Source organism: Pelosinus propionicus DSM 13327 (assembly GCF_900114615.1).
Taxonomy (GTDB): domain Bacteria; phylum Bacillota; class Negativicutes; order DSM-13327; family DSM-13327; genus Pelosinus; species Pelosinus propionicus.
The window spans coordinates 1-57,671 of sequence record NZ_FOTS01000024.1 but is presented as its reverse complement, the minus strand read 5'-3'; the positions used below and the strand labels follow the sequence as shown (position 1 = coordinate 57,671).

Sequence of the window (57,671 nt, the reverse complement as noted above, 5' to 3'; positions counted from 1 at the left end):
ATGAATGACTTTGTTACTGTAAATAATGTGTATGCTGAGTACTTTCATAAAAACTTTCCTGCTCGTGCTTGTATTGAAGTTGCACGATTGCCTAAAGACGCTTTAGTTGAGATTGAAGTAATTGCAGTTTACAGATAATAAATTAAAGCATAACTCAGATTTTAAAACTGTAGTCACTGGTGATGCTTTCCAGCAGTATCAGTGATTACATATTTTCCTGCATAGTTCGTTAAAAATCGAATTTGCATAGCAAAACCTTATTTTCGGATGATCATGCCTAAGGTTGAGGAATTTTAGTTCTTGCAATGAAAGAGTCAGTCATGAATGAAATAAATAAAGGGGAGCTTAACATGGAAAAGAATACATTGCAGATGCAGTTAATTATATTGTTGGTATTATTTTCTTTTTTATCAGCAGCTATAATTGGTGGTGTCAGTTCTTATATGAATGTTAATACCACCAGGGAAGAAATAGCAAAAAATAATCTAACGATAGCGAATCAAACTGCACATGAAATTGAGCAATTTATGAATGATGATACAAAATTAATGGAGATACTGGCTTTATCACCGACTGCATATTCCATGGATGCGGCCAAGTTTCGGGAAATGATTATTACTGCTCAAAAAAAGCATCCCGAATTTGAGACAATCTATGTTATGAATGTAACTGGTATGCAGATTGCAAAAACCACCAACTCAGCGCTAAACAATAAAGCTGATAAAGATTACTTCAAAAAAGCCTTACAGGGAAATACTTTTCTTACGGAGTCTTATATTTCACAGTTGACCAACGCGCCAACTATAACGATTTCAACACCGATAAAAGATTCAAGTGGTACGATTATTGGAGTGCTGGCTGGAGATGTAAGTTTAAAAACGATTGGAGAAATAGCTTCTCGAACTTCGGTTGGTAATTCAGGTTATTTGGATGTAGTAGATAATAAAGGAACATTGTTAGCCAGTATAAATTCAGAAAAGGTAACTAAGCAAGAGAATATCGGACAAGCAAAATATGTTCAGGATGTTATCGCTGGCCAGGTTGGTAATATGGAAGCGATATCTTCAGCTGGGATAGATTCCTTGATTGTATTTGCGCCTGTTAAAGGTTACAACTAGGGTATAATTACATACTTACCAAAGAAAGAAATCACCGATCAAATCAAGCATAGTCTGCTGGTAATGTCAGTATTGATTTTGCTGGCTGTGCTGATTGCGGCAGGGACCGCGATTTATGTAGCTAAGGGAATGACTAAGCCTCTTAATGATCTGGTACAAGTAGCAGATCAAATTGCCAGTGGTAATTTAAGTAATAAGGTTCAAGTGCAGGGTGTGGCGGAGGTTAATAAATTAGCAGTATCGCTGGATAAAATGCGTGAAGATTTGCAGAACATTATCCTTGATATTATGTCTTCAGCTGAGCAAGTTTCAGCTGCTTCTGAACAGCTTACAGCAAGTGCTGATCAGTCAGCACAGGGTACCCAATTAGTGGCAGCTACCATATGCCAATTAGCACAAGGGGCGGATCAGCAAGTAAATACTATTGATACAACCTCTTCAGTGGTACAAAAAATGTCAGCGGGTATTCAGGAAGTGTCAGGAAATGCTAGTTCGGTAAATACTATATCCGAGCAAGCGGCAACTGCGGCGCAGCGTGGCGGAAAATCAATTAACGCTGTTATGCTGCAAATGGAGACGATAGAGCGAACAGTTGCCAATTCGGCAGAGGCGGTGACTAAGCTAGGAGAGCGGTCACTAAAAATTGGTCAGATTGTTGAAACCATTTCTGGTATAGCCGGGCAGACGAATCTGCTAGCACTTAATGCGGCTATTGAAGCAGCTAGAGCTGGCGAACAGGGACGGGGTTTTGCTGTGGTAGCAGAAGAAGTACGGAAATTGGCTGAGCAATCTCAAGAGGCAACCAAGCAAATTTCAGAATTGATTATTGAAGTTCAGACAGAGACGGATAAAGCCGTAGTAGCCATGAATGATGGTACACGGGAAGTTAAAATAGGTGGTGAAGTTGTTGATACTGCAGGTCAAGCCTTTCAAGAAATTGTAGGACTGGTTGAAGGGGTCTCAGGGCAATTCAAATGCATTTCATCAGCTATGCAGCAGATGTCCGATGAAAGTCAGCAAATTGTAGGAGCAGTCTACGAGATTGATAAAATAAGCAAGGCGGCAGCTGAACATACGCAGACGGTATCAGCTACGACTGAGGAGCAGGCAGCATCTATGGAAGAAATTGCAGCAGCCAGCCAATCCTTAGTGATGATGTCTGAAAAATTACAAAATGCGATTGCAAAATTTAAACTGTAACGTTGGCGATTGATGGTAATTACTCACGGCAAACTCTTGCAAAGCAGCCTAGCTTTGCAAGAGTATTTTCTTTTGAGGAATTTTACAAGGAGATTATTGTAATATAACGAATGTAGACTATTAAGTTGATGTACTTCCAATTATCATAAATCAAGTTTGTAAAGAGTAACATAATCTGAGCTCTATAAAGATTAATTTGAGGTGGAAATTTATGACGATTCCTAATAGAGATACAGCTGCAATGTTCTTACTGGAAGCGGAAAGACTTAATCCAGGTAATTGGGTGGCTCATTCTTTAGTTACTGCGCAAGCCGCTGAGGCCATTGCGAAAGTACATCCTGACCTTGATAGTGAAGTCGCTTATGTAATGGGGTACTTGCATGATATCGGTAGACGGGCCGGAATCACTTATATGCGTCATTCTCTTGATGGGTATCATTTTTTACAACAACATGGATACGATGATATTGCAAGGATTTGTATTACTCATACCTTTTGGCTTAAAGATTTAAATGAATATTCTGGTAAGCGGGATTGTTCGGCAGAGGAAATACAGTTTCTAGAATCCTATATAACATCCATTGAATATAATGAATATGATTGGCTTATTCAACTGTGCGATTGTCTAGCTCTTCCTACCGGATTTTGCCTACTGGAAAAGAGGTTAGTGGATGCTGCTCTTCGGTATGGTACAACGAAATATACTGCAATCAAATGGAAGCTGCTGTTTGAAATTAAGGCTAAATTTGAACAAAAGATTGGCAGGTCTATTTATGATTTATTGCCAGGTGTGAGAGAGAATACTTTTAGTTAATCAGTTATTTCCTCTTTTAACTTGAAGCAGAGAGAAACTTAGCAAATAAATAGGATGCAAAACTTGTTGCCTAATCATAAAGCCGCTGCTTATTACTTAAAGATAATAAGCAGCGGCTTTTGATTAGGCAATAGCTTATATCGCTATGGGACGGCAACTAGCAGAAAGCATTTGTTCCTTTTTGAGATAAGGATCGTACCACTGAAATAAACTGTAAAACAGTGAGGGACTGACAGTTAGAGATAGTCTGATAACGAATATAAATCACTCATACTCAGGGGCGACAGGAATAAATAGTTCTGTTAATAGCCATATTAATCTTAAGGATGAGGGGCGTACTCTTACTAGATATGGATATAGGAAGGAGATACATCATGGACAAAACAACGGATAATTCGGCAAGACTTACAAAGGAAAAGGACTCAACTTTAAGTGAAGATTCACAAGTGGCTGTTGGCGGCGAGCTGCACCAAAGTGCTGGTGGACAGCATCCTGTGCTTACGACTAATCAAGGCGTTGCACTTTCAGATAATCAAAACTCACTCAGAGCCAATCCCAGTGGCCCTACTCTGGGGGAGGATTTCATTCTTAGAGAGAAAATTACACATTTTGATCACGAGCGTATTCCTGAACGTGTTGTTCACGCGCGGGGTACAGGTGTACATGGATTCTTCGAGTTGACTGCTTCATTAAAGCAATACACCACTGCCAAGATACTCACAGAGGTGGGGGAAAAAACACCTGTTTTTACTCGTATGTCTACGGTAGCAGGTGGCGCAGGTTCGGTAGATACCCCTCGAGATGTACGTGGATTTGCTGTCAAGTTTTATACAAAGGAAGGCAATTGGGATCTGGTCGGCAATAATATTCCGGTTTTTTTCATTCAGGATGCTATTAAATTCCCTGATCTCATCCATGCTGTAAAAATGGAACCAGATCGCGGTTTTCCCCAATCGGCAACCGCCCATGACACATTCTGGGATTTTATTTCACTCACCCCTGAATCCATGCATATGGTAATGTGGATTATGTCTGATCGTACAATACCGCGTTCTCTGCGGATGATCGAAGGTTTTGGTGTACATAGTTTTCGGTTGATTAACCAGTTAGGTGAATCAACTTTCGTTAAATTCCATTGGCGTCCTAAACTCGGATTGCAGTCCACCATTTGGGATGAGGCAGTCAAGATTTCTGGTGCAGATCAAGACTTTCATCGCCGCGATATGTTCGATGCCATCACCTCAGGTAATTTCCCAGAGTGGGAATTTGCAGTACAGCTTTTCACCCAGGAAGAAGCGGATAAATTTCCCTTCGATCATCTGGATCCTACTAAGCTGATTCCGGAAGAATTAGTGCCATTGAAAGTAATCGGACGCATGGTACTAGATCGTTGGCCGAATAATTTCTTTGCCGAAACGGAACAGGTTGCTTACTGTCCTTCTCATCTCGTGCCAGGCATCGATTTCTCAAATGATCCGCTGTTGCAAGGCCGTTTATTTTCCTATCATGACACACAACTTTCTCGGCTGGGGACGCCGAATTTTCACCAGATCCTGATCAATGCTCCCAAATGTCCCTTCGCTAACCACCAACGTGATGGACAGATGCAGATGGAGCAACCTATGGGACGAGTTGCATATGAGCCTAATTCCTTGTCTGCTGAATCACCCCGGGAGACCCCGACCTACGGATTTCATAGCACTGCGGTAACCGAAACAGGAGAAAAGGGCCGTATCCGTGCTGCAAGTTTTGCTGATCACTACAGTCAAGCGCGAATGTTCTATATCAGCCAAACAACATATGAGCAAGCACACATCGCCTCGGCTCTAGTATTTGAGCTTTCCAAGGTTGAACATGTTCACGTGCGTGATGCGATAGTAGGTCACTTGCGACATATCGAAGAAGCTCTTGCCAAGCGAGTTGCCAGGGGCCTTGGGATCGATAAACTTCCTGATGCACCAGCGGCTGCCATAGCTGTACAAGAGATGAAGCCCTCGCCCGCATTGCAAATCATCGGCAAGATGAAAGACATGCTCAAAGGGCGCACGATCGGTATACTGATCGCGAATGGCTCAGATGGAGCTGTAATCGAACAGATTAGAAAGGCGGTGACAGATGCTGGCGCTGCTGTGAAGATTATCTCCCCAAATGTGGGAGAGGTGAAGCTTGCAGGTGGTCTTAAACTGACTGCTGAGGGACAACTAGCTGGTTCCCCTTCGGTGTTATTTGATGCAGTCGCAGTTATTCTCTCTGACGAAGGTGTAAAAGCACTATCAATGGAAAGCGCCGCAATTGATTTTGTGCGCGATGCTTTTGGTCATCTCAAGGCTATTGCCGTCGATAAAGGCGGCCAAGCTCTTTTAAAAAACGCTAATGTTGGACAAGATGTGGGTGTCATGGATGCCAATGACAAAGATGCATTTATTGCAGCTGCAAAGACACGCCAATGGAACCGGGAGAAGTCTGTTCGAACCTTGGCATAAGAATAGCTCTGTAGGCTTGCTCTGCCACTGCCGATGGTAATCAATTCCTGTAAGAACTCGATTAAGAGAACTTGCAGGAATTAATTATTTGCTTAATAGTTGTAATATTTTAAATAATTCATATTTACAATTAAATAAAAATATGTAATAATATGTAATAATATGATTGCGACTAAACGTAGGACGTAGTATGTAGTACATACTACAAATAAAGGGGGATTTTAAATGAAAGTAGCTTTGATTTATACGAGTACTACACCAGAATTGATTGAGCTGGTGGAAAAAGAAGTTCGCCAATCACTTCCCAAAGATACTGAATTTATCAGTAATCAGGATCCGTCGATTCTTGCAGAGGTGAGAGATGCTGGATATGTTACAGCTCCTCCAGCGGCTAGACTTGTCGGCATGTATATGAAAGCTGTAAGTGATGGTGCTGATGCTATTCTTAATATTTGTTCATCAGTAGGTGAGGTAGCTGATTCCGCTCAGGATGTTGCTAGGTTTACTGGTATTCCAATCCTGCGTATTGATGAGGAAATGTGTCGAGAGGCGGTAAGGCAAGGTATGCGTATCGGTGTCATGGCTACTCTGCCGACAACATTGATCCCAACGAAGAATACCATAATGCGGGTAGCACGAGAGATGAATAAGCGTGTAGAATTAGTTGATGTTTTGGTTGACGGAGGTTTTGGACTTGATCAAGAACAATTCAAAGAATTGATGTCCCAATATGCTGGAGAAATTCGTGACAAAGTTGATGTAATATTGTTTGCCCAAGGTTCTATGGCATATTGTGAAGAATATATTCATCACAAAACTGGGAAATTGGTTTTGTCCAGCCCAAGATTCGGTGCGGTGGCACTTAAATGCGCTTTGGAAAAACACGGTTTGATCCAACAATAGCTTTTACATTCCTCTAGTCAGCTTCTTACAATGAATTTATCCAAAAAAGAAAGGCCGTCTACATGAATAGACGGGGACGGATTTCTGGTTATTGATGATAAAAGTTTTGCATTAAATCGAGAAGGAGCGAAGAAAATGTTAGAAAAATTAGGAGAAATCGTAAAATTTATCACAAAATATTTTTCTTTATGGATTATTTTGGGTGTAGTTGCAGCATATTTTAATCCTGATCCATTTAAGCCATTATCAAAATATGTCCCATATTGTATTATGGCTGTTATGTTGAGTATGGGCCTTACTGTATCAGCAGGCGACTTTAAACTGGTTCTTTCGCGGCCTAAAGATGTATTCTGGGGTATTGTTTTGCGCTATATGATCATGCCATTTATTGCATTGGCATTGACGAAAGTGCTTGATTTACCGCCAGTCTTGGCTGCGGGGCTCATATTAGTAGGATGCTGCCCGAGCGGAGTGGCCAGTAATGTTATGACTTTTTTGGCTAAAGGGGATACAGCGCTTTCGATAACGGTTTCTTCAATTAATACAATTATTGCGCCGTTTATTACACCATTTATGTTTGTTTTTTTAGTTGGTACGATAGTTCCAGTTGATGCGCAAGCTATTTTAATGGATATATTAAAAATTGTTCTGATACCCGTATTTTTAGGAGCTGTGATTCGGGCGTTTGCTTCTGATTTTGTTGATAAGATCATGCCGATTATCCCAATTGTTTCCGTCATCGCCATTTTTGTTACGACTAGCTCAGGGTTTGCCCTCAGTGCGGGTTCGCTGGCAAATGTTGCTTTGATTGCTTTTGTAGCCGTAGCCCTGCACAATATACTCGGTCTTACAACAGGGTATTGGGCTGCTCGTGGTGTAGGGATGCCTCATTTTAAGGCCAAGGCTCTTTGTTTTGAAATCGGCATGGAAAACGGTGGGCTGGCGATGGCATTAGCATTAGCACATCTTGCTCCATTAGCATTCATACCAGCTGCTATATTTAATCTGATACACAATCTTACTGGTCCAACATTGGCAAATTATTGGCGAGAAAAAGAAGAAAAAGAAGCAGCAGATGCAGAAAATCTGTTCAAAGCGTAATTTGATATATAAGCTGCAAAATAGAAAGGGACTGATTGGATTGGATAATATTACCTTGGAATTGGCAAAAAAAATAGGAAGTTATGCTGAAGATATCGTAGCGCAAGAATATGGGATGAAACCATTTAGTGTAGCGATTTGTGATAAGGATGGATTTTTAGTTTTGTTCAATAAGCAGGATGGGGCCAAATTGTTGACAATTAACCTTACACCTAATAAAGCGTATACTGCTGCAAGAATGGGAGTAAGTACAGCTGATTTTCTGAAGCGGTTGCAGCAGGAAAATCTAAATATATCGTATTTTGCTGATGATAAATTTGTGGGGATGCCTGGTGGTGTGCCGATCTATAATGGCCAACAGCAGATCATCGGTGCAGTTGGTATCGGCGGACTGAAAGAAGATGGAGAAATTGCTGCCAAAGTCGCTGCTGCTGCGGCTAATTTATAAAAAATCGCTGAATGGCAGTTGATCGCTTTTAAGAAAGTACTTTAGCAAATCATGTCTATGATTGTCTTGAACCTACGTATGATGTATACTGAAAAAGCAAAAATACATCAGGAGGTTCAGTATGGCACATGAAACTTTTTTAAAAGAGATAGGTGGCAAATCTGTTGTTGAGCAGATTGTTGATAATATTACAAATGCTATTATTAACGGGGAGCTAAAACCGGGAGATAAGATTCCGACAGAGAATGAACTATGTGCATCCATGGGGGTTGGCAGAAATTCTGTTCGTGAGGCAATCAAGATATTAGGAGCATATGGTGTTATTAATATCAAACGTGCTGAGGGAACTTTTGTAACGCAGGATTATGACAGTAAAATGTTGTTTCCTGTTTTATATGGAATTATATTGCAAAAGGATTCTGCAAACCAAATAGTAGAACTGCGCAAAATTATTGATGTGGGGATACTCCAATTGGTGATAGAAAAGTTGGATTCAGAATCCTTATATAAAGTTGAGCAGGCCATGAAAGATCTGGAAACAAAGATTACAACTTTCAATGTAAAAGCAAAAGATATATTTGAAGCAGATATCGCCTTTCACATGGTATTGGTAGACATCACCCAAAATGCATTATTGGAAGGGATCTGCTTTTATGTAGATCAGATTACTAGAACATCAAGAATGAAAGCTATAGAAAAGTTTTTAACCGAAGATGCAACAGAGCAGTTTTTGTTGATGCATAAGGAAATGTTGCGGGTATTAAAGGAAAAAAATAAGAATGAAATCAACAAAGTAGTAGAAAATCATTATCAATATTGGGAAAAAGTAAACTCTTAGATCATGCCGCAGATTGTTAATTCGATCTTCGTTGAACGTGTTTGCTCCAATATTGCATAAACTAAGGGGCATTCATCATGTTGGTAAATTTTAAAGACATCCTTAATGAAGCCTATATCAATCATTATGCTGTAGGCTCATTTAATGGATACAATTATGAAACGTTTAAGGGGATCATTGACGCAGGATGTGAGACAAAAACACCAGTAATTCTGGCTTTTGGTGCTAAGTATCTGAAGAATATGTCATTAGAAACCGCATGTGCCATTGCTAAAAGTCTTGGAGAGAGGAGCGATCTACCAGTTTGTCTCCATTTGGATCATTGCAGTGATCTAGATACGGTCTTTCGTGCCATTCGTGCCGGTTTTGGTTCGGTCATGTATGATGGATCGGCACTGCCCTTTGACGAAAACGTAAACAATACAAAACTGGTCTGTGACATAGCCCATGCTTGCGGTGTATCAGTAGAAGGCGAGTTGGGATGCTTGGCGGCCGGAGAACGATCACACGAAGGAGCGGCAACCGATGTAGAAGCCTATACTGATCCAGCTCTAGCGGAGCAGTTTGTTGACATGACACATGTTGATGCATTGGCCATTTCGATCGGAACCGTGCATGGACTGTATAAGGCGGAACCTAATATACGCATTGATATATTGGAGGCTATTAATAAGCTGCTAGCAATACCGCTGGTACTGCATGGCGGTTCGGGTCTGTCTGAGAAAGATATTTTATGCTGCATTGCCAAAGGTATTGCTAAAATCAATGTCAATACGGAAATCTCCGTTTATGCTGTTGATAAGACAAAGGAACTTTTAGCCGATCAACAGCCGCATTTCTCGGAATTGTCCTTGTATCAGGTTCGTTATGTAAAAGATATTGTTAGAAAATACATATCATTTTTTGATCAGCGATGAGATCAGGCATTACTGATGCAGGCTTTGTTATAGGAGGTAAAAAATGAATAAAGTAATGATTTCAGTTGCTCCCGTAGCTGCTACAGATAAAAGAATCGTTCCAGACAAAATAGCTGAAGATGTTTTAAACTGTTGGAAGGCAGGGGCTGCTATGGTGCATTTGCACGTACGTGATACTCATGGGAATCTGACTACCGACATGAGTCTTTTGGAAGAAACATTGCGCCTAATTCGAAGGGATTCCGATATTATCATTGAAGTGTCAACAGGCGGCGTTTCCAACCTTTCTATTAAGGAACGTTGTGTTCCTGTATATTCAAATCTAGTAGAAGCCTGTTCCTTGAATGTTGGTTCCACTAATTTGGGTAAGGCTGTATATTGCAATCCCATTGATGATGTAGAATATTGTATTCGCGAATTATTGAAGATGAAGAAAACACCGGAAGTAGAAGTGTTTGAAATTGGTCATATTTATGCGATGAAAGAACTTATGGAACAATATGATTTTTGTAGTCCTGTACTATTTAGTATTGTTTTAGGGCATAAAGGCGAAGCTCCTGCAACACCAGAGGCCTTAGCCGCAATGATTCAGATGATTCCGCTCGGGGCTCTTTGGGGAATTACTCATGCAAATAGGAGGAATTTTTCCATTATCGCCGCAGCTCTTGGAATGGGGGCCAGTACCGTACGAATTGGTTTTGAAGACAGCAATTATTTGGATGTGAATACGATGGTAGATACCAATCTTCCTTTGGTAGAAAAGACGGTGCGATTGCTGAGAGCCATGGATAAAGAACCGATGAGTCCGGATGAGGCAAGACAACAATTTCATATATCAATAAATAGATAGGATGTTGAAGATGAAATCATTGCAAAAGCGTAGTGCTGCTATTTTAAAATCATATCCCACGGTAGATGAAAAATACGTACAGATGCTTTTAGAGCAGGCTATTAAGAATGATCCACATAAAATAATTGTACTGGATGATGACCCAACTGGCATTCAGACGGTTCATGATATTTCAGTATATACAGATTGGTCTTATGAAAGCATTAGTCGTGGATTTAAAGAAAAAAATAAGATTTTTTATATTTTAACAAATTCCCGGGGCTTTACCGAAGAACAGACTGTAAAAGTGCATCGACAAATCGGCAGAACGATTGCTCAAGTTGCCGAAGAGCAGCAGTGGAAGTATTTGATTGTCAGCCGTAGTGATTCAACTCTCAGGGGTCATTATCCTTTAGAAACAACGATTTTAAAAGAGCAATTGGAGTGCTATTCTAGGATAAAGGCTGATGGTGAAATTATTTGTCCGTATTTTAGAGAAGGTGGCCGTTTTACGTTAGATAATATTCATTATGTGCAGTATGGGGATTGGCTTGTTCCGGCTGGTGAAACTGAGTTTGCTAACGATAAAACATTCGGATATGAGTCATCTGATTTGACGGAATATATTGAAGAGAAATCAAAGGGGTTCTATAAGAAAGAAGAAGTATTAACGATATCCCTTGATGAGCTGCGAGCACTCAAAATTGATGAGATTACTGCTAAACTCATGAATATAACAGCTTTTGGAAAAATAGTTGTTAATGCGATTGACGCCTATGATCTAAAAATATTTTGTGTAGCGCTTTACCGAGCAATTGCTCAAGGAAAATATTTTGTGTTTCGCACCGCTGCTGGATTTATAAAAGAATTAGGTGCTATTTCCGATAAACCGCTTCTGACAAGACAAGAGATGATAACCAGTGGTGGCGGCAATGGTGGAATCGTTGTAGTTGGCTCTCATACGCAAAAAACAAATAATCAGGTTGAGCAATTGAAAACTCTCGAGGGAATACGATTTATCGAGTTCAATTCTGATTTGGTTCTTGAAGAAAATCGTTTTCAAGAAGAAATCGCATCGGTTTTAAAGCAGGAGCAAGATCTGTTAAGCCAAGGTGTTACAGTCGTTGTTTGCACCAAAAGGAAATTGCTGACCTTGGAAGATGATTCGAAGGAAGATGCCTTGGAACGTTCTGTTAAAATATCAGATGCAGTACAGTCTCTGGTTGGCAGACTGAACATAACTCCATGCTTTGTGGTTGCAAAGGGCGGTATCACTTCCAGTGATATTGGAACGAAGGCGTTAAAAGTAAAACGAGCAAACGTCCTAGGTCAGATAAGGCCTGGAATACCTGTATGGCAAACAGGAGGAGAAAGTAAATTTCCCCAGATACCCTATGTTATTTTTCCTGGTAATGTTGGTGAGCAGAATACGCTTAAAGAAGTTGTGGAAATATTACTAACAAAATAATAAAAGAGGAAGTATATCAAAAACACCACAATACCTTTCATAAAAATAACGATTTTTCTAAAGTAGTCTGGATGATCATTTAAGGTTATCTAGGCTTTCTTTTTATAAGGAAATGGACTCGATCTTTTTTTAAAAATTTATTATCAATAGCAAAAAGAAGCTGCCTCAAATACAAAAACGTATGAGAGACAGCTCCTTTGATGGTGTTCAGAGTGTTTTTCATGTTGAACCAGCAAAAATTATGTTTTACGGTTAGCAATTGCCAGCCGCAGTTTATTAAGATTATTGGTGAATGTATCCTGGTTCTTAAATATCATGCCCATATATAAAAGGTCTACGATGGCCATATGAATTAGCCGCGATGTCATTGATTCTGAAGAGTAATTCACTTCCCGGCTTACACCGTGCAGAACGAGATCAGCTTTTTTCGTAAGAGGTGATTTTAAGTGACTGGTAATTGCGATGACTTGGGCCCCGCTTTGCTTTGCCACTTCCACCGAATTCAGCAGATCAGTATTGGATCCAGTGTGCGATATGACGATTACTACATCTTCTGGTTCTAAAATGGACGCTGAAATAAGCTGCATATGTAAATCGGAATAGGCTTTTGTTGGTATGCCAAAACGTATGAAACGATGTTCGATATCAGAGGCAATCACTGCTGAAATTCCAAAGCCATAAATATCAATCTTATGGGCATGAGCAAGAATGGCAACAGCCTTTTGCAATGCATCAAAATCAAGTAGTTTCAAGGTATCTTGTAAACCCTCTGAAATACTGTTAAATATTTTGATCCCCATCGTTTCAAATGAATCAGTAGGTTGTACTTCCTGATAGGTAGTTTCCAAAGGGCTGAGTATTTCACTAGCTAAGGCAATTTTTAAACTTTGCAGGCCATGAAATCCCAATTTACGGCAGAAGCGTGAAATGGTTGCTTCAGCAGTCTTTGTAGCTTCCGCTAAATCAGAAATAGTCATATGAATAATATCATGTGGTTGTTCAATAATGAAACTGGCAACCCGCTTTTCAGATTTAGTAAAACTCTGAAAGCTGCTACGCAAAAGGGGTAGACATAGTGTTGGCTGGTTGGTTCCAAGCATAGTGGTTCCTCAACATTCAATTTAATTTATTGCATCATTATAACAATAATGCAAAAACTAGGCAAGCTTAAGCTATGAATGACAAAAAAATATCTAAAATTTTCTGCAAAATGATATTAATATGTCAAAAGTTTATTGTAATTTATCAGTAAATCGAATAAAATATAAAATATAAAATCGTGTCAAAAAAAAATAAAAAAATGACAATAGAGTATCAATTAGAAAATGAATACTCTGCATGATTACTGACTAAGTAAATCTAGTGGCTAGCTGCTTTGGCTGATGGCTGCAAATAAAAAGGGGAATTGATTATGAGTAAACAACAAGTGCTTGAACAAATTTGTAAATCCGGTTTAGTTGCAGTGGTAAGAGCTGAAAATGGAGATCAGGCTAAGAGGATATCAGAGGCTTGCTTGGCTGGCGGTATGAAAGCTATCGAAATGACTTTTACGGTACCAAATGCTCATCATATTATGGAAGAGTTGGCAAAATCCTATGCTCCAGAGGAATTAATTATTGGGGCGGGGACAGTTCTTGATCCTGAAACAGCTCGCATTTCCATTCTCAGCGGAGCGCAATATGTAGTTTCGCCATGTCTGAATAAAGAAACAGTACGTTTGTGCAATCGTTATCAAATTCCAATGATGGCTGGAGCTATGACGATAAAAGAAGTTGTTGAGTGCATGGAAGCTGGATGCGACATTGTTAAGCTATTCCCAGGGGAACTCTTTGGTCCCGCAATGGTTAAAGCCATAAAAGGTCCCTTGCCTCAGGCACAGATCATGCCCACTGGCGGAGTTAGTGTCAGCAATGTTCAAGAATGGATTAAGGCTGGCTGCGTGGCAGTTGGTGCTGGCAGCAGCTTAACAGCTGGTGCTAAGACTGGAGATTATGCTGCAATTACTGCAACTGCCAAACAATTCTTAGAAGAGATTGCTAAGGCAAGATCCTCAAAATAAACAAAGAATTAAATTCTTAAATATTGGCATCAAAATAAAGACTTGCAAATTTCGCGAGTCTTTTATTTTGTGCGTTATAGTTTAAAAAAATATTTCAAGAAATAACAATTAAGGCTTATATTTCATCTGATTATAACTGAAGATCTGGCAATAATAATATTGGAGGTGATAAATATGAAAGAACAAGAACGTAAGCAAGAAGAAAATAAAAAGCAAAACAAGAATGTTGAATTTGCAAAAGAGATTTTTAATAACGAAAATAAGAAGAATAAGCAGAATAAAGAAAAATGTTAAAATAATGAAGTTGGCTATTGCTATCTTCAAACTGTAGAGAAAAGGTACTTTTCACCCATTGGTGTAAAGTACCTTTTCTCTATGAGTTATCTATTAAACTCTAGATATTAAATCTTATTCATCAGTAGGCTCCAATTTAAATATATTATAAAAGAATTTGTAATGGGGAGAGAAGAAATATGGAGCAACGTTATCTTACCAGTAATCAGGGGACACCTGTTACTAATGATCAACAATCATTAACTGTAGGTGAATGGGGGCCAATATTACTTGAGGATATTGTTTTCCTCGAAAAAATTTCTCATTTTGATAGGGAGAGGATTCCAGAAAGAGTATTACACGCGAAAGGAGCTGGAGCTTTTGGTTTTTTTAGACCCTATAAATCAATGGCCTCATTAACGAAGGCGAGTTTTCTGCAGGATACAGAAAACAAAACCCCTGTTTTTGTTAGGTTTTCAGTAGCAGGAGGCTCTTTGGGGGGGCAGATACCGTGAGGGATATCAGAGGATTCTCCGTAAAATTTTATACAGATGAAGGAAATTATGATATTGTTGGCAACCATATTCCGGTGTTTCCTCTTAGAGACCCGATTCAATTTCCAGATTTAGTTCATGCTTTAAAGCCAGATCCAGTTGCAAATGTCCGAGGTGGGCCGATAGCTGCCAGTCGTTTTTGGGATTTTATGTCACTTAGGCCGGAATCTATGAATTTTCTTACCTACTTGTTTGCGGATAATGGGACTGTCAAAAGCTATAGAACCATTCAAGGGTATGGTGTTAATACCTATAAATGGGTAAATATACGGGGCGACGAAGTATATGTTAAGTACCATTGGGAACCCTGTGCAGGGGTTGCATACATAGACAGTAAGACAGCGGTTCAACTTGCTGGCAGTGATCCTGACATAGCAAGCAGGGATTTGTTTGATACCATTGCTGCAGGGCATGCTGTTGAATATGAGATGCGTGTACAAATCCTGAAAGTAGAAGATGAATGCAATCTACAATTTGATCCATTGGATTCTACTAATATATGGCCAGAAGACATATTTCCATTGATGCCAGTCGGCATCATGGTGCTAAATAAAAATCCTGATAATTTTTTTGTTGAAGTTGAACAATCCGCCTTCTCTCCTGCGGCCATTGTACCGGGGATCGATTTTTCGAATGATAAAATACTGCAAGGGCGTATTTTTGCTTATGGAGATACGCAACGATACCGTATGGGAGTCAATTATTTAGCACTTCCCACGAATATGCCTAGAAAGCCAATTGCCAATAAGATGCAGAATGGAACCATGCAAACCATGTACAATGAAGGAGTTGCTAACTATTTGCCCAATACATTAGGAGGTGGTATGCCTCAGCCGGCACCCGAGATCGGAAAACGGCCTGAAGAGTTTGTTACAGGCAATGTGGCTCGATCCGAAATAACAGGTGATGATTATTATCAAGCCGGCTGCAGATATAGAATGATGTCGGTACTTGAAAAGAAACATTTGGTTTCAAATATTGTAGAAAATTTAAGTCAAGCATACGAGCCTATTCAAAGGAGAATGATTGAACATTTTATGCAGGTAGATCATGAACTTGGCAGCAGAATTGCACGAGGGATAAATCTGAATATATAAATTTGATGCTATCTTGCCACAAACTAGGCAGGGTAGCATCATAATTTATAATTGAGATTTTTTTATTTCATCTAAGTAACTGTAAACAGTTACCTTAGAAATATTTAATTTTTCGGCAACTTTTTCAATCGCGCCTTTGACTAAAAAAAGCCCTTTTTTTTCCATGAAAAAGATTAAATCAATTTTATCTTTTCGTTTTAAAAGCTCAATGTTTTTATTGTCGATAATTTTATCTAGCAAATCGTCCACAATTTCCATTACATTATCAAAAGGTTCCACTGCTGTTTCTATTGTTTCTTCTTCAGCGGCCAAAAATTCATCTAAAAAAATCTTGATATAATTTAATTTTTCTAAATCATAATTAATACACAAGGCACCAATTACTTTATTTTCGGAATCTCTAATGAGTGCAGTAGAAGATTTTATCTTTCTTCCATCTTTCGCAATGGTAATATAATTTGCATTATAATCATTATCAAATTTTTTAGATAATAGAACATCTTTCACTAAATGCTCAAAAGATTGTCCAATTTCACGACCGGTTACGTGATTATTAATGGTATAAACAACTGAGTTTTGAGGAATCGATAAATCATGGATGACGACTTCACAGTGTTTGCCGAAAGTTTTAGCTATTAAATTGGCTATGGGTATATATTTTTCTAATTTTTTATTAATCTTCATCATAAATCATTCTCCAATGTATAAAAAAATATATAAATGCCTTGATTTTATATAAAAAAATATATATTATATAAAATATAAGGGTGAATTATATGTATATTATATAATTTTTTATATGATAGTCAACTATTTCATCAAAAAATATAAGGAGCTGTTATGATGCATTTTTACTGTTCTCAATGTGAAAAGAACTATCCAATAGGGGGACTTGACTATCAGTGTGAGTGCGGTGGACTTTTTCAATTGTATAAGGAAAAGGACGAGAAAATTACAGCAACCGTATCCTTAGGAGAAGTTCAAACTCCGGTCATAAAAAGGAAGTTACAGGGAAAGGAAATCTATTTAAAGCTAGATTATATGCAGCCTACAGGTTCTTTCAAAGACCGTGGGGCTTTTGCTGTAATTAATAAATTAAAAGAATTAGGCATAACCGAGGTTGTTGAAGATTCCTCTGGTAATGCCGGGGCTGCATTTGCAGGATATTGTGCAGCAGCAGGCATCAAGTGCAATATCTATTTGCCGGAGAGTACTTCCCTAGGAAAAATTAAACAAATTAATGCTTATAAAGCAAACGTAGTGAGAGTTCCAGGAACACGTGATGACACAGCCAAAGCAATTTTGAAGGCAGCGCAAACCACGTATTATGCTTCACATGTTTATAATCCCTTGTTCTTTGAAGGAACGAAATCTCTTGCTTATGAGATTTATGAGCAGATTGGTATTCCGAATTATATAGTAGTTCCTGCTGGCAATGGAACGATGCTGTTAGGAGTCTATAAGGGGTTTAAAGAAATAGGACAGCTTCCCCGGATTATTGTTGTTCAAAGTAAAAATTGTGCTCCGATATTCAAAAAATTTAAAAACCAGCCAGTTGGTAAAATGAAACAAACTGTCGCTGAAGGCATTGCGATTCAAGAACCGAAGAGAATCAATGAAATGATAGACGCTATAAATGACAGTAAAGGCGACATTATTGCAGTGGATGATGACCAGGTAACTAAAGCTCAGGAAATGCTTGGTGAAATGGGAATTTATGTAGAAGTAACATCAGGGGCCGCAGTTGCCGGTATGCTGGAATATTTTAAAGATGGACATGATGATAAACTTAATATTGTTGTTCCGTTAACTGGTATGGGACTCAAAAAATAATGCTGCTCAAGAGGACAGCAAATGATAGTAACAGAAAAAATATTGGAGGTATGTTGCATGCAAATGGTTAGTACGCCTTATTCTCGTCAATCCAAGGGGCATTATTCTCCTGCGGTAATACATGGTGATCTAGCGTATATATCGGGGCAATTGCCAATTAACTATGCTGCTGGTGAAACCTTACCCGAAGGAGGGATAGAAGAACAAACGAGAGTAGCGTTAAAAAACTTGGATGATGTACTGAAGCAGTGTAGAAGTTCTAAACAGCAGGTACTTAAGACTACGGTATATATTGCAGACATCACTTATTGGCAGGTTGTTAATGAGATATATGGAGGTTTTTTTGGAAATCATAAACCATCTCGTACCATAGTGCCAACTAATACACTTCATTTTAATGCGCTGATTGAAATTGATGCGATTGCCTATGTGTAGCTAACCCGTCTTATTCTTGAGTGTAATAGTAGATGAAATTATCACCAGATCTGAAGGCGAAGAATTATATCATGTGTGCAGCAAGTGCCTAGGAAAAATTTCTTGTGCTTTTCAGAGTTGGCCTAGTATCCTTTTCCCTCAAGATGCTAAAAAGTACTCCACTGGTAATCAGAAGGCCTCCTAATATAAAGTTCATACTGATATTTTCCCCCAGAAACACCCATCCGAGTAAGACTGCCACCATTGGTTGCAATGGATAAAATAAAGAGCAAGCTCCTGCTTCCATCAATGATAAACTTTTATTCCAAAGAACATGGGCGACTGCTGTACAAACCCCTCCTATATAAAGCATAGAAAGGATTACGCTCTTATCAAATTGAACATTAGGGGTTACCATGAGTTCCCATAGTGAAAATGGCATTGTACATATCGCTGCAATAATGATTCCGTATGTCGTTATCTGAAGCGAATCATATTTTTGTGTAATTTTTCTAATAATCACGGAGACGTAAGACCATAAAAATACCGAGAATATAGAAATTGAAATCCCCAAGAATTGGTTGCTGCCATCAACTCCGCCAACAATAATATAGACACCGATAATCGCTAAAACACCACAAATTATTTTAGTTGCTGTTAATTTTTCCTTTAAAATGAATATCGCAAATAACATAATTACAATTGGATTCATAGAATTAACCAGTGATGCCAAGGAAGCATTTGATAGCTTGGTTCCTAATAATTGTGCACCGATTGCCACGAAATAACCGAAAAAACCAATAGAAAATATACACTTATAATCTTGTTTCTCAATTCGTTTCAGCTTTCGCTGTTTAAGAAGCAGCATCAGAATTATTCCTGCAATCACATAGCGAAGGAAAGAAATTGTGATGATCGGTATTTTTCCCAAGACAAATTTACTAACTACATATAAACTACCCCAAGCAAAAAAAGTTATTAATAGATATAAATATGCTGTATTTTTATTTTTCATATTTGTTTAGTAAAGACACTTATGAACGCACAAGTTTTTGACTAAAGTTCACCACCATTTAGTTTAATATTGACATTTCACCTACATACATGATACCCTCAACCAGCCGATGCACTACTTTATTATATCACTATCGTTAAATGACTTCATAAAATGTTATTAAATTGATTTCATAAAAGTAATATATATGTGCTGAATATTAGAAAAGTATCTAAGAGCAAATCACGGTGAGAATACAAAATTCGCTCTTTGCAAGGTTGCTTAGCATTACGGGATTGCTGCATTCAAAAACAATTCAAAGACTGTTAATGTACAATCATTATTATTCATATTCTGATTCAAAGACAAAATGTTTTTGGAGGTAGGGGTTTTCATGTCAGATGAAATTCTAGATATTGAAATGAGTAAAGATGAAATAGAGCAATTGATCATGGATCTTCCACGGATTTTGAAAGATCTTGAGCAAATGACAATAGAGAGTACAAGAAAAGTAAAATAATGTTAATCAAGTTGGATTTTCAGCAGGACTTAGTATTTAGTAAAGAGAAAGCTATCCCTAGTCTATTTTATTGTAGACTAGGGATAGCTTTCTCTTTTAATTAGGAAGATGTTAAAGCTGTATTTAATATCGAAAAAGTTACATGTTTATAAAAAAGATGGAGGTAATGAGATGTATTTAGCACAATACCCTCGGCGTCAGTATACAGAAGGGTATACGCCGATAGAAAAACTCGAGCGTCTGACTGCGGCCGTTGGAGGAGCAAATATATATATAAAGCGTGATGATCTGCTTGGTTTAACCGGTGGCGGAAATAAGACGCGCAAGTTGGAATTTTTAGTTGCTGATGCGTTAAGACAAGGAGCAGACACGCTCATCACATGCGGTGGGATACAATCCAATCATTGCCGTTTAACGTTAGCTGCTGCTGTGAAAGAAGGATTGAAGTGTCGGCTGATCGTATCAGAAATTACTCCAGGGAGTTATCATATAGGTGCTGGCGGTAATGTATTTCTTTACCATCTGCTTGGGGCGGAAGACATAAAAGTCATACCTTGGGGTTCTGATATAATAGCAGAAATGGAACAAACTGCTGCCAAAGCAATAGAAGAAGGATGTAAACCATATATTATTCCAATGGGTGGATCGAATGCCCTTGGAGCATTAGGTTATGTTGCCTGTGCTGAAGAAATTATGCAGCAAGCATTTTTCATGGGTATGCCCATTGATCATATTGTTGTCGCTTGTGGCAGTGCTGGTACATATAGTGGTCTTTTGTTTGGATTGCGAGGAAACAATTGTCATATACCGGTAAGCGGAATCAGTGTCTTAAATTCACAAGAGGTTCTACAAAATCGGATAATAGATATATTCACAGAAATAGCAGATTACCTGAATAGTAACGTTCAGATACCTTCAGAAGCAGTGACTTGCTTTGATGAGTATTTGGGAGATGGATATACAATACCTACTGCAGCAATGATTGAAGCTGTTAAATTGGTGGCTAGGACCGAAGGTATTTTACTTGATCCTACCTATACCGGAAAAGCAATGGCTGGACTCATTGACCTGATTAAAAAAGGATATTTTAAAAAAGATGCAAATGTACTTTTCCTCCATACGGGTGGTTCACCTGGATTGTATGCCAATATGTCATTATTCCTATAAAAGGAAAGTACGATTATAGTTAATTTTGGCAAGAGCTTTAAGGACGGAGGGGTAATGTGAAACTAACAGTTCTAGTTGATAATAATACTATCATTGATCGATATTTTTATGCTGAACCAGGAGTATCCTATTGGATCGAATGTGCTGATGGCAGATACTTGTTTGATACGGGATATTCAGATCTATTTCTTCGTAATGCCATCAAAATGGGTATTAATCTATTAGCCCTAGATGGGATTGTTATTTCTCATGGTCATAACGACCACACATGGGGGCTTTGTGATTTAGTGAAGCTGTATTCGGAGGCTGAAAGCAAAAGATATATGAGCAAGAGACCTATGATAATCGCTCATCCTGATGCATTCCTAGATCGAAGTTTAGATGGTCTTGATATTGGTTCAATGCTGTCTAACAGTCAATTAAAGAAATCTTTTCCATTAAAGCTTAGTAAAGATCCTATATGGCTAACTCCGAAACTAGTATTTTTAGGAGAAATCGAGCGAAAAAATTCTTTTGAGATCGAAAATCCAATTGGCAAGATAATGTGGGACGGTGTCTGGGAAGATGATTATGTACTGGACGATTCTGCATTAGTATATGTGTCTGATAATGGGTTGGTAATCATTGTAGGATGCTCCCATGCAGGGATTTGCAATATTATTGAATATGCAAAAAAAGTATGCAATGAAGAACGGATATACGATGTGATAGGTGGATTTCATCTATTAAATCCCTCCCCAAACAGGCTGAACAATACTGTTGAATATTTTAGAAAGTGTCAGCCGCATGTTATCCATGCTTGCCATTGTACTGATTTTCGTTCCAAGAACAGTCTAGCACGAAGTGCGAATGTTGAAGAAGTTGGTGTAGGATTGGTACTAGAATATAATTAAGGCAGTGCCCATGACTCCATGTATAATAGAGAAAAGAACTGGACGATGGATTTTGGGTACGATCCAGTTTTTTTGCAAAGTGTATTATGTGATTACTTTTTGCGTAGATTAAACTTTATATACTGTCTATGGAGTTGATCGAAGCAATGTTATTGTTCTTGGTTTTCATTGGTACATTTTTTTCTATCTTGAATTCGAGCATGGTTAACGTAGCCTTACCGACTATTATGATTGAGTTTGCCATTGATATACGAAGTTCTACTTGGCTGTACACGGGTTATATGCTCCCTTATGCAATTGCAATGTCTATTTTCGGCAGCTTGGGAGACATTTATAGCCCCAAACGAATATTTATGCTAGGTGTATTTATTTTTGCCATGGGATCTCTTTCCTGTTCTATAGCAGGAAGTTTTTGGATGTTACTAGCATCAAGGACCATACAAGCATTAGGTGCTGCTGCTATAATGACAAATTCTATGGTACTTGTCATTACCCCTTTTGAGCAAAATAAGCGGAGTGCAATTCTTGGTTGGTGGGGGATGATTTCCTCAGCAGGAAGTCTTGTTGGTCCTACTCTAGGAGGTTTTTTAACCGATCATATTGGATGGCATAGTATTTTTTATATCAATCTTCCTTTTGCAGCAGCCATATTACTGCTAGGTGGCAGCTATATACCTTCGATTCCTAAAACCAGCTCTACCAAGATATTCGATTATCAAGGCTCCATTTACTTAACGGTTTCTCTTGTATCTCTATTGCTGGCAATTATCGTTGGGTCAACGAATGGATGGCTGACTAAGACAACAGTACCTCTTTTAGGACTTTTTTTGCTTTTCGCCTGTCTTTTGTTTCGGCAAGAAAGCAGAAGCAGTCAGCCCTTAATTTCTCTGGCGTTATTACAGAACTCGTCTTTTGCAGCGACTGTAGCCGTTGGTTTTTTTCAAGGTGCTGCACTTTTTGGAAGTATGCTGTTAATACCTATGTACTTACAGCATGTACATGATTTTTCCCCTACTTACGCAGGTATGTTAGTACTGCCTTTATCTATATCCATGATGATAATGTCACCTATAATGGGCAAATTAGCAGCCCCGCCTAATTTTAAGCTGTTAATTGTGTCTGGCATGGCGATTCTTGCCATTGGCATATGGATATTTTCCAGATTGAGTCTGCAAAGTCCCTATTGGCTGTTAGCTGCTGCTCTTGTTACCACAGGTATTGGTCTTGGCGTTTCGAGTACTCCCTTAACTTCAAATTTAATAAATGTTGTTCCTCAATCTCACATGGGGATGGCATCCGGATTATTTAATATGATCCGTTATCTGGGCGGGGTCATAGGTTCGACTATTTTTGGAGCTTTTATTCAGCAGCGTGTTGCAGCTTATATAATACCGTTGACTTTGAGTGGCTACACAGCGCCTCTTGCAGAGAAGATGGCATTAGGAAAAGCATTTCCAGAAGTGTTTCTAATGGGAGCTTTCACAGCAGCGATAGGAATGATTGCTGCATTTTTCACAGGGATACCTAAAAAAATTAAGTCTCTCTGATGAAGTTAGCATGGGGACTAATCCAGCATGCCAAAGTATTGGCCGAGAGCAGGGATGAACTGTACGAAGAATCCCGTGCCTGAAGCTCATAAAGGCTGTCTGGCAAATCAAGTCTTGGCATCTCATGAGTCTGTTTTAAAGAAGGTATATTTAGGTGAAAAATAAATGCATTCGTATCAATATGTATGATTTTTCCTGTTTTTTTACGCATATAGTTGACTTTGTCAAACAATATAATTGACAAAGTCAACTATATGCGATAATGTAGTAGTATAAGGTAACAAGTGATTTCTTGGAGGAGCAAAAATGGAGAGTTTGATTCAAGAACGAGTTATGAAGATTAGGCAGTTTAACCGCTTCTATACAAATATTATTGGACTAATAAACCAAAACATTTTGGAAAGTCCTTACTCTTTAGCGGAAGCAAGGATTTTGTTAGAGATTAATAATGCTGCTACATGTACTGCAAGTAGCTTAGTGGAAATACTTCAAATTGATCCAGGCTATCTTAGCCGTATTCTCAGACGATTTAAAAAAGATGGTCTTATTGAAGCCGTCAGATCAATGACTGATGGGCGATCACAAATTCTAAATATAACAGAAAAAGGCAGAGCAACATTTCGCCAATTGTCAGATGCGTCATCAAGCCAACTCGTTGGATTATTAGAGCAGCTTCCTCAGGGGGCTCAACAAATATTAGTTCATAATATGGCTGCCATACAATATATGTTATCTGATAAGGCAGATACTTCAATTACCATTCGCAGGCATCAGTCTGGTGATACAGGGTATATTGCATATCGCCATGGTGTTCTGTATGAGAAAGAGTATGGGCTTGATCATCGCTTCGAAAAGTATGTTTTGCAAAGTTTAATTGCTTATTTAGAAGATCCGTCGAAGGGAGAAATCTGGATTGCTGAATGCTGTGGGATCATCGTTGGTTTTATTGGAATTGTGGAAATCAACAAAAGGACTGCACAGCTGCGCTGGTTTTTGATAGAACCAGAGTTTCGCGGCGGCGGTCTGGGACGAAAATTGGTGGAGACTGTGATGGAATATTGTCAACAAAAATATTATAATCATGTGTTTCTGTGGACCTTTAAGGGCCTAGATGCAGCACGGCATTTATACCAGAGCTTTGGATTTAACCTGACTGAGGAAAAAGAAAATGACACTTGGAACAATCAACTGATTGAACAGCGATGGGATGTTATGCTAAATGCCGATTAAATCAGGGATAAGGGGATAGGTCTCATTGTCCCACCAAAGCACCTAAAATCCGCGATTAGCGCGGATTTTTTACGTTTTACTTTTTGTAAAGTTAAAAGTTCTGCTTAAATGCCTCAATAAAGTCCATATATAAATTTTTATGGTCCGCTCTCTTTACCTCTGGCTCGCTAAGCTTGATGATGTCTCCATTTATGCAGAGCATTTTAATGCTGTAAGTACAAACGATTTCTTTATGGGTGCATTTATCTTCAAGTACATTCAATACTGTTTCAATTTTTATAATATCCTTTTTGAAATACTCAATCATATCGATTTGATCAAAGGATAAGCAAAGACTAATCAAGCTGGTGGTTGTTAAGTACCATGCTTTAAACAAACAATTGTCATAGTTATTATGGTCGATGAATTCTTCAAGATACCAATTGCAAATATCGTTATATTTATGGTTGAGCGCTAGATTCACCCTAGCTTTTACCCATTCAGGAAAGGAGCTTAGACATTTATCTTTTTTCTCCATAGGAAGCCCTCCTTTTCGATAAAATTTCGAAGGTAGTAATTATATGTTCTTTAGAATAAAAAAAGCACCTTAGAAGTAAAAGCATGCTAATCAAAGAGAATGACATTGTAAAATTGACAAAAAAATCTTAAAAAAAACAAAAGTTGACAAAGATTTGATGGAGGTGTACAATAAAAGGCAAATTTTATCGATTTTATTTAGAATCATATGCGGTTGATCAGAGAACTGAAGGCCAAAGAAATATGACATTATGTCGTATTTCTTCGGCCTTTTTTTGTTGCATTGATGCCGTAAATTTGTGTATTAGTCAAAAAATGGAGGTTTATTATTATGTCAGAACAGTATGAAAAAGGACTAAAGAAATTGAAAGAGGTTACAGGCGGATCAGGGGAGGCGGTTGTTGCATCCTTTAGAGAGATTGCTCCCGACTTGAGTCGTTATATCATTGAGTTTCCCTTTGGTGAAATTTACTCAAGACCAGGACTCGACATTCAAAAACGTCAATTAGTAACCGTATCTTCCCTTGTTACCCAGGGAGATACAGCTCAGGCTCTTGATGTACATATCAATGCAGCGTTAAATGTTGGTTTAACTCCCAATGAAATTATTGAAGCAATTATCCATTTACTGCCTTACGCGGGATGGCCTAAGGTTCAAAATGGCGTTAATATTGCTGCAAAAGTATTCAAAGACCGTAATGTAGCACCTGTTTGGGAAAATGAAAAGTAAAAAGTGAAGTTGAAATAAGAAAGGTGTGGTATAGTTATGAAAAAATATATGAGTTTTAAGAAAATAATGGCGACTGTCTTGATTTCCAGTTTACTGGTCGTTGGTTTAGTAGGCTGCAGCAGTAGCAAAACTACTACGTCTGAGAAAAAAGAAATTACAGTCGCGGTATCACCAACGTTTAAGGATATGGCAAATGCAGTTAAAAAAGAATTTGATAAAGATGGTTATGTTTTAAATGTAAAAGTGTTTGATGATAATGTATTGCCGAATGTTGCTCTACAAGAAGGCAGTGTTGATATTAACTTCTTCCAGCATGGTATTTATTTAGAGCAGTTTAATAAAAATAAGGGTACCAATTTGGCTGCTTATGATGAAAAAGGTGTTATCAAATATTTTATGGGAATCTATTCAAATAAAATTAAAAGTCTAAATGAATTAAAAGAGGGTGACAAGGTTTCTATTCCAAATGATCCTTCTAATCGTGGCAGAGCTTTAAAAATGTTGGAAAATAATGGACTGATAAAATTGAAACAAGGAGCAGAGATACCTACAAAACTAGATATTATTGAAAATCCTAAGAAACTGGATTTTATCGAAATGGATGTACTTAAAATCGTCCCTTCGATCAATGATGTACAAGTTGGCTGCGTAAACTCGATTATTGCGGTGCAAGGCGGCATTGATCCTAAATCAGCTCTAGGGCTGGAAGAGGATAAAGAAAGTCAGCGTTATGCAATTGTTGTTGCTGTCAAAAAAGAGCAAGGCAATGAGAAATATGCAGAACGATTCACAAAAGCACTAAAAACAGATGGTTTTAAGAGCTTCTTAGCGGAAAAGTATAAAGGCGCTATCATTCCACTGTTTTAATAACGACCATACCAAAGAATAGGGATTGGGGAAACATATGTTACAGGAAAGCATATTAAAAGGCAAAATCGCCTTGGTTACTGGTGCAGGTCAAGGTATTGGGCGTGAAATTGCACTTACATTGGCTCAGTCTGGTTGTAAGGTTGGGATTAACGATTCGAATCGACAAAGTGCAACGAATGTTGCTCAAGAGATTATCGCTGCAGGCGGCAGCAGCATTGTGCTTGTCCATGATGTTTCTGTTGCCTCTGAGGTGCAGATCATGTATCAGGCTATTGTACAAGAGTTTGGCCAAATTGATATTGTTGTCAATAATGCAGGAATCATTTTGAAAAACGCATTTTGTGAGATTACAGAAGAGCAATGGGATCGTATTATTGCGGTGAATTTGAAAAGTGTTTTCTTATCGTGCCAAACGGCTGCAAGCTATATGCGTGAGCAACGAAGTGGCAAAATTGTCAACATTTCCTCTGTTGCTGGTAAAAAAGGCGGCGGATTTTTAGGAAATACCGCTTATGGTACGTCAAAAGCAGGTGTAATTGCTTTGACCAAGGGCGTTGCGCGTGAACTTGGTCCTTTTGGTGTAAATGTCAATGCCATTACACCTGGTTTTATTGAGACGGATATGGTGAAAAGTATGACAAATGAGCTGCGTGCTACAATACTTGGAGGGATGGCTCTTAAGCGTCCGGGAAAACCACGAGATATTGCAAATGCTGTTTTGTATCTGGTCTCACCATTAGCGGACTTTATCAGCGGTGAGATTATGGATGTTGATGGTGGCTTGATGATGGATTAATCCAGGCTGGTTCATCCTCCTTTATCTTTGAGCAATCTCTCGGAAAGTCTTATTTAAGACGGAAAAGAATGAATATAACTAACTCTTCAATTTGTGACTTAACTTGCGCTTGTAGTTATATTCATCCTTTAGCTGTTTACGGCTATTGGTGATTATTTTACGAGAGAGTATATGATATGTAAGGAGGAAGAGATTTTGATAGAAATCAGTAATTTACAAAAATCATTTAATGAACGCAAAATTTTAAAGAATATTAGTTTTACGATTGATGATGGAGAAATCTGCGGATTGGTTGGCCGAAGCGGTGCTGGAAAGTCTACGCTGCTGCGGTGCATTAATGGTTTGGAAAGTTATGACGCCGGCAGTTTAAAAATTGATGGTTTTGAGGTTAAGAATCATAGTGAAAAAGAAATAAGGCAGTTTCGAAAAAATATTGGCATGATTTTTCAAAGTTTTTCTTTAATGGAACGAAAAACAGTGTATCAAAATGTGGCATTGCCTATGGAATGCTGGGGCTATGGAAAAGAAGAGATTGATAAGCGTGTGAAAGAACTATTAAAAATAGTTGATATTGAGGATAAAATTCATGAAAAGCCGCGTTCCTTAAGCGGTGGTCAAAAACAAAGAGTGGCAATTGCCAGGGCACTGACCCTGCACCCTAAAATTCTGCTTTGTGATGAGGCTACATCAGCCTTGGATCCTAAGACAACCCAGTCCATTTTATTGCTGCTTAAGAAAATTAATGAGACGTTAGGAATTGCTGTTGTCTTTGTTACCCATCAAATGTCTGTTGTAAGGCAGATTTGCCATAAAGTTTGTATCCTGGAAAATGGCGAGATTATGGCAAAAGGGGCAGTAAATGAGGTTTTCATGGATCAGCCCCAATCCTTAAGAAACCTTCTAGGGGAAAATGAAGAGGTGATTTTGCCTCAAGATGGCGTAACTATAAAAATCAGCTATAGCGGGGAAAATGTCAATGATCGATTATTGTCAGATATGGCACAAAAGATAGGTGTTGGTTTTTCATTAGTATGGGCAAAAACAGAAAAGTATCGAGATACGGTATTAGGTTTTGTCATTATTAATGTTGATAAAAACCATATATCTCTTGTAGATAAATACCTAAATGACGTAGGTGCCAGATGGGAGGTGCTAACGAATGAGTGAGTCAATTTATGAACTAATTCATACCATCGTTATCCCGGAATTTTCAAAGACCCTATATATGGTGAGTGTTGCAACCGTTTTATCTGCAATCGTTGGTACAGTATTAGCCATCGTATTAATCATTACCCATAAAGAAGGGTTAAAGCCGAATAATGTTGTATATCAGCTATTAAATACCGTAATTAATATTATCCGTTCCTTTCCTTTTATTATATTAATTGTAGCTATTATTCCTTTGACTAGGGCAATTGTAGGAACTTCTATTGGTGAAAATGCTGCTATTATTCCTTTGACTATTGCGGGTGCTCCATTTGTTGCCAGGATTATTGAGAGCAGTCTGCGGGAAGTAGACAAAGAACTGATTGAGGCTGTTAAGTCTTTTGGAGCCAGTAATTTTCAGATTATATTTAAAGTCATGCTGCCCGAGGCAGTACCTTCTGTAATTTCGGGTATAACCTTAGCGATTATATCGATTTTAGGATCGACAGCCATGGCAGGCGTCGTAGGCGCTGGCGGTCTGGGAGCTGTTGCCATAACCTACGGATATGCAAATTTTGATAATACGATTATGTATGGAACAGTTTGTATCCTTATTATTCTGGTACAAGTCATTCAATCTTTGGGTAATTTTTTATATAAAGCGTTGAAGTAGCACATTCTTGACTAACATTCTATAAAAGCTTGTATATGGATTGCTCATCTGCCAAAAATATAAGATTTAATCTCAACGACTGTAAAGTATATTTATTTAATAGATAAATGGATTGTGAAAGTATTTTTATTAATGTATAATGTATAATTATACGTTAAGGGAGTGGTATAAGTGCTTTATCGTAAAGCTACATTCAAAGATGTAGAAACCATGTACACATTAATCAACGCTTATGCTGAACAAGGATTGATGTTAGGGCGTTCGCGTAATATGCTATATGAATGTCTGCGAGACTTTGTTTTGGCAGAAGATAATGGAGAAGTTGTTGGCATGGGAGCGCTGCATTTAGTATGGGATGCGCTTGCGGAAATTAGAGCAATGGCAATCGCACCTCATGCCACGAAATCAGGCATTGGTCGCAGCATTGTACAGGCGTTAATTGAAGAAGCAAAAACCTTAGAGATAAAGACAATCTTTACCTTGACTTATCAGCCTGGATTTTTTATAAAACAGGGTTTTAAAGAATTATCAAAAGATCAATTGCCTCATAAGGTCTGGAAAGAATGTATTAACTGTACTAAGTTTCCCAATTGTGATGAAATTGCTCTCAACATAGAAATATAAAAAGAATGGGCATTACTCCTTTGGGAGTAATGCCCATTCTTTCTTTATCGTGGAATTGCTCTAATGTGATGCCATGGGAGCACTTTTTTTCTGAAGTGAGTTGCTTGGCATAAAGAGAGCGATAATAGCCAGAACCACCAATATAATGGCTACGAAGTTATAAGCATCGCGGTAGGCAAGAATATTTGCCTGTTGAATAAGTTCTTGATAGATTTTGGCGATTGCCATTTTAGATGCTTGAACAGCTGGCACACCTAAATTCATAATCGACTGGGTGTAGTTTGCAATTGCGCTTTGATAACCAGGATCAGCAGTAGTTAGGTGCTGTACCAGATGTGCTTGTTCGATTTGCTGGCTGTGTATGAGTTTGTTTGTTACTAGTGCAATGCCAATGCTGCCGCCCAAATTGCGCATTAAAGATACAATTGCCGAGGCATTACTGCTGCTTTCTGGAGGAATTTTTGAAAATGCCAGTGTACTGGCAGGTATAAATAAAAAGGGAATGCCGACTGTTTGCAGGGCACGTACCAAGACGAAGGTTCCATAACCCGTTTGCGGAGTGACGAGTCCAGTTGCCCACATACCTACAGCGCTTATTAGCATGCCAAAAGAAATAAGATACTTTGCCTGAATTTTATTTACTAGTTTACCAACGATGGGCATCATAACCAAGGTCGCAATCCCACCAGGTGAAAGTACAAGTCCTGATAGTGTTGCGTCATACCCAAAGCTTGTCTGCACTAGCATAGGTAATAACATGGCGCTTGAGTAAAGAGCAAAACCAACAAAGAAGATCATGAGGCAGGGTAAGCTAAAACTGGGAATGGAAAATAGTTTTAACTCAACTACCGGGTTTTTCTGCTGTAATACCCAGAAAACAGCTAGTATAAGGCCAACTGCAGCAATGATTGCAAAAATTACGATAAAAGAACTGTCAAACCAATCTTCCTGTTGCCCTTTATCCAGAACAATTTGTAAAGCTCCGAGGCCAAGAGCAATTAGGCTAAGACCAATATAGTCGATGGAGTCGACTTTTTGTTTTCGTGCGCTGGGAGGGTCTACGACCAAATTATTGACTAAAAAGGCTGCTAACAAGCCGACAGGCACGTTCATGAAAAAGATCCATCGCCAGCTGAAGTTATCAGTGATGACTCCTCCTAATGTTGGTCCCAATATGGGGGCTAGCACAGTCGTTATTCCAGTGATGGCAAATGCCATTCCCAACTTTTCTGCGGGAAAACTGTCTTTAATGATGGCCTGCTGGCTAGGCTGTAAGCCCCCGCCTGTCAAACCCTGCAATAATCGAAATACAATTAGCATAGGCAGCGAAGTGGCAATACCGCATAGAAAAGAGGTAAGAGTAAATCCTAAAATACAGAAGATAAAAAAGTTCTTGCGTCCCATTAGGGCGGATAACCAGCCGGACAGGGGCAAAATAATACCGTTAGCTACCAAGTAAGAGGTAAGCACCCAGGTGCTTTCCTCTGAACTGGCGCCCAGTGAGCCGGAAATGTGAGAAAGTGCAACATTGGCAATTGTTGTATCCAATACTTCCATGAAGGCGGCAAGACTAACGGCGGTTGATATCAAAAGAGGGTTTACTGGTTTTAGTGCATCGTCACTCATGACGGTATCCCATAGCTGATGTGTGAACTGTCGGTACTACCGACATGCCAGGTCCCAAATGAATAGCAGCATCTGGCAAGCTGTCAAACACAATTTTTACGGGAACGCGCTGTACGATTTTAACAAAATTTCCAGTAGCATTCTCAGCTGGAAAAAGAGAAAAATGAGAGCCTGTACCAGCTTGGATGCTGTCTACCTTGCCTTGTAGCTTTACATTAGGGAAAGCATCGATCTTGATATCAACAGATTGTCCAGGTTGCATATGTTCTAACTGTGTTTCTTTGAAATTGGCAACAATCCACAAGTCTGTGCCGACTAAAGAGGCTAATTGGCTTCCGGCCTGCACATAATTACCGATTTCTACACTGCGGTTTGTAATTCTTCCATCGATAGGGGCTATAATTTTGGTATTTGCCAGATCATTTTCAGCTTGGGCAAGATCTACTTCGGCTTGCTTCACTTGGGCTTGCAACTGCTCATTTGTTCCTTTGGCCGCTGCAATCACACTTGGTGCGGTATTAGCTGAATGAAGACCTGCTCGCATTTGATCCAGAGCAGAGCGAGCTGACTTTTCTGTTGCAACTGCTTGATCCAGCTGCTGCGATGAACAGGCACCAGCATTGAATAAACTTTCCATACGTTGTCTATCAGCTAGCGCTTTTTCCCATGTTGCTTGTGCGGAGGACACCTGAGCAATTGCCGCATCGATGGTAGAGGGAGCAGAGACCGTAGCTGTCTCTAAGTTACTGTGAGAAGCATTGGCTGCTGCTTGAGCGGCAGCTAATGCAGCTTTGGCTCGGTCTCGCTTGACGATATAATCAGTAGGATCAATTTCTAATAGTACATCGCCGGCCTTTACTAATTGATTGTCTTGTACATTCAACGCTTTCACATAGCCTTGTACTTTTGGACTTAGTACCACCGTGCGGCCATCAATGCCGGCATCGTCTGTTGACACTTCACCGCGTTGTGAATAGTAATAGGCACCGACTCCACCAAGGACGAGCAAAAGTACGATCATAATTTTCATGACTTTTGTAGTAACTTTCATAATATCACCTTTTCCTAAATATTAAGATTCATATACTATGGCAAACTGTTTAATAAAGAGAGACAAGTAGTGCAATAGGCAGTGTTAGCGAAATATTTACCTAGTAAACATTTCGCTAACACTATTTTTCTTTTCCAATTCTATCAATGTACTTTTCAACTTCATGCATGATATCATGAAACATACGTAATTCAGATTCTTGTAATGAATCGAACTTCTTAATAATGCCCTGGTCGAGTTTCTTGTGAAATTCAATGTGGCTTTGAAAAGCCGAATGTCCTTTTGGGGTAAGGGTAAAGAGAACCATTTTTTTATTGTCTTTTGCCTGATAGCGATGGATTAATTCTTTTTGTAGGAGCTTACATATGATCTTAGGAACAGCCCCCTTTGTAATACCTAATTTATTGGCGATTTCTGTAACATGAATTCCTGGATTTCGACCAATAACGTCAATCATGTGAATTTCAGAGGCATATAAAACTTCGGTCCCAAAAACTAGCGGCTCAGCCATAAATTCTGAGGCTTTATGGATCATTCGCAACATTGTTTCCAGTACGCACTGACTTTGATTAGGCATTTGACTACTTCCTTTGCTTTATGGGATGCAATTTTTTAGTTGCATAGTAATAGTATACCAAGTAAACGATAGGTGTCAAGTAATACTTTATTGCTGCGTTTCTAAGTTGATATCATTTAAGAACATGTTAGACATTTTCTTCTTTTAAAAGCGTAGCAATGGCTACCGAATTGCTAGATTGATTATAGTATAATTGGCCTAATCAGAGTACATGATAATCAAAATCAGTAAGGGGTGACGTAATGGTTCGTTTAGGCATAGATATAGGTTATTCCACATTCAAATATGTCATTTTAGATGACCGTGAACGAGAAATAGGCAGTGAATATTTGTTTCATCGCGGCAATATCGATGCAGCATTTAGGAATATGCTGCAGAAAATAGAAAAGGAATATAAAGTCGAAGAATTTTATTTTGGCATCACCGGCGAACAGGCAGAAGGAATGCCTGCTTTGAAGAATTATTACCTTAATGAAGTCACGGCGTTAATCGAAGGCGCTTTTGCCAGTAATGACTCATTGCAGAGCATCATTGAGCTGGGAGCACAAAAAGCAAAGTGCATTACAAATTTATCGGCACAAGACCGAACACATATCAAATTTTCCATGAATTCAAGCTGTTCTGCCGGAACTGGATCTTTTTTGGAAGAACAAGTTTCTCGGCTGGGAATTAGTCTGTATGAGTATTCCGATTACACGCAAAAAGCGACAAACATACCCCGGATTGCCGGACGATGCAGCGTGTTTTCCAAAACCGATATGATTCACCATCAACAGGAAGGTGTAAAAACGGAAGATATATTATTAGGATTAGCTTACGCTCTGGTGCGAAATTTTAAAGCCAATGTGGTACAAAAAGCGATTCTTGCAAAACCGGTGATGCTCACTGGAGGTGTAGTGCATAACAAAGGCGTTATAAAGGCATTAAAAGAAGTATTTGCGTTAGAAGATGAAGATATCTTGATACCAGAAAATTTTGATAAGATGATTGCTTGGGGTGCGGCTCGTCTTGCTAATGAAAAAAGGCAAGTAGTAACGTTGGAAGAGCTTAAAAATGCTGCTGGTTTTTCAAGTAAAAAGGATGCACGAAATGATGGTTATCCCGCCTTATATCCCTTCGGTCAAAATGAGAGCATTCATAAACATGACTGCCAGCATGTGGCTAACCGTTATGAGGGATATTTAGGAATTGACATTGGCTCTACCAGTACGAACCTGGTATTAATCGATGATGAGAAACATGTGATTGCATACCGCTATTTGCGTACAAAAGGAAATCCTAGACAGGCTGTTCGCGAAGGAATGGATTCTTTACAGGAACAGTTTGAGCATCGCCTTAGGATAAAAGGTATAGGTACTACGGGATCAGGGCGCTATCTCATTGGGAATGAATTAGAAGCAGCAGTCATTGTAGATGAGATTACTGCCCAAGCCAAAGGTGCGGTAGAGGCTGATCCTGAGGTGGATACTGTTTTTGAAATCGGCGGACAGGATTCTAAATATATCAGCATACAAAACGGTATGGTTGTGGATTTCGAGATGAACAAAATATGCGCCGCAGGAACAGGGTCATTTATTGAGGAACAGGCAAAAAAATTAGATATTCCAATAGAAGAATTCTCCCAGCTGGCGCTGCAAAGTGAAAACCCTTTGAATTTGGGAGATCGATGTACGGTGTTTATTGAAGGAAATGTTGCCAAAGCCTTGGCAAGTAATGAAAGTAAGGAAGATATTGCCGCAGGACTGGCTTACTCCATTGTAAGCAACTATCTAAACCGTGTGGTGGGAAATAGAGCCATTGGCAATACAGTGTTCTTACAGGGAGGGATTGCTCATAATCAGGCGGTGGTCAACGCATTTCGTGCGGTTCTAAAACGTAATATCATCCTGCCTAGATTTTTTAGCGTGACTGGTGCATTAGGTACTGCACTTTTGGTCAAGGAGAAGCTGGCGCAAAATGTCGACATTGTCAGCAAAAAGGTGGGCACTTCCATCTCACGAAATGTGGATCAGGAAATGGAAGGTTTATTCTTAAAAGGTTATACCGGCGCCATTGATTCTGAAAAGCTTACGATTGGTATTCCCAGAGTCTTATTCTTGCACAAATTGTTTCCAATGTTTCATGAAATCTTTAAAACACTAGGCTTTAATGTAGTTCTGTCCAAAGCAACCGATGAGGAAATTGTGGCTCTTAGCCAGGAGTATTCTTTAGAGGAAACCTGCTATCCCATAAAGCTGATCAATGGTCATGTAGCTTCTTTATTAAATCAAGGCGTTGATTATATTTTTCTGCCAAGTTTGTACACCATGAAGCATGATGTATCAAAATCCCGGGAAGATTATGCCTGCGTATACATGCAGACCGCCTCGCAGATTGTTTCCCATGTGATGGACATAGAGAAAAAAGGTGTGAAATTATTAGCTCCAGCCCTTTCCTTCAAGTTCGGCAAAATGTACATGATGAAGACTTTACTGCGTATGGGAAAGGAATTAGGGAAAAATAAAGGGCAGATGGTATTTGCCATTATGAAAGGCATGGCTAGGATGCAGGAATATAGCCGTGATGTGGAAGTCTTGAGCCAGGAATTGGTTAAGAGTCTTCAAGATGAGGAAAAAGCCTTTGTGATTATGACCAGAACCTATAATGTAGCCGATCCTGTACTGAATATGAAGATTCCCCAAACCTTAAGGAAGATGGGCTATAAGGTACTAAACCTTGCTAACATTCCGGCTTTTGACTACGATGTTTCAGAGGATCATCCCAATATGTATTGGCCCTTTGGACAACATATTTTAGCCGGAGCAAAGATTGTACGGGATATGCCAAATCTGTATCCCATCTATATTACCAATCATGGATGCGGCCCAGATACGGTACTGAGTCATTATTTCAATGCCGAAATGCAGGGGAAACCATATTTGCATATTGAGGTTGACGAACACTCATCAAGTGTCGGGGTCATTACCCGATTAGAAGCTTTCATCAATAGTTTGGATCATTATGATGCAAAAGCGGCGATAGAAAAATCAGTACCTCATACCACTCAGAGTAAAGAAGAAATCATCCAGGGAAAGCTGTTATTGCCAAATCTTTATCCCTATAGTCAAGTTTTATGTGAATGGTTTACATCCAAGGGAATTGCAGCAGATATTTTACCGCCAACCAGCCAGCAGTCATTAGAAGTGGGAAAAGGATTTACCAAATCTAAGGAATATGTATCGATGTTTTCCTTATTGGGGGACATCTTCTATCATTTAGAGAAATCTGAAGAGAAGAGAATTAAGCTGTGGTTGCCCCAAAGTGAAGGCAGCGAGGTGTATGGACAGTACGGAAGGCTGGTAAATGAAAAATTAAAAGGCGCAGGCTATCAAGGGGAAGTGGTTTCTCCATTTATTGAAGACTTACTGGTAAGTAAAGAGTATGGCTATGACTTTGCATTAGGGGTTATGGCGGCTGATTTAGTTCAAGCTTCTGATCCAATGGATCGGGAAATGATTCTGCTGAAAGTGCTGGAGTTAATCAGGAACAATAAGATAAATGAACAGAACCTGATCCAGCTTTCTCAAGAGGTGTATCGAAATTTGCAGAAAAATTCATATGATAAAAAGATCATGGTTCTGGGAGAATGGAGCGTTATATTCAATGAATATCTGACGAATTCTCAATTAAAAGGTTTAGAGAAAAATCATAAAATGATGTACCAGCCTTTATCTGAGGTTCTGCTGTTTACAGGGTATGAGAGCCTCAAGAAGACCTCTAAGAACCGAAAAGGATGTAAAGAGCAGCTAGAGAAAGTAAAAGATGTAATGAAGACTATTTCATATGGGTTGGCAGAATATAGTCCTTTTGATAGGGATATTGATGAGTTATTGAGAGAGGCTGATGGGAGGCTGCCCCTATATGCCGGAGGGGCGGGACGCTATCGACTTGCCAAGATCTTTCGCTGCCCAGAGCATGTGGATGGGGTTTTGACAGTGAGTTCCATGTACGAAAATACAGCAACTATACAGAAACTCTTGAGAGACAGAGATAAAGACGAGATCAAGCATCCTGTACTTGACCTGACCTTTGATGGATCGAGTCATAGTAATAATAAAGAGTTACTTGATACGTTTATGCACTATATATAAGAACTAGACGATAGGGAAAATTCGCAGATATAAAAATGCCCTGAAGACGATAACTCGTTTTCAGGGCGTTTGCTCTACCTATAGAAAGCATAAGCTTCTTCTGCACTCTTCATCAGAACATCGTTGGCTTTGGATAGGGAAAAACGAGTATAACAAGAATCATTGTAAGGAATAATAAAGAAGTAAATAGATAGCAGTGGATTGTGAAATACTTATGCCTCAGAATTTGTATAGGAGATAAAGCAATTTACTAAAAGGCAGAATAAAAGGGGAGACTAAAATGGATAATTCAATGTTTTGTTATCAGTGTGAGCAAACCTTTGGCGGGAAAGGCTGTACCAAAAGTGGGGTTTGTGGAAAAACACCAGAAATTGCAAATTTGCAAGATTTATTAATTTATCAGTTGAAAGGAATTTCTTGCTATGCTAAGCCTTTAATCGAGCAAGGAAAGAAAATTGATCAAGAAATTGTAAAATTTGTAGAAAATGGCTTATTTACAACGTTAACAAATGTAAACTTCGATGCCCAGGTACATGTGAATTTAATAAAGGAATCACAAAAGATAAAAGAAAAGTTGAGAAATTTGGCACCAGAGGGGCAATATCCAGAAGCAGCTACTTTTAATGTGAGTAATTCCAAAGAAGAAATGCTGAAAGAGGCAGTGAAAGCTGGAATTATGTATGATCAGAATCTGGATGCTGATATCAGGTCCTTACGATCAACCGTATTATATGGATTAAAGGGTATAAGTGCCTATGGACATCAAGCTCGATTTATTAACTACCATAGTGATCAAGTAGACCAATTCTATTTCTTAGGTTTAGAAGCTACAACGAATGATCGTTTAACACTTGAAGAAATGATACGGATGGTAATGAGAACCGGGAACATGAGTGTAGAAGTAATGAAGATGCTGGATGAGGCCAATACTACAACATACGAAAATCCTTCTCCTCACAAAGTGAATGTAAATGTGAAGAAAGGCCCATTTATCATTGTGTCCGGTCATGATTTAAGAGATCTAGAGATGCTGCTTGAACAAACAGAAGGCAAGGGCATTAATATTTATACCCATGGTGAAATGCTGCCCGCTCATGGATATCCTGCGCTGAAGAAATATAAGCATTTAGTCGGTAACTATGGTTCTGCCTGGCAAAATCAACAAAAAGAATTTGATGAAATACCAGGATGTATTTTAATGACGACGAACTGTCTGATGAGACCAAGAGAAACCTATAAGGATAGAATCTTTACAACAAGTGTTGTAGGCTGGGATGGAGTAAAATATATTGGGGCCTCTGGCGACGGAACTAAGGATTTTAGTGAAATCATTAAGAAATCACTGGAGCTGGGTGGATTCAAAGAAGAGGAAGAGAAAAAAGAAATCCTCGTTGGTTTCGGACATCATGCAACATTATCCCATGCCGAAGCCATTGTGAATGCAGTTAAGGATGGGAAATTAAGACATTTCTTCTTAATCGGCGGCTGTGATGGGGCAAGACCAGGCAGAAGTTATTATACCGAGTTTGCCCAAATGGTCCCTGAGGATTGTGTTATTCTTACGTTAGCTTGCGGTAAGTACCGATTTAACAAATTGGATTTTGGAACGGTGGCTGGTTTGCCAAGATTACTTGATATCGGACAATGTAATGATGCCTATTCAGCAGTTCGAATCGCTACAGCATTAGCGGATGCTTTTGATACCGATGTGAATTCTCTGCCGCTTTCGATTATACTTTCCTGGTATGAGCAAAAGGCTGTTGCTGATTTATTAGCATTATTATCACTAGGGATCAATGGAATGTACTTAGGACCAAGTTTACCAGCCTTTATATCCCCAAATGTACTGCAATACCTTGTGGAAACCTTTGCTATAAAGCCAATCAGTACACCGGAAGACGATTTAAAAAGCGCTCTTAAGCAAACTAATTTAGAGTATGCTGGAGCAACTCTTGCTTAAAGCCATGATCGAATTGTCATAATGGTGAATAAGACGATCGTTCCTGGAAGGTAATGACTAAGAGATTAAGTTAGAAACCTAAAGAAGTTAATGTATGGCTTCTTTAGGTTTCTTATTTTGCTAAAATTAGGAATGTGTTAGTATGCTGTTATTGTTTTTAGTATTTTACAATATTATAATGAGAGACAATAATAGAAATTTATGAGGTGATAATAATGAAAAAGCAAAGGATCGTGATGTTAATAATCCTCTTTCTTATGGTAGGTTCGGTTGCAGCTTCTTGTTCCAGTAAAATAAAATCCCCTGAGTCGCTGGATGTCGCTGCTGTTAATGTGGATGAATTTTTCTCCAAGGGTGAAGGAACCTTTATTCTCAAAGATTTAGAATCAGAAAAAATGTTTGTTTATAACAAAGAAAGAGCCGGAAATCAAACGACCCCAAACTCTACATTTAAGATTATGAATTCATTAATTGGTTTGCAAGTGAAAGCAGTTAAAGATGAATATGAGATTAAACATTGGGATGGTACTAAACGCACATTAGATAATTGGAATCAAGATCATACACTTGGCTCAGGCATGCGTAATTCTGTTGTCTGGTATTATCAAGAAATGGCTCGTGACATTGGCAAAGAGCGTATGCAGGAATGGCTGGATCGCTGTTCTTACGGGAATCGTGATATTAGTGGAGGAATTGATCGGTTTTGGCTCAATAGCTCATTAAAGATTTCTCCATTAGAGCAGATTGATTTTCTTGAAGGGTTATATCGAGAAACTCTTCCCTTCGATAAAGGCGTAATGAAAACCGTTAAGCGGATCATGATTCAGCAGGAAGGTGATGAGTACATACTATATGGAAAGACAGGAAGCTCAGGATTTGAAAATGGCCTGTCAACAGGGTGGTTCGTTGGTGTCGTTGTTATAAAGGGACACCCTTATGCATTTGCGACTAATCTTGATAGCCAGGAAGGAATTGCTGGACCGGTCGCTAAAAAGGTGACGATTGAGATCCTCCAGAAATATAACTTAATTACTCGATAGCAATTGGTAGTTGCTGAACCGGTAAAATGCAGTACGTAGTCAGGTAACCTTTTAGTATTGAAAGAGAGGGAGTAAAAGAGTATAGTAAAATAAAAGGACTGTGACTATGAAGGGGTGGTTTTGCAATTGCATGCTTGTCTTGTAGTGGAAAGAGGAGAACCTTACGAAGCGGGCAGTCGCATCGAACTTCCTAACGGCAAATTGTATCTTGGACGTTCCAGTCTTGATAGCCAGGCCGATGTGAGCTTTTCCAATCAATTGATATCTCGTAAGCATTGCTATATTTTGCAGAATGAAGAAGATATAATACTGTATGATTTAGGCAGTAAGCATGGCACAATGATAAATGGAAAAGCAATCACTCCTCATGAAAAGTATATTCTTAATAGAGGAGATACTGTCAGCTTGTCGATGGGGATTGCAGTAATCCGAATTGTCAGCGCATCTAAGAATGAAGAAACAATGGATTTAAGTCAAACGCAATTCATTTCTTTGAAAAAAGACGCTATAATTGCTGTGGACTGCGCTAAGTTGGAATGCCATATCGATGGGCAATTGGTTAACTTGACGGAAAAAGAATGGCGCTTCTTTAAACTGCTATATGATCATGCCAATACAGTAGTGACCTATGATGCAATTAGGGCGGCAGTATGGCCGGAAAGAATCCTTGGTGAAAGTACACTTCCAGATGCAGGAGTCGATGAAATCAATGTCTTAATTTACCGTGTACGAAAAAAAATGGGAAAGCGGGCTGACATGTTAAAGGCAATGCGAGCTCGTGGATATGTGATGAATTTGTAGAACCCGCAATTATGCGGGTTCTTTTGTACGTAGAAAGATTACAACGTTTTGCTGACAAAATTAATAAAATCTTAACTTGAAAGTAATAGTTAACGTTATTTTTTGTGTTATCTTTTAAATACGATATAGAATCATTATAGTTTGAACTGTATAAGTGAATCCTGTCAGTCATAAATACATTTGTATTAGGAGGAGAATTCTTTGAGTTATCTACAGCTTTCAGAAATCAAGTTTGGAATGACTCTTAATCAAGTACTGGTAAGTCCAAATGGCAATATGATTCTTGGCCAAGGGACAGTGATAAATGAGTATTTACTGTCGTGCTTAAAAGAGTGGAATATGAAAGGTATTGATGTCATTGAAGAAACTGCGATTGAAATTAATCTTGCTGAGATTGAAAAAGTGATTTCTGATATTGGAGTATCCTTAACTGATAGTGCATCAATGGAAACCCATTTGCAAAGTGCCGCTCAGATGCATTCTGAAATAGAAACAGAGTTGAAAGGAATCTTTTTACGTGCCAAATATCAGGGGAGAATACCTTTAGATCCAATTATTAGTTTGGTTAATATGAGAATTTATCCAAGGCTGTCTCGAGGGGATTCTTTTACACAACTGCATACGGATAGAGTTACTGAAAATTATCTGTACAGGCACGCATTAGATGTTGCTTTTCTTTCTGGTTATCTTGGACGCTGGCTTGGGTATGAAGATAATGAGGTATGGAATCTTACCTTAGCTGGTTTATTGCATGATATTGGGAAAACCCGAATTACATTTGAAATGTTAAGTAAGCCGAATAAACTCAACTTAGAAGAATTCAATATTGCAAAATTCCATGTGCACTACGGCTGCCAGCTGCTAGCACAGACTGGTATTATACCAAATGTAGTCTTAGATGCTGTTCTTCAGCATCATGAAAGAATGGATGGGTCAGGGCATCCTTATGGAATCAGTGGTACAGAGGTTAGTACGCTGGCCAGAATTGTTGCAGTAGCTGATGTATATGATACTCTCATTAGCAATCGCTATTACCGAAGAGGTGTTTCACCAAAAGAAGCAATTCAAATTATGAAATTCCAGATGGAAGGACAATTGGATACTCATGTTTTGGCTTGTTTAAGCGAGTCTGTGTTAAAACTTGATGGGATAAATAGAATGCCAATGTTACATGAGCTAGCAATGTAAAAATCCTGTAGTGCCGAAACACAAAGGTATGTTTTATAAAGATACTGTTGATACAAAATCTTATGTCCTTTGTGTTTCGCGGTTAAAAGGTTTAATTTTTTTAGTACACGTCAGAGCTTTTTTAAGGAGAGGATCTTTTTGCAGAAACCATTAAAGATTTTAATTAGTGACGATTCTTTATTGTTACGAAAAAAACTACGCGAAGAGTTAGAAAAACTTAGTTGTCAAGTAGTGGAAGCCAAGGATGGAGAAGAAGTAATTGAACTGTATAACCAATTTCGCCCTGACGGAGTCTTTATGGATATTGTCATGCCAAAAGCCAATGGTATTGATGCATTGAAAAAGATTAAAGAAATAGATCAAGAAGCGAGGGTCATTATGCTTTCCTCGACAGGTACTGCTGCCAATTTACTAGAGGCTCTTAAATTAGGTGCAATTGATTTTATTCAGAAACCATACAATAGTAGCCAAATCGTGAAAGCGGTAAATGACATGATTCGAAAGGAGAATTAAATGTTTAGTCAATTTTTTGCTCAATATATATTAAATCAAGGATTGTTAACACCAAGTCAAGTGCAGGAAGCTCTTGAAAGTAGACGTGCAGTGCAAGTGAAATTAGGAGTATTAGCCATTAATCAAGGATTTCTAACTGCTGAGCAAGTTGAGGAAATTCATAGTCTGCAGCAGCGGATTGATAAAAGATTTGGTGAGATAGCCTTAGATGAAGGTTATTTGTCAGAAGATCAACTGATCACTCTGCTAGACACTCAAGACAATGATCACCTCAACTTTGGTCAGACATTGGTTGATAAAGGCTACATGACGTTAAGGCAGTTGGAGAATGCCCTAGAAGAGTACAAGTTAGAAGGCAGTTTAGACCAGCAGTCTGATGCAGCCTGTATTAAAGAACAGATTCGGACGCAGTTGAAAATCCCCCAAGATGACAAGAATGTAGAATTGTATTATGATTACATATCACTTTTTCTTCGCGCTATGGTTCGTTTTTTAGATACCAGTCCTCTGCTGGCAGCAATTACTTATGAACATGATTCGAATCAATGGTTTGTTTCGCAAAGCATGACGGGAGACATCACTTTACATAGCAGTTTCACTGCTGAAGATAGCGTATTGCTGGAAGTGGCGTGCCGGTATAGTGGGGAGAAAATTTGTGAATTGGATGAGCTGGCCGTTGATAGTGCAGGAGAATTTTTAAATGTTACCAATGGTCTTTTTTGCATTAATCTTTCCAATATGGGACTTGATCTAGATTTACATCCTCAACGAGTTACAAAAGGAGCTGCTTTTAGAGGGAAATCGAATTATGCTGTGGCGATTGATACAGACTTTGGCAGAATCAATTTGGTGATGGCTGGAGCGTAATCTTAAAAGAATTATAGTGAAAAAGCAGGTGTAGATTACCTGCTTTTATTAATTGAGATAGGATGCAAGAGTTGTTTGTTTTCACCATCTTACGTTTTTGCGATAGTAAAAGAAAAAGCGTAGTATTTTTGCTTAGAGGAAAAGATACGATTAGTACGAATACTTTCTATAGCAGAGAGGAGTGACAAGATGGAGAAAAATAATGAAGGTTTAAGACATAAGGTGAAAGCGGTTATTTTTGATTTAGATGGCACATTAGTGGACAGTGAGCCTAATTACTCCAAAGCTGATGATGTATTATTGGAGGAATATGGGATACAAGCATTAAGCGAGGAAATCAAGAAGAAATATGTTGGTATTGGAACACGAGAAATGATGGAAGATATCAAAGGGATGTATGGGCTCAAGGAGTCGATTGATGTTTTAGTAGCTAAAAAAAATAAATATTACCTTGATATTGCCAAAGAAAATACGATTGTTTTTCCTGAGATGTATCGGTTTTTACAATTTCTAAAAGAAAATAACTATCCTTTAGCCATTGCTTCCGGTTCATCTCCAGAAATCATTGACATAATTTTAACCATTACGAATCTGACAGAATATTTTGATGTAATTCTATCGGCAGATGAAGTGGTAAAAGGAAAACCTGCGCCGGATGTATTTTGGGAAGCTGCCAAGCGACTGGGCGTACCCTTTGAAAGTTGTTTGGTGATGGAGGATTCAGTACATGGGGTGGAGGCAGCGAAAAGTGCTTCTATGTATTGTATGGCATTACCTTACATGATGGAGGAACCTTTTAATGACAGCTTTCTTATGGCAGATGTGTTATTTAAGCAGGGAATTATTGGATTCCGGGCAGAAGAAGCAATGGATTGGCTGCGAAAGAACAGCTAGAAATTGAGTGTTCTTGTCTTGTAATAGTAGTTAAATAGGCAGGCGGATAAAAATGTTGCATTTTTATCCGCCTATTTTTTTATCATAGAAGAGTCTTTAAGGAAAACCTTAACACGATACAGTGGAGAAGGGACTCTCTATATTCTTTGTATCTCACGGTTCAAAACTTTTAATTTGTATAAATTCGTTTTATCATGGAAATAATAGGCTCATTACGTTTGTACCTAACGAGGTAAAGATGGCTTATGTAATTGGTTGTCTGATGGCAGCACTGAGCTTTTTATTAAATAAGTTATTGTTGAAATATGTGGGGATAAAGGCAGTAATTAGCTATAGCCCAGTAGTAGAAGAAGTAACGAAGAGCCTTTGTTCCTATTATCTGGCTGCCGATATTTTAGTGACTCACGTGGTATTTGGGATGTTAGAAGCTGGTTATGACTGGTATAATGCGGCCGATGGACAAAGAGGCAAATGGGCCGCATTAGCCAGTATTGGCGGTCATACCCTATTTGGGTGTTTAACTCTTTTTGGACTATATATAAGCAGCAGTATTTGGGTTGCCATATTCATGGCAAGTTGTGTACATGTAGTGTGGAATGTTACCTTAATCCGTTTTTCGTCGTCATGATGAAATGCCACCTCTTCTTAATGTAGGAATTATAATCGAAAAGGAGGAAGCTTTTTAATGAAAATATTTTATAATTGTGCTCATTGTGGAGCTGCAATTGATGTGATTGAAGTAGATCAAGTTGATGAAGTTAAGTTTGGATTTGATTGCTTGACGGCTGAAGAGCGTCAAGATATAATAAAAGTTAATGTGAAGGAAAATACCATGCATGTTCATTCCTTATGCGATAAGTGCATAGAGGCCTTAGGATTTCATGAAAAAAAATCCGATCAACAAATTAATTTTCTACATTAAAAAATGGATTAAATCAATAAGGTTTGAAGTATAATGAAGTAATGATGCAGGGCTTTAGCAACAGCTAAAGCCCCTTTTTACCTTTTCGCTTTAGGTCTAAAAGGTTTTCTATGCATGCAATTGTACAGCGTGAAATGCTTTCTTATAATAGGAAGAGGTGCTATGAACAAATTATTTGAAATTATGAAACAAGATCCTGGGATGAAGCGGGTGATCGCCGTTTCACAATTGACTGTCAGTCAAAGCCAAATTTATGGTGTAATAGGTGTGCAAAAAAGCGCTTTATTAGCGGCGGCATATCAATCTGCTCCTAGGCCTACTGTGATCGTTACTGGAAATCATGAATCGGTAGAACAGCTGCGCGCAGATTTTGCCACACTACTCCCCGGTACCCTTGTTCTGGAACTGCCAGCTTTAGATATTATTACATTTACAGCAGTTGCAAAGGGTGTTGAATTGGCAGCACGGCGCATGGATGTCTTAGGGCGCTTGATACGAGGAGAAAATATAATCGTTTTAGCTACCCCTGAGGCAGCAATGCAGAGAGTAGTACCCCGCGAACACTTTGAAAATAATCGAATTACAATAAGTAACGGATCAGAAATGATACGTGAAGACTTGTTAGAGTCGTTAGTACGTTTTGGCTACGAAAGGGTGGATCAGGTAGAGGGACTAGGGCAGTTTAGTGCAAGAGGCGGTATTGTTGATATTTTTCCTATCAGCAGTAAAGCACCCATTCGTTTAGAGCTATTTGGTGATGAGGTAGATTCCCTGCGGGAGTTTGATCTTGCCTCACAGCGATCTATGCACGGCTTAGAGCAAGTGGATATACTTCCGTTATCTGAGATTGAAAAAAGTGGGACTCCAACAGTATTTTTATCGTATTTACCAGCGGTTTCAACCATTGTATTTGATGAAACTGCTCGTATTCGTGAACAGATGGGTAAATTGGTAAAGGAAAATCCAGAGATTAAGAAAAGCACATTTACCTGGTCCGATATCGTGGCAGCAGCAGTACGTTACAATGTGCTATACCTTTCATTAATGTTGCAAAAGATTCCTCATACCCAGCCTGATGAAATTATTAGTATTACAGCGAAAGGGATTGTACCGTTTCATCGTCAAATGGATATGCTGATTGCAGAATTGAAAAACTGCCAGGAGCATAAGTCCTATCCGATCATCTTTATGTCCAATCAAGAAAAGGCTGTATCGCTGCAGCATACCTTGACGGAGGAAGGTATTCCTGCCGTTTTTTCTGATGTCATCCATACTTTGACTGAAGGGACTGTATTAATAACAGTCGGATTACTCTCAGCGGGTTTTGAGTTACCACAAGCACATCTGCTGGTAATTGCAGAAAAAGATATTATGGGGCGCCAGAAGAAAAAACCTCGTCCCAGAGTAGGGAAAGGTCAGCAAATTGCCTATTTTCGTGATATCAAAATTGGTGATTATGTAGTACATGTCAATCATGGAATTGGTAAATATGTAGGGGTAGAAACTCTAATTGTAGGCAATGTGCATAAGGATTATCTGCATATTCGCTATGCTGGGGAAGATAAACTCTATGTTCCTACGGATCAGGTACATTTATTGCAAAAGTATATTGGTTCTGAAGGTGATGCACCTCGCTTAAATAAAATGGGCGGCAGCGATTGGCTAAAAGCAAAGGGAAAAGCAGAAAAAGCAGTCGCAGACATGGCGAAGGAGCTACTGGAGATTTACGCACAAAGAAAGGTTGCATCCGGTTTTGCCTTTGATCCTGATACGCCATGGCAAAAAGAGTTTGAGGACGCTTTTCCTTATGAGGAAACACCCGATCAGCTTAGTGCTATTATTGAAATTAAAAGTGATATGGAAAAAATCCAGCCTATGGATCGCTTGTTATGCGGTGATGTGGGGTTTGGCAAAACAGAGGTAGCCATTCGAGCTGCTTATAAGGCTGTCATGGGCGGTAAACAAGTTGCGATACTCGTACCAACAACGGTGTTAGCGCAGCAGCATTATCAGACGATTAGTGCCCGATTTGCTGGCTTTGGTCCAGTAGTAGATGTAATTAGCCGCTTTAGGAGTGCAAGAGAGCAGCGAGCGACTGTTGAAGCATTAGCCAGTGGGCAGGTAGATGTATTAATTGGAACTCACCGTATATTGCAATCGGATGTTATATTTAAAAATATTGGATTGCTCATTGTAGATGAAGAACAGCGCTTTGGCGTTAAGCAAAAAGAAAAATTGAAGAAATGGAGTGCGGGGATTGATGTATTGACATTAAGTGCAACTCCCATTCCTCGCACTTTGCATATGTCACTAGTTGGTGCAAGAGATATGAGTATCATTGAAACTCCTCCAGAGGAACGATTTCCTGTCCAAAGCTATGTCGTCGAATACAATGAAGAAGTGATGCGTGATGCCATTAAGCGGGAATTAAAGCGAGGAGGGCAGGTTTATTTTGTCTATAATCGAGTACAGAGTATTGATAAAATGCATCGCCGCTTAGCAGACATGCTGCCCGATGCTAAAATTCGTGTAGCTCATGGACAAATGCCGGAAGAAATGTTAGAACAAGCTATGCTTGATTTCTATGAAGGTACTGATGATGTATTATTATGTACAAGTATCATTGAAAACGGTCTTGATGTGCCAAATGCAAATACGATTATTGTATATGATGCCGATCATTTTGGTTTGTCTCAGTTATACCAAATGCGAGGGCGGGTAGGACGTTCTCATCGTATGGCTTTTGCTTATTTTACCTATCGCCAGGATAAAGTATTGACAGAGGTTGCGGAAAAGCGGCTGCAGGCAATAAAAGAGTTTGCAGAATTAGGAGCCGGTTTTAAAATTGCCATGCGTGATTTAGAAATCAGGGGAGCCGGTAATTTGTTAGGAGCTCAGCAGCATGGACATATTGTTAGCGTAGGTTTTGAAATGTATTGTCGTTTACTGGATGAAGCCGTACAGCAGTTAAAGACAGGGCAAACCTTAGAAGTACCTGTTGAACCTGTGCTGGAATTTAATATAGATGCCTATATAAGTGGCGACTATATTAGTGATGCTATGCATAAAATTGAAATATACCAGCGGATTGCTGCCTGCAGAAATGAAAAACATATTTCTGATCTTGTGGATGAATTAATTGATCGTTTTGGGGAACCGCCTAATTGTGTATTAAATTTGCTCGATGTAGTGAAGATTAAAAATCTATCCAGGACCATTGGTATTCGTTCTGTAATCCAACACCCTAATTATGTAGAAGTTACATTCATTGATAAACCAAATGTTAAACCTGAACAGATCATGGCTTTGAAAGAGGCATTTCCTGCCCGTGTTATGATTTACCCTGAAGGTATTCGGCTTAAGACTGTACAAATTAGCAATGAGAAATTACTAAATTGGTTAGGAAAAGTTTTTGCGACATTGGTTGCTTGAGATGTAAAGAAGGTAATCCTGTGATCCCTAAATACAAATGATATTTTTGTATTATATACCTGTTTTTAGAAATTTTTAGGCATCATGTCTGTGAATAAAAATGTCTCGTTAGATATATACTATCACTGAAATCAGATGTCAAAAACTGTAGAAAAGGGGGGATACTGGTGAAAGCCACTGGAATTGTAAGAAGAATTGATGACTTAGGCAGAGTTGTAATACCTAAAGAAATTAGGCGAACACTTAGGATTCGCGAAGGTGATCCATTGGAGATATATGTTGATCGAGAAGGAGAAGTGATCTTAAAAAAATATTCTCCAGTAAGCGAACTAGGTGATTTTGCAAAGGAATATGCCGATTCGTTATATGAGGCAGTCGGCCATATCATCTTAATAGCAGACAGAGATACGATAGTTGCTGTCGCTGGTTCTTCGAAGAAAGAGTTTATGAATAAACCGTTAGGATCAGCTCTGGAGAAAGTTATGGAAGATCGTAAAGCGGTTCTATTGAACAATCTTGCAGAAGCCAAGGGATCTAAGGGCTCAATTATTGACTCTGGTGATGAAGAAGAGGTATCGAAATTTACTGCTGAAGTTATTGCACCTATTATTGTAGAGGGAACCTCCATTGGTGCAGTGGTTATTTGTACGAAGCAGCAAGGTGTGCAGATGAGTGAAATGGAAGTGAAATTAGCAGAGACTGCTGCAGGATTTTTAGCAAAACAAATGACCACATAATATGAAGTTGTGAAAAGTAGCGGACGCAGATTCGCTACTTTTTTGTTAGAATCTAAAATATAGTGCTATAAAATTAGCAATTTACTTTTTCTTGCTTTCTTATGGATGAACTTTTATAAAGATGTATTAGCAGTAAATGTATTTTGCGATAATATAATGCCCGCCTCCTGAATAAGTAGTAATAGAATGCTTTAGGAGGAAATTATGTGAGTAAAGATACATTTTTAAAAGGGGCATTCATTTTAACCCTTGCTGGTGTTGTAGTAAAAATAATTGGTTCAGTAAATCGTATTCTTCTCTCTCGTTTATTAGGCGGCGAAGGAATTGGATTATACCAGATGGCATATCCAATTTATTTATTAGCCTTGAGTATCTCCTCTGCCGGAATTCCGGTAGCTATTTCTATTATTGTTGCTGAGAAAGTAGCCTTAGCTGATTTTCGCGGTGCAAATCGAGTATTTCGGATTTCGTTAGGTTTATTAACGATAACGGGAATTGTATTTACATTTTTATTATATTTTGGTGCTGGATGGTTGGTTGAAAATCAATTTGTACGAGATCCTCGTGCATATTATGCGATTGCTGCTTTGGCTCCTGCCATATTTTTTGTTACGATTTTATCTAGCTATCGTGGTTATTTTCAAGGATTGCAAATGATGACACCTACAGCTGTATCACAAATATTTGAACAGTTGGTCCGAGTCGTAACCATGGTATTTTTAGCTTTTTACCTATTACCACTAGGTCTTGAATATGCAGCTGCTGGCGCCAGTTTTGGTGCAGGGCCTGGTGCGTTAGCCGGCTTATTGGTATTAATGTATTACTATTGGCGGTATGGTACTGCGTTAAATGCAAAAATAGCGATGCAGCCGATTATAAAACAAGAGGCAAGCGGAAAAATTATTTTGCGCATTATAAAATTGGCTCTGCCTGTATCACTGGCAAATATTATGCTGCCAATCGTGTCCAGTATAGACTTATTAATTGTACCAGCACGATTAGAAAACGCTGGATATACAGTCGGCCAGGCAACTGAATTATTTGGATACCTGACAGGCATGGCAATTGCTCTTATCAATGTTCCCACTATATTGACAGGGTCATTGGCATCTAGTCTGGTTCCTGCTGTATCCGAAGCTTTTACCCTGAGAGATCATAAGCGAATCTGTCAGCGCACAGCTATGGCAATGCGTTTTGCCAATTTAATTACCATACCCAGTTTTGTAGGGATGTGTCTGCTGGCTACACCCATATCACAAATGCTGTATGGTACGCCCAATGCCGGAGTACCAATTGCCATATTATCAGGTGGGGTTATTATGCTGGGGATGCATCAGATTACAACCGGAGTATTGCAGGGATTAGGATATACAGCCATTCCTCTTATTAATATGACAATCTCTGCTGCTGTAAAAATTGTTATGAGCTGGACATTAACAGCAATACCAGCTTTTGGGATAAAAGGTGCTGCGTGGGCTACAAATGTTGATTTTGCCTTGGCTGCTCTTTTAAATATGTATTTTGTATATCGCTATGTAGGATTTAGAATTAATGCACAAGATACAATAAAGGCGATTACAGCAGCCATTATCATGGGCGCTATAGTTTTGTTAACTTATGATGCAGTAATGTTAAAAACCTTGCATAATACAATGGCAACCTTGGTTTCTGTATGTATAGGTGGTATAGTATACAGTATTGTTCTTTTACTATTAGGAGGTATTGAGCAGCAGGATATCGAAAAACTACCTAAAATAGGTAGCAAACTAGCTCATTTATTAGGTAAAATAGGTATATTACGAAAATAATAAAATTTTTATTTTAATTATGAATATGAGGCGATAATGTGGGAGAAATTACAATTGTAGGATTAGGACCTGGTTCTTTTGGTCTCATCACCGTTGAGACCTTAGAATTATTAAAGACTGCAGAAGAATTGCTTTTGCGTACTGCAAAGCATCCAACCGTAGAAGCAATGATGGAACGTGGTATTGCATTTACTAGCTTTGACTATGTTTATGAGGAGAAGACGTCTTTTGAGGAAGTTTACGAGACGATTGCTCATGAATGTTTACGTCAGGCAGCACTGGGGAAGAGGGTAGTATATGCTGTACCAGGCAGCCCTCTTGTAGCAGAGAAAACTGTGATGCTAATTCGAGAATTGGCGGGCAGACAAGGAATTGCTGTTAGGATTTTGCCAGGAATGAGTTTTCTGGAGGTCTTGTATACAAGACTTGCTATAGATCCTATTGAGGGCATTACAGTATTGGATGCCGCTGATTTGGCATCCATGCCTCCGGAGCTAATGACTGCTTTAGTGGTAACACAAGTCTATAATCATTACGTTGCTTCAGAAGCTAAACTAGCGTTAATGGAATATTACCCTGATGATTTTGAAGTGATTGTTGTGAAAAATTTGGGATTGCCAGATGAACAGTTATTAACAGTACCTCTGTTTGAACTGGATAGGGTGCAGGGAATTGATCATCTTACCAGTGTATATGTACCGCGACGCAGTACTGCAATGAACCACTTTTCTTTAAATCCTATACTTGATGTGATGGCGAAGCTTCGCTCGAATGAAGGATGTGTATGGGATATTGAGCAAACTAACTCCAGTCTTAGAAGGTATATTGTGGAGGAGGTTTATGAAGTCCTAGAGGCCATTGATTTGCAGCAAGGAAAATTATTATGTGAAGAGCTAGGCGATTTGTTATTACAGATTGTATTTCATGCCCGCATTGCAGAAGAATCCAAGGTATTTACTATGCAGCAGGTGATTGATGGCATTACAGAGAAAATGATACGTCGCCATCCTCATGTATTTGGTGATACAAGCGTTCGAGATGCAGGCGAGGTGGTATTGAACTGGGACGCGATAAAAAAACTGGAGCACGGGAATGAGAGACCGTCTGTGCTGGATGGCATACCGAAAGGATTGCCTAGTCTTATGAGGGCTTACAAATTGCAGGCAAAAGCTGCTAAAGTCGGATTTGACTGGGATAGGATTGAGCCTGTATGGGACAAAATATATGAAGAATTAAACGAACTCAAAGATGCCTGTACACAAGGACAAGCCACTGACATGGAAGCTGAGCTAGGAGATGTATTATTTTCAATTGTGAATTTGGCGAGATTTCTAAAAATTGATGGTGAAGTTGCCCTAAATACCACGAATAATAAGTTCCGCCGTAGGTTTATGTATATTGAAACCATAATGAAGGAAAAGAATCTAAAATGGGAAAATATGTCAGTCAAGCAGCTTGATTTCCTCTGGGAAGAGGCGAAAAGTAACAAAATATAAAGAATTTGGGATATTTTTAGTATTTTTTTAAAATCTAGACAGGAATAAAAAAAATGATAGCGAATAAGCTATTCGTAACGATTTTTCATAAGGAGGCTAATTTTGTGAATAAAACTGAATTAATAGCAAGTGTTGCAGAAAAAGCGGGTTTGACTAAGAAGGATGCTGAGAAAGCAATCAATGCTTTATTTGTTAGTGTTGAGGAAGCTTTAGCACAACAAGATAAAGTCCAAATCATTGGCTTTGGTACTTTTGAAGTAAAAACACGTGAAGAAAGAAAAGGCCGCAACCCACAAACAGGCGCTGAAATTACAATTCCAGCATCGAAAAACCCAGTTTTCAAAGCTGGTAAAGGCTTAAAAGACGTAGTAAATAAATAAATTAATTATAAATAAAAACCAGGTTAATATAACCTGGTTTTTATTTTAAGGAAGTGAAGAATATGATAAACAACATATTGGTAGTTGATGATGAGCCTTCAATTATTGAGCTACTTGAGTTTAACTTGCAAAAGGCAGGTTATCACGTCCTTAAAGCAGAGAATGGGCATGAGGCATTACAGTTGGTTAGAGCCAATAAGCCAGATTTAATTATACTGGATCTAATGATCCCCGGTATTGATGGTATAGAAGTATGCCGTAGATTGAAAGGACAGCAGGAAACAGCTGGGATTCCCATTATTATGCTGACAGCCAGAAATGAAGAAGTAGACAAAATCGTGGGATTAGAATTAGGTGCAGATGATTATATGACAAAACCTTTTAGTCCTCGGGAGCTTATGGCTCGCATAAAAGCGGTACTTAGGAGGAGTCATAAGGACAGTGCACAGCACGACGGCGAATTGGTCATTGGAAAACTACGATTGAATTTTTCCAGTTATACGGCGTATTTGGATCAAGAAAAGTTAGAACTTACTCCGAAAGAATATGAATTATTGAAATTATTTATTACAAATGTAGGCAGAGCTTATACACGTGAGCAATTGCTGGAAAAGGTCTGGGGTTATGAATATTTTGGAGATACTCGTACGGTAGATGTGCATGTACGCCATCTTAGAGCAAAAATGGCGGCTGAGCCAAAAGTGGCAGAGGCAATTGAAACGGTTCGGGGAGTTGGCTACCGCTTTAGTGAAATTTAACAAAAACATAATAATTGCATAATAATAAACGCCTGCATTTTGTGGTATATTTTCTATATCAATATTTATCTGATGACTCAGTTATTTGAAGATTTCTATATTTGGCATGGAGATCTTAGCATTGCAATACCCTGTAGATAAATTAGACTTAATTAAGGTAGAGTTACCATTCTGTCTAAAGAAGTCTTAGTGTATATGAAGAATTGCCCGAAATGGTAGGAGGATATCTATGGATTATAAAATTCATGTGAATAAGCTAAAGTTATACTATGGAGATGCGTTGGCATTAAAGAAAATTTCTCTTGGTGTGGAAAAAAACAGTCTACTAGCCTTGATTGGACCTTCAGGCTGTGGCAAGTCCACTTTTATTAAGACATTAAATCGTATGAATGATTTAATTGCCAATGTAAGAATAGAAGGGGAAGTCTTGTTAGATGGAGTGAATATATATCATCCTGATACAGACGTGGTGCTGCTTAGAAAACGAGTGGGTATGGTTTTCCAAAGGCCTAATCCATTTCCCATGTCGATCTATGACAACATTGCATACGGTCCCCGCATTCATGGTATTACTAAAAAATCACAGCTGGATGAACTGGTAGAAAAGAGCCTGAAGGGTGCCGCACTTTGGGAAGAAGTACGAGATCGCCTCCAAAGCTCAGCTATGGGCATGTCAGGTGGACAGCAACAACGTTTATGTATTGCAAGATTATTGGCAATCGAACCGGAAGTACTGTTAATGGACGAACCTTGTTCAGCACTTGATCCTATATCGACCATGAAAATTGAAGAATTGCTTTCGGAATTAAAACAGAGATATACTATTGTTATGGTTACTCATAACATGCAGCAGGCTGCTAGGGTATCTGATTATACGGCATTCTTTTTGAATGGTGATCTAGTGGAGCATGATCAAACAGATGTCATATTTACAAGACCCCAGGATAAACGCACAGAAGACTATATTACTGGACGATTCGGATAATGGAGGCGAGGATATGACGGTCACCAGACAAAATTATGATCAAGAGTTAGAAGAGTTGCGCAAAGATATTCTAGAAATGGGCACTCGGGTTGAACTGGCTATTGGGCAAGCTGTAGCTTCTTTGACGACCCAGGATATAGAAATGGCTAAGCATGTAATGGCTGGTGATGATTACATTGATGCTATGGAAAGCAGTATCGAAGATAAATGTATGGTACTCATTGCAAGACAGCAGCCTTTAGCAAGGGACTTACGAATTATCGGTACGGGTCTTAAAATTACCACAGACTTAGAGCGAGTGGGGGACCATGCTTTTGACATTGCGAAAATTGCCTTAGGTATTGCTGAACAGTCACTGATTAAACCGTTGGTAGATATCCCTAGAATGTCTGCTATGGCACAAAAAATGTTACGAGATTCCTTGGTTGCTTATATAAATCTTGATATTGCTTTAGCCGAAAAAGTCTGTGCTGCAGATGATGAAGTAGATGATATCTATCATCAAACCTTTCGTGAACTTTTAACGTATATGATGGAAGATCCGCGCAATATTACACAGGCAACCCAGTTATTATTTGTAGCACGCTATTTAGAGAGGGTTGCTGATCATGCTACCAATATTGGAGAATGGGTTATTTACTTAGAAACAGGACAACGAATGCGCAAAAAATAAACTGCCAAATCGGCAGTTTATTTTTTATGTTATAGCCTGATGGCTGCTTCGGCAGCTAACGGTGAGCGTTCGCATTCATCGTGCTGCAGAGTTACTTGGAAACAAAGCTTCGATCCTCGCATTTTTTCGCTGGCATACACCAAACCATTGGACTGGCTATCTAAGTATGGATGGTCAATTTGGGCTGGATCTCCCAAGAGAATAATCTTGGTACCTAACCCTGGGCGAGTGATCACTCCTTTGGCTTGACGGGGGGTAGCATTCTGCATTTCATCAAAAATAACCCAGTATTTTTGTAATGAGCGGCCTCGCTGAAAGGCGAGTGCCTCTGTTTGAATGGTATGCTTGTCAAATAAAAGTTGAACTGTATCTTCTGCTTGTATTAGGTCTTTACTATCATCGAGTGTATTTCCATTCATCAGGGTAAACAGATTATCTCTGATACCTCTCATGAAAGGACTTACCTTATCGACTTCTGATCCAGGAAGAAAACCAATATCTTCATCCATAGGAACGTTAGGACGACAAATCAGTATGTGATTGTAATCTCTTGGGCGGCACTCAAAGTGCTGATGTAGGCCTACAGCTAGGGAATAAAAGGTTTTAGCTGTACCGGCTGGACCTTTAATAATGACTAAAGGGGCTTCACTGGCACTCATCATAAGACATTCTTGCATGAAAATCTGACCGACGTTGCGTGGAATAACGCCAAAGGGGTTGTGGTGCTGATAACGTAGATGGACGATCTTTCCACCGTCAAAGCGGCCTAAAGCTGTATGACGGTCATTATCTGTAGAACGGATCAGAAAAAATTGGTTGGTTTCTAAAGGTGCATTTACCAATATATGAGCATTTTCATCGTAAGTGAATAAAAAGGCAGGATCAATGGTATTTAAAACATTTTCATGAAAGCGATTAATGACTTCTGATGAGGTATAAATAGTTCCTCGGCCAGTGTATTGTTCCTCGATACGGGCTACTTTTTCATTGCGGAAATCTTCAGCATGAATCGTAAGAATAGTTGCTTTTACACGCATATTGGTATCGCGACTAACTAAAATCGGGTAATGATTACTTTCCGAGAGTCCTTTACATACTTGTAAAATACGGTTATCGGGCTTGCTTTTTGGCCAATTAGCAGGAATTTTAGCATCCAGATGATTGGTCTCAATTCGTAATATGCCGCCTTGATTATTTAAGGGGACTCCTTTTAGTAAATTACCCGTAGCCCGTAGATTGTCAATGATACGGCTGACTTGGCGGCTATTAGCACCCCGTTCGCTGCTTTCCGATTTGAAACGATCCAGCTCTTCCAGAACTACTTCGGGAATGATTACAGTGTGCTCGTTGAACGTAAATATTGCGTTAGGGGAATGTAGGAGTACATTAGTATCAATAACGTAACATTTATTCAATGTAATCCTCCTCGTATAATAAGTTTTGTAAGCAACAATCCGCCGTTGTTTACAAAACTTATTTTATTTTTTCAACACGTAAAGGAACCCCTTGATGCTAAAATATTTGTAAGAGAATTTAGCAAAGGTAACGTCTTATCCTCCTTGCGAAACCTTTTGGTTATTGCTTATAAAGCTTGACGCCTGCCTTATTCATCAAATACCGCTAACACAGATGTTGCGTCTCTGGGCGAAAGGTATCCAGCAAAATGACTTTCACAGATGAATGCTTATTATGCGAGGCTGCGGTCAGTGAATAAGATCAGGGTATTCCTTTTCTATCTTTCTTATTCTCAGCCAGAAAGGTGGTGAGATTTCTATGAA

At 38.9% G+C, this 57,671-nt stretch carries 54 protein-coding genes and 1 pseudogene (1 of these 55 running past the window's edge); 47 read left to right on the top strand and 8 right to left on the bottom strand.

Annotated features, from left to right (window positions below; all coding sequences use genetic code 11):
• From BMZ99_RS13870 to BMZ99_RS13820, 12 genes are all read left to right on the top strand, one after another.
• Nucleotides 1–138, top strand: partial view of a RidA family protein gene (locus tag BMZ99_RS13870; protein ID WP_090938306.1) — the end only. 243 nt of this gene lie to the left of the window's left edge; only the last 138 of its 381 coding nucleotides appear in the window; the start codon falls outside the window, past its left edge; its stop codon occupies nucleotides 136–138.
• Nucleotides 139–350: 212 nt separating this feature from the next.
• A complete protein-coding gene (locus BMZ99_RS27040) occupies nucleotides 351–1,118 on the top strand; it encodes a cache domain-containing protein (RefSeq protein ID WP_245754971.1) in 768 nt (255 codons plus the stop codon).
• 63 nt (nucleotides 1,119–1,181) lie between these two features.
• A complete protein-coding gene (locus tag BMZ99_RS27035; protein WP_245754970.1) occupies nucleotides 1,182–2,318 on the top strand; it encodes a methyl-accepting chemotaxis protein in 1,137 nt (378 codons plus the stop codon).
• 211 nt (nucleotides 2,319–2,529) lie between these two features.
• Nucleotides 2,530–3,132: an HD domain-containing protein gene (locus BMZ99_RS13860; RefSeq protein WP_090938303.1), complete on the top strand. Its 603-nt coding sequence runs from the start codon at nucleotides 2,530–2,532 to the stop codon at nucleotides 3,130–3,132.
• A 374-nt stretch (nucleotides 3,133–3,506) separates the two neighbouring features.
• Nucleotides 3,507–5,615 carry a catalase gene (locus tag BMZ99_RS13855; RefSeq protein ID WP_175490551.1) on the top strand — a complete coding sequence of 703 codons (2,109 nt, stop codon included), beginning with the start codon at nucleotides 3,507–3,509 and terminating at the stop codon, nucleotides 5,613–5,615.
• 225 nt (nucleotides 5,616–5,840) lie between these two features.
• A complete protein-coding gene (locus BMZ99_RS13850) occupies nucleotides 5,841–6,518 on the top strand; it encodes an aspartate/glutamate racemase family protein (protein WP_090938300.1) in 678 nt (225 codons plus the stop codon).
• Between the two features lie 135 nt (nucleotides 6,519–6,653).
• Nucleotides 6,654–7,619 (top strand): bile acid:sodium symporter family protein, encoded by a 966-nt coding sequence (locus BMZ99_RS13845; RefSeq protein ID WP_090938297.1) that lies wholly within the window; start codon nucleotides 6,654–6,656, stop codon nucleotides 7,617–7,619.
• Nucleotides 7,594–8,067, top strand: coding sequence for a GlcG/HbpS family heme-binding protein (locus BMZ99_RS13840; RefSeq protein WP_245754969.1), 474 nt, complete (start codon nucleotides 7,594–7,596; stop codon nucleotides 8,065–8,067). The genes BMZ99_RS13845 and BMZ99_RS13840 overlap by 26 nt, the downstream gene beginning before the upstream one ends.
• 121 nt (nucleotides 8,068–8,188) lie before the next feature.
• The gene (locus BMZ99_RS13835; RefSeq protein ID WP_090938294.1) at nucleotides 8,189–8,905 is read left to right on the top strand and encodes a FadR/GntR family transcriptional regulator; all 717 of its coding nucleotides are present in this window, start codon (nucleotides 8,189–8,191) and stop codon (nucleotides 8,903–8,905) included.
• Nucleotides 8,906–8,982: 77 nt separating this feature from the next.
• Nucleotides 8,983–9,822, top strand: a complete 840-nt coding sequence (locus tag BMZ99_RS13830) for a class II fructose-bisphosphate aldolase (protein ID WP_090938291.1) — start codon at nucleotides 8,983–8,985, stop codon at nucleotides 9,820–9,822.
• Between the two features lie 43 nt (nucleotides 9,823–9,865).
• On the top strand, nucleotides 9,866–10,672 hold the full coding sequence (locus tag BMZ99_RS13825; protein WP_090938288.1) for a BKACE family enzyme: 807 nt from the start codon (nucleotides 9,866–9,868) through the stop codon (nucleotides 10,670–10,672).
• Nucleotides 10,673–10,682: 10 nt separating this feature from the next.
• Nucleotides 10,683–12,119, top strand: coding sequence for a four-carbon acid sugar kinase family protein (locus BMZ99_RS13820; RefSeq protein WP_090938285.1), 1,437 nt, complete (start codon nucleotides 10,683–10,685; stop codon nucleotides 12,117–12,119).
• A gap of 239 nt (nucleotides 12,120–12,358) precedes the next feature.
• On the opposite strand, the gene BMZ99_RS13815 is transcribed toward BMZ99_RS13820, so the two are convergent.
• Complete coding sequence (locus BMZ99_RS13815) at nucleotides 12,359–13,219, bottom strand: MurR/RpiR family transcriptional regulator (RefSeq protein ID WP_090938282.1); 861 nt, start codon at nucleotides 13,217–13,219, stop codon at nucleotides 12,359–12,361.
• Nucleotides 13,220–13,530: 311 nt separating this feature from the next.
• On the opposite strand from BMZ99_RS13815, the gene BMZ99_RS13810 reads away from it, so the two are divergent.
• From BMZ99_RS13810 to BMZ99_RS27580, 3 genes and pseudogenes are all read left to right on the top strand, one after another.
• A complete protein-coding gene (locus BMZ99_RS13810; protein WP_090938278.1) occupies nucleotides 13,531–14,178 on the top strand; it encodes a bifunctional 2-keto-4-hydroxyglutarate aldolase/2-keto-3-deoxy-6-phosphogluconate aldolase in 648 nt (215 codons plus the stop codon).
• A 473-nt stretch (nucleotides 14,179–14,651) separates the two neighbouring features.
• Nucleotides 14,652–15,760 (top strand): annotated as a pseudogene (locus tag BMZ99_RS27585) (catalase); the annotation flags it as partial.
• Nucleotides 15,755–16,102 carry a catalase-related domain-containing protein gene (locus BMZ99_RS27580; RefSeq protein ID WP_407670193.1) on the top strand — a complete coding sequence of 116 codons (348 nt, stop codon included), beginning with the start codon at nucleotides 15,755–15,757 and terminating at the stop codon, nucleotides 16,100–16,102. The pseudogene BMZ99_RS27585 and the gene BMZ99_RS27580, both read left to right, overlap by 6 nt.
• A 45-nt stretch (nucleotides 16,103–16,147) precedes the next feature.
• On the opposite strand, the gene BMZ99_RS13800 is transcribed toward BMZ99_RS27580, so the two are convergent.
• Nucleotides 16,148–16,789: a helix-turn-helix transcriptional regulator gene (locus BMZ99_RS13800; protein ID WP_090938275.1), complete on the bottom strand. Its 642-nt coding sequence runs from the start codon at nucleotides 16,787–16,789 to the stop codon at nucleotides 16,148–16,150.
• A gap of 153 nt (nucleotides 16,790–16,942) precedes the next feature.
• Here BMZ99_RS13800 and BMZ99_RS13795 point away from each other — a divergent pair, with 153 nt between their 5' ends.
• The gene (locus BMZ99_RS13795; protein ID WP_090938272.1) at nucleotides 16,943–17,935 is read left to right on the top strand and encodes a pyridoxal-phosphate dependent enzyme; all 993 of its coding nucleotides are present in this window, start codon (nucleotides 16,943–16,945) and stop codon (nucleotides 17,933–17,935) included.
• Between the two features lie 57 nt (nucleotides 17,936–17,992).
• On the top strand, nucleotides 17,993–18,370 hold the full coding sequence (locus BMZ99_RS13790) for a RidA family protein (RefSeq protein WP_090938353.1): 378 nt from the start codon (nucleotides 17,993–17,995) through the stop codon (nucleotides 18,368–18,370).
• Nucleotides 18,371–18,458: 88 nt separating this feature from the next.
• On the opposite strand, the gene BMZ99_RS13785 is transcribed toward BMZ99_RS13790, so the two are convergent.
• Entirely contained in the window at nucleotides 18,459–19,364 is a 906-nt protein-coding gene (locus BMZ99_RS13785) for a DMT family transporter (RefSeq protein ID WP_090938269.1), read from the bottom strand.
• A 373-nt stretch (nucleotides 19,365–19,737) separates the two neighbouring features.
• Between BMZ99_RS13785 and BMZ99_RS27395 the strand changes: the two genes are divergently transcribed.
• From BMZ99_RS27395 to BMZ99_RS13765, 6 genes are all read left to right on the top strand, one after another.
• On the top strand, nucleotides 19,738–19,863 hold the full coding sequence (locus BMZ99_RS27395) for a hypothetical protein (protein ID WP_281246803.1): 126 nt from the start codon (nucleotides 19,738–19,740) through the stop codon (nucleotides 19,861–19,863).
• 171 nt (nucleotides 19,864–20,034) lie between these two features.
• On the top strand, nucleotides 20,035–21,030 hold the full coding sequence (gene cuyA, locus BMZ99_RS13780) for a D-cysteate sulfo-lyase (protein ID WP_090938266.1): 996 nt from the start codon (nucleotides 20,035–20,037) through the stop codon (nucleotides 21,028–21,030).
• Between the two features lie 56 nt (nucleotides 21,031–21,086).
• Nucleotides 21,087–21,923, top strand: a complete 837-nt coding sequence (locus tag BMZ99_RS13775) for an MBL fold metallo-hydrolase (protein ID WP_090938264.1) — start codon at nucleotides 21,087–21,089, stop codon at nucleotides 21,921–21,923.
• Between the two features lie 128 nt (nucleotides 21,924–22,051).
• Entirely contained in the window at nucleotides 22,052–23,470 is a 1,419-nt protein-coding gene (locus BMZ99_RS13770; RefSeq protein WP_322787901.1) for an MFS transporter, read from the top strand.
• Between the two features lie 27 nt (nucleotides 23,471–23,497).
• Nucleotides 23,498–23,635: a hypothetical protein gene (locus BMZ99_RS26340; protein WP_175490550.1), complete on the top strand. Its 138-nt coding sequence runs from the start codon at nucleotides 23,498–23,500 to the stop codon at nucleotides 23,633–23,635.
• 141 nt (nucleotides 23,636–23,776) lie between these two features.
• Nucleotides 23,777–24,700, top strand: a complete 924-nt coding sequence (locus tag BMZ99_RS13765) for a bifunctional helix-turn-helix transcriptional regulator/GNAT family N-acetyltransferase (protein ID WP_090938260.1) — start codon at nucleotides 23,777–23,779, stop codon at nucleotides 24,698–24,700.
• A 91-nt stretch (nucleotides 24,701–24,791) separates the two neighbouring features.
• On the opposite strand, the gene BMZ99_RS27025 is transcribed toward BMZ99_RS13765, so the two are convergent.
• Entirely contained in the window at nucleotides 24,792–25,217 is a 426-nt protein-coding gene (locus BMZ99_RS27025) for a hypothetical protein (RefSeq protein ID WP_090938258.1), read from the bottom strand.
• 330 nt (nucleotides 25,218–25,547) lie between these two features.
• On the opposite strand from BMZ99_RS27025, the gene BMZ99_RS13755 reads away from it, so the two are divergent.
• The 6 genes from BMZ99_RS13755 to BMZ99_RS13730 all read left to right on the top strand — a co-directional run bounded on the left by BMZ99_RS13755 (nucleotide 25,548) and on the right by BMZ99_RS13730 (nucleotide 30,055).
• A complete protein-coding gene (locus BMZ99_RS13755; protein WP_090938255.1) occupies nucleotides 25,548–25,946 on the top strand; it encodes a carboxymuconolactone decarboxylase family protein in 399 nt (132 codons plus the stop codon).
• A 36-nt stretch (nucleotides 25,947–25,982) separates the two neighbouring features.
• Nucleotides 25,983–26,813, top strand: coding sequence for a MetQ/NlpA family ABC transporter substrate-binding protein (locus BMZ99_RS13750; protein ID WP_090938253.1), 831 nt, complete (start codon nucleotides 25,983–25,985; stop codon nucleotides 26,811–26,813).
• A 37-nt stretch (nucleotides 26,814–26,850) separates the two neighbouring features.
• Nucleotides 26,851–27,612: an SDR family NAD(P)-dependent oxidoreductase gene (locus BMZ99_RS13745; RefSeq protein WP_090938251.1), complete on the top strand. Its 762-nt coding sequence runs from the start codon at nucleotides 26,851–26,853 to the stop codon at nucleotides 27,610–27,612.
• A 195-nt stretch (nucleotides 27,613–27,807) separates the two neighbouring features.
• A complete protein-coding gene (locus BMZ99_RS13740) occupies nucleotides 27,808–28,779 on the top strand; it encodes a methionine ABC transporter ATP-binding protein (protein WP_090938249.1) in 972 nt (323 codons plus the stop codon).
• A complete protein-coding gene (locus BMZ99_RS13735) occupies nucleotides 28,772–29,431 on the top strand; it encodes a methionine ABC transporter permease (RefSeq protein WP_090938247.1) in 660 nt (219 codons plus the stop codon). Before BMZ99_RS13740 ends, BMZ99_RS13735 begins: the two co-directional genes overlap by 8 nt.
• A gap of 171 nt (nucleotides 29,432–29,602) precedes the next feature.
• Entirely contained in the window at nucleotides 29,603–30,055 is a 453-nt protein-coding gene (locus BMZ99_RS13730; protein ID WP_090938245.1) for an N-acetyltransferase, read from the top strand.
• 60 nt (nucleotides 30,056–30,115) lie between these two features.
• On the opposite strand, the gene BMZ99_RS13725 is transcribed toward BMZ99_RS13730, so the two are convergent.
• The 3 genes from BMZ99_RS13725 to BMZ99_RS13715 form a co-directional block, all read right to left on the bottom strand.
• Nucleotides 30,116–31,681 carry a DHA2 family efflux MFS transporter permease subunit gene (locus BMZ99_RS13725; RefSeq protein ID WP_090938243.1) on the bottom strand — a complete coding sequence of 522 codons (1,566 nt, stop codon included), beginning with the start codon at nucleotides 31,679–31,681 and terminating at the stop codon, nucleotides 30,116–30,118.
• Nucleotides 31,674–32,732 carry an HlyD family secretion protein gene (locus BMZ99_RS13720; protein ID WP_090938240.1) on the bottom strand — a complete coding sequence of 353 codons (1,059 nt, stop codon included), beginning with the start codon at nucleotides 32,730–32,732 and terminating at the stop codon, nucleotides 31,674–31,676. Before BMZ99_RS13720 ends, BMZ99_RS13725 begins: the two co-directional genes overlap by 8 nt.
• A gap of 121 nt (nucleotides 32,733–32,853) precedes the next feature.
• Nucleotides 32,854–33,309 (bottom strand): MarR family transcriptional regulator, encoded by a 456-nt coding sequence (locus tag BMZ99_RS13715; RefSeq protein ID WP_090938238.1) that lies wholly within the window; start codon nucleotides 33,307–33,309, stop codon nucleotides 32,854–32,856.
• A 242-nt stretch (nucleotides 33,310–33,551) separates the two neighbouring features.
• On the opposite strand from BMZ99_RS13715, the gene BMZ99_RS13710 reads away from it, so the two are divergent.
• The 18 genes from BMZ99_RS13710 (at nucleotide 33,552) to phoU (ending at nucleotide 55,893) form a co-directional block, all read left to right on the top strand.
• Complete coding sequence (locus BMZ99_RS13710) at nucleotides 33,552–37,439, top strand: acyl-CoA dehydratase activase (protein WP_090938236.1); 3,888 nt, start codon at nucleotides 33,552–33,554, stop codon at nucleotides 37,437–37,439.
• A 280-nt stretch (nucleotides 37,440–37,719) separates the two neighbouring features.
• The gene (gene hcp, locus BMZ99_RS13705) at nucleotides 37,720–39,399 is read left to right on the top strand and encodes a hydroxylamine reductase (protein ID WP_090938234.1); all 1,680 of its coding nucleotides are present in this window, start codon (nucleotides 37,720–37,722) and stop codon (nucleotides 39,397–39,399) included.
• Between the two features lie 215 nt (nucleotides 39,400–39,614).
• Entirely contained in the window at nucleotides 39,615–40,439 is an 825-nt protein-coding gene (blaOXA, locus tag BMZ99_RS13700) for a class D beta-lactamase (protein ID WP_090938232.1), read from the top strand.
• A gap of 144 nt (nucleotides 40,440–40,583) precedes the next feature.
• Nucleotides 40,584–41,240 carry an FHA domain-containing protein gene (locus BMZ99_RS13695; protein WP_245754965.1) on the top strand — a complete coding sequence of 219 codons (657 nt, stop codon included), beginning with the start codon at nucleotides 40,584–40,586 and terminating at the stop codon, nucleotides 41,238–41,240.
• Between the two features lie 201 nt (nucleotides 41,241–41,441).
• Entirely contained in the window at nucleotides 41,442–42,428 is a 987-nt protein-coding gene (locus tag BMZ99_RS13690; RefSeq protein ID WP_090938226.1) for an HD-GYP domain-containing protein, read from the top strand.
• A 138-nt stretch (nucleotides 42,429–42,566) separates the two neighbouring features.
• Entirely contained in the window at nucleotides 42,567–42,941 is a 375-nt protein-coding gene (locus BMZ99_RS13685; RefSeq protein WP_090938223.1) for a response regulator, read from the top strand.
• Complete coding sequence (locus BMZ99_RS13680) at nucleotides 42,942–43,808, top strand: hypothetical protein (protein ID WP_090938220.1); 867 nt, start codon at nucleotides 42,942–42,944, stop codon at nucleotides 43,806–43,808. It abuts the gene before it with no gap.
• A 189-nt stretch (nucleotides 43,809–43,997) separates the two neighbouring features.
• Entirely contained in the window at nucleotides 43,998–44,702 is a 705-nt protein-coding gene (locus BMZ99_RS13675; protein WP_090938217.1) for an HAD family hydrolase, read from the top strand.
• A 238-nt stretch (nucleotides 44,703–44,940) separates the two neighbouring features.
• Nucleotides 44,941–45,330: a hypothetical protein gene (locus tag BMZ99_RS13670; RefSeq protein ID WP_090938215.1), complete on the top strand. Its 390-nt coding sequence runs from the start codon at nucleotides 44,941–44,943 to the stop codon at nucleotides 45,328–45,330.
• A 57-nt stretch (nucleotides 45,331–45,387) separates the two neighbouring features.
• Nucleotides 45,388–45,624 carry an anti-sigma-F factor Fin gene (locus BMZ99_RS13665; protein ID WP_090938212.1) on the top strand — a complete coding sequence of 79 codons (237 nt, stop codon included), beginning with the start codon at nucleotides 45,388–45,390 and terminating at the stop codon, nucleotides 45,622–45,624.
• Nucleotides 45,625–45,786: 162 nt separating this feature from the next.
• Nucleotides 45,787–49,056, top strand: coding sequence for a transcription-repair coupling factor (mfd, locus tag BMZ99_RS13660; RefSeq protein ID WP_090938209.1), 3,270 nt, complete (start codon nucleotides 45,787–45,789; stop codon nucleotides 49,054–49,056).
• Nucleotides 49,057–49,223: 167 nt separating this feature from the next.
• On the top strand, nucleotides 49,224–49,793 hold the full coding sequence (gene spoVT, locus BMZ99_RS13655; RefSeq protein WP_090938206.1) for a stage V sporulation protein T: 570 nt from the start codon (nucleotides 49,224–49,226) through the stop codon (nucleotides 49,791–49,793).
• Nucleotides 49,794–49,999: 206 nt separating this feature from the next.
• Nucleotides 50,000–51,601 carry a putative polysaccharide biosynthesis protein gene (locus tag BMZ99_RS13650; RefSeq protein ID WP_090938202.1) on the top strand — a complete coding sequence of 534 codons (1,602 nt, stop codon included), beginning with the start codon at nucleotides 50,000–50,002 and terminating at the stop codon, nucleotides 51,599–51,601.
• A 38-nt stretch (nucleotides 51,602–51,639) separates the two neighbouring features.
• Nucleotides 51,640–53,097, top strand: coding sequence for a bifunctional methyltransferase/pyrophosphohydrolase YabN (gene yabN / locus BMZ99_RS13645; protein WP_090938199.1), 1,458 nt, complete (start codon nucleotides 51,640–51,642; stop codon nucleotides 53,095–53,097).
• A gap of 104 nt (nucleotides 53,098–53,201) precedes the next feature.
• The gene (locus BMZ99_RS13640; RefSeq protein WP_017531241.1) at nucleotides 53,202–53,477 is read left to right on the top strand and encodes an HU family DNA-binding protein; all 276 of its coding nucleotides are present in this window, start codon (nucleotides 53,202–53,204) and stop codon (nucleotides 53,475–53,477) included.
• 62 nt (nucleotides 53,478–53,539) lie between these two features.
• On the top strand, nucleotides 53,540–54,235 hold the full coding sequence (locus BMZ99_RS13635; RefSeq protein WP_090938193.1) for a response regulator: 696 nt from the start codon (nucleotides 53,540–53,542) through the stop codon (nucleotides 54,233–54,235).
• A 229-nt stretch (nucleotides 54,236–54,464) separates the two neighbouring features.
• Nucleotides 54,465–55,220: a phosphate ABC transporter ATP-binding protein PstB gene (gene pstB, locus BMZ99_RS13630; RefSeq protein WP_090938190.1), complete on the top strand. Its 756-nt coding sequence runs from the start codon at nucleotides 54,465–54,467 to the stop codon at nucleotides 55,218–55,220.
• A 13-nt stretch (nucleotides 55,221–55,233) separates the two neighbouring features.
• Nucleotides 55,234–55,893 (top strand): phosphate signaling complex protein PhoU, encoded by a 660-nt coding sequence (gene phoU, locus BMZ99_RS13625; RefSeq protein WP_090938187.1) that lies wholly within the window; start codon nucleotides 55,234–55,236, stop codon nucleotides 55,891–55,893.
• Nucleotides 55,894–55,922: 29 nt separating this feature from the next.
• Here the strand turns inward: phoU and BMZ99_RS13620 are convergent, their stop codons facing one another.
• Nucleotides 55,923–57,308: a PhoH family protein gene (locus BMZ99_RS13620; RefSeq protein ID WP_090938185.1), complete on the bottom strand. Its 1,386-nt coding sequence runs from the start codon at nucleotides 57,306–57,308 to the stop codon at nucleotides 55,923–55,925.
• Nucleotides 57,309–57,671: the final 363 nt, after the last annotated feature.

Bases quoted from the DNA above. Each gene is read 5' to 3' on its own strand.
- BMZ99_RS13790 (WP_090938353.1), top strand. From the start codon at position 17,993: ATGCAAATGGTTAGTACGCCTTATTCTCGTCAATCCAAGGGGCATTAT.
- BMZ99_RS13725 (WP_090938243.1), bottom strand. From the start codon at position 31,681: ATGAGTGACGATGCACTAAAACCAGTAAACCCTCTTTTGATATCAACC.
- BMZ99_RS13765 (WP_090938260.1), top strand. From the start codon at position 23,777: ATGGAGAGTTTGATTCAAGAACGAGTTATGAAGATTAGGCAGTTTAAC.
- BMZ99_RS13785 (WP_090938269.1), bottom strand. From the start codon at position 19,364: ATGAAAAATAAAAATACAGCATATTTATATCTATTAATAACTTTTTTT.
- BMZ99_RS13855 (WP_175490551.1), top strand. From the start codon at position 3,507: ATGGACAAAACAACGGATAATTCGGCAAGACTTACAAAGGAAAAGGAC.
- BMZ99_RS13770 (WP_322787901.1), top strand. From the start codon at position 22,052: ATGGAGTTGATCGAAGCAATGTTATTGTTCTTGGTTTTCATTGGTACA.
- BMZ99_RS13810 (WP_090938278.1), top strand. From the start codon at position 13,531: ATGAGTAAACAACAAGTGCTTGAACAAATTTGTAAATCCGGTTTAGTT.
- mfd (WP_090938209.1), top strand. From the start codon at position 45,787: ATGAACAAATTATTTGAAATTATGAAACAAGATCCTGGGATGAAGCGG.
- BMZ99_RS13720 (WP_090938240.1), bottom strand. From the start codon at position 32,732: ATGAAAGTTACTACAAAAGTCATGAAAATTATGATCGTACTTTTGCTC.
- blaOXA (WP_090938232.1), top strand. From the start codon at position 39,615: ATGAAAAAGCAAAGGATCGTGATGTTAATAATCCTCTTTCTTATGGTA.
- BMZ99_RS13845 (WP_090938297.1), top strand. From the start codon at position 6,654: ATGTTAGAAAAATTAGGAGAAATCGTAAAATTTATCACAAAATATTTT.
- BMZ99_RS13820 (WP_090938285.1), top strand. From the start codon at position 10,683: ATGAAATCATTGCAAAAGCGTAGTGCTGCTATTTTAAAATCATATCCC.
- BMZ99_RS13825 (WP_090938288.1), top strand. From the start codon at position 9,866: ATGAATAAAGTAATGATTTCAGTTGCTCCCGTAGCTGCTACAGATAAA.
- phoU (WP_090938187.1), top strand. From the start codon at position 55,234: ATGACGGTCACCAGACAAAATTATGATCAAGAGTTAGAAGAGTTGCGC.
- BMZ99_RS13680 (WP_090938220.1), top strand. From the start codon at position 42,942: ATGTTTAGTCAATTTTTTGCTCAATATATATTAAATCAAGGATTGTTA.
- BMZ99_RS27040 (WP_245754971.1), top strand. From the start codon at position 351: ATGGAAAAGAATACATTGCAGATGCAGTTAATTATATTGTTGGTATTA.
- BMZ99_RS27035 (WP_245754970.1), top strand. From the start codon at position 1,182: ATGTCAGTATTGATTTTGCTGGCTGTGCTGATTGCGGCAGGGACCGCG.
- pstB (WP_090938190.1), top strand. From the start codon at position 54,465: ATGGATTATAAAATTCATGTGAATAAGCTAAAGTTATACTATGGAGAT.
- BMZ99_RS13840 (WP_245754969.1), top strand. From the start codon at position 7,594: ATGCAGAAAATCTGTTCAAAGCGTAATTTGATATATAAGCTGCAAAAT.
- BMZ99_RS13665 (WP_090938212.1), top strand. From the start codon at position 45,388: ATGAAAATATTTTATAATTGTGCTCATTGTGGAGCTGCAATTGATGTG.
- BMZ99_RS26340 (WP_175490550.1), top strand. From the start codon at position 23,498: ATGCCAAAGTATTGGCCGAGAGCAGGGATGAACTGTACGAAGAATCCC.
- BMZ99_RS13750 (WP_090938253.1), top strand. From the start codon at position 25,983: ATGAAAAAATATATGAGTTTTAAGAAAATAATGGCGACTGTCTTGATT.
- BMZ99_RS13830 (WP_090938291.1), top strand. From the start codon at position 8,983: ATGTTGGTAAATTTTAAAGACATCCTTAATGAAGCCTATATCAATCAT.
- BMZ99_RS13835 (WP_090938294.1), top strand. From the start codon at position 8,189: ATGGCACATGAAACTTTTTTAAAAGAGATAGGTGGCAAATCTGTTGTT.
- BMZ99_RS13755 (WP_090938255.1), top strand. From the start codon at position 25,548: ATGTCAGAACAGTATGAAAAAGGACTAAAGAAATTGAAAGAGGTTACA.
- cuyA (WP_090938266.1), top strand. From the start codon at position 20,035: ATGTATTTAGCACAATACCCTCGGCGTCAGTATACAGAAGGGTATACG.
- BMZ99_RS27025 (WP_090938258.1), bottom strand. From the start codon at position 25,217: ATGGAGAAAAAAGATAAATGTCTAAGCTCCTTTCCTGAATGGGTAAAA.
- BMZ99_RS13860 (WP_090938303.1), top strand. From the start codon at position 2,530: ATGACGATTCCTAATAGAGATACAGCTGCAATGTTCTTACTGGAAGCG.
- BMZ99_RS13850 (WP_090938300.1), top strand. From the start codon at position 5,841: ATGAAAGTAGCTTTGATTTATACGAGTACTACACCAGAATTGATTGAG.
- BMZ99_RS13815 (WP_090938282.1), bottom strand. From the start codon at position 13,219: ATGCTTGGAACCAACCAGCCAACACTATGTCTACCCCTTTTGCGTAGC.
- BMZ99_RS27580 (WP_407670193.1), top strand. From the start codon at position 15,755: ATGCAGAATGGAACCATGCAAACCATGTACAATGAAGGAGTTGCTAAC.
- BMZ99_RS13735 (WP_090938247.1), top strand. From the start codon at position 28,772: ATGAGTGAGTCAATTTATGAACTAATTCATACCATCGTTATCCCGGAA.
- BMZ99_RS13710 (WP_090938236.1), top strand. From the start codon at position 33,552: ATGGTTCGTTTAGGCATAGATATAGGTTATTCCACATTCAAATATGTC.
- BMZ99_RS13795 (WP_090938272.1), top strand. From the start codon at position 16,943: ATGATGCATTTTTACTGTTCTCAATGTGAAAAGAACTATCCAATAGGG.
- BMZ99_RS13635 (WP_090938193.1), top strand. From the start codon at position 53,540: ATGATAAACAACATATTGGTAGTTGATGATGAGCCTTCAATTATTGAG.
- BMZ99_RS13670 (WP_090938215.1), top strand. From the start codon at position 44,941: ATGGCTTATGTAATTGGTTGTCTGATGGCAGCACTGAGCTTTTTATTA.
- hcp (WP_090938234.1), top strand. From the start codon at position 37,720: ATGGATAATTCAATGTTTTGTTATCAGTGTGAGCAAACCTTTGGCGGG.
- BMZ99_RS13715 (WP_090938238.1), bottom strand. From the start codon at position 33,309: ATGCCTAATCAAAGTCAGTGCGTACTGGAAACAATGTTGCGAATGATC.
- BMZ99_RS13675 (WP_090938217.1), top strand. From the start codon at position 43,998: ATGGAGAAAAATAATGAAGGTTTAAGACATAAGGTGAAAGCGGTTATT.
- BMZ99_RS27395 (WP_281246803.1), top strand. From the start codon at position 19,738: ATGTCAGATGAAATTCTAGATATTGAAATGAGTAAAGATGAAATAGAG.
- BMZ99_RS13745 (WP_090938251.1), top strand. From the start codon at position 26,851: ATGTTACAGGAAAGCATATTAAAAGGCAAAATCGCCTTGGTTACTGGT.
- BMZ99_RS13800 (WP_090938275.1), bottom strand. From the start codon at position 16,789: ATGATGAAGATTAATAAAAAATTAGAAAAATATATACCCATAGCCAAT.